Origin of the sequence: Oceanobacillus neutriphilus (assembly GCF_014645515.1) — a bacterium.
GTDB lineage: Bacteria > Bacillota > Bacilli > Bacillales > Amphibacillaceae > Oceanobacillus > Oceanobacillus neutriphilus.
This window is the reverse complement of sequence record NZ_BMLW01000020.1, coordinates 1-57,671: the sequence shown is the minus strand read 5'-3', so window position 1 is coordinate 57,671 and position 57,671 is coordinate 1. Positions and strand designations below refer to the sequence as shown.

Below are 57,671 nucleotides of genomic sequence, written 5' to 3'. Positions count from 1 at the left end.
CGTTTTTTCCTTCAGCCTGATTTTTCCCAGCTAAATGGAGAAAACATCTTATACGCACTTGGACAGGCATTTTTCTCTCTTGCTGTCGGAATATCCGTTATGGTCACCTACAGCTCTTATCTGGCTAAAGATGTCAGTTTAACAACCTCAGCAGTTTCTGTTTCTATCATGAATATTATGGTATCTTTACTCGCAGGCTTAGCAATTTTTCCAATCGTGTTTGCATTTGGACTTGAGCCTGCAGAAGGGCCGGGACTATTATTTATTGTTCTGCCAGAAGCATTCTCACAAATGCCTTTTGGTGAATTATTCCTGAGCTTATTTCTATTCTTATTCTTGTTTGCCATTTTAACTTCTTCTTTCAGTATGTTGGAGATTATCACCTCTTCTATAAACGAAAAAGTGAAGGCATCACGCAAGACAATTGCATGGGCTGCCGGACTGGCAGTATTTATCTTTGGTATTCCTGCAGCTTTATCATCTAATGTTCTTGCTGATTTTCATATTTTCGGAAAAACAGCGTTTGATGCAAGTGATTTCTTAGTTAGTAACATTATGCTTCCTGGCGGCTGCTTACTGATTGCATTATTTGTAGGTTTTAAAATGAATCGTACATTAGTTGAGCAGGAGTTTCATGCGGGAAATCAATTTGGAAACGGAATGTTTCAAGTGTGGTATCAAATATTACGATGGCTTGCCCCAGTTATGATAATTATTGTTTTTCTTTATTCAATTAGAGATATATTGAAAATATAAGAATGAAAACTCTCTGCTTTTGTGGAGAGTTTTTTAATTACGACATTTGGGTTTAATATTTACTTTTACAAATAAATCACTTTTCGATTAAGGCAATTTGGGGAACTATTATATTAATGAATTAATTTTAAGATATTTCGACAAGCTATTTCGAGAGGGGCTATTATATCATGGTAAATAAAATTGTAATTATCGGTGGTGTTGGTGGTGGCGCTACAGTTGCTGCACAAATACGGAGGACTGATCCTGATTCAGAAATTCATATTCTTGACCGCTGCGGGTATATTTCCTTTGCTAATTGCGGCATGCCCTACTATTTAGGTGGAGAAATTACAGAAAGAGACCGGGTTATTTATTCCGAGAATGATTTTGCAGAGAAATATAATGTTTCTATAGAAACCTATGCGGAGGTTACACATATCGAAAAAGAAAAGAAAACGGTGTTCTTCGAAAAAAATAATAAACCCTATGAAATGGATTATGATACATTAATTCTTTCTCCAGGAGCCCGGGCCATTATGCCGGATTTACAAGGTATTCAGTCTAATACTTTCACACTTCGGACTATTGAGGATATGGATCGGATAGAAGCATTTATCTCAGAAAAACAGCCAAAAACAGCAGCGGTTATCGGCGGCGGTTTTGTCGGTCTGGAGATGGTAGAGAACCTGCATAAGCGGGGACTGCAGTGCTCTCTTATTGACCATTCAGAGCATGTAATGAAACGCTTAGACCCGGATATGGCCAGCCATGTGGATGAACATTTAATGGAAAATGGGGTTGAACTTTATCTAAACGATAAATTAAAAAGCTACTCCAATCATGGTACAACCCTGCATCTCCAAAGCGGAAAAACGATTAAAGCGGATATGACGCTTATGGCTGTCGGTATCACACCAAACGTCGAGCTCGCAAAGGATGCGGGTCTGGAACTGGGAGAAACCGGTGCCATTAAAGTAAATAAAGTCATGCAAACGAATGACCCTTCCATTTACGCATTGGGCGATGCCGTGGAGGAAGTTGATTTTATAACCAAAAAACCGGCACATGTTGCTTTAGCATGGCCTGCACATCGGCAGGCATTTGTTATTGCGTCACATTTAAATGGAGAAACTATTCAGCGTGATGGTATTTTGGGTTCGTCACTTTTCCGGGTCTTTGATTTAACAGTTGCTATTACAGGTCAAAACAGTCAATCATTAAATGAATTAAATATTCCTTTTAATGCTGTTACCTCGAAAGGCTTTTCTCATGCCGGATATTATCCCGGCTCAGAGAAGCTTTGGATGAAAATTGTATATGACCCGAAATCAGGACAATTATTGGGAGGCAGTGTTATTGGAAAAAAAGGGGCTGATAAACGAATGGCTGTATTAGCTACAGCCATTAAAGGAAAACTTACAGTTGATGATTTAACAGATTTGGAGTTAGGGTACAACCCTATTTATTCAAGCTCCAAGGATGCTATCAATATTTTGGGTTACAAAGCACGGGAGCAATGGAAAAAAGCAAACAGCTAAATTAACTAATAAAAGTACAAGAATCCGGCTGAAAAAAATCAGCCGGATTCTTGTACGAAATAATCGTTTTAAAAGATAGCCACATTCAGCTCAGGAGCTGTAAGGCTTAATGATCTTCAAATTGATAAACAAGCTCATATCTTGTTTCATCTAATAGTTCAGCAACATGTACACGAACACCATGTCCAAATACAATCTCATCACTGGACATCGCTACAATCATAGCACGAGTATTGTTATGCACATCTAAATAAATGTCACCAACAGCCGGCTTCAATGTATCATCATTTTCTGCTAAGTAAGAAATAGACTCGTCCTGAAGCTGCTTTTCTTCTGGAACAAGGGTCTTATCGAAATAAGCAATTTCCTGGCTTGCTTCCGATTTTCCAGGAACCATCACAACATATTCACTATGCTTTACACCATTATCACGGGTTGTAATTACATTTCCCTCTTCTACCCGTTCTACCTTCTCAATCTCATTCAATGAATAATGATCCAGAAAGTCAGGAGTAGGCTTCACAATTAAAATATAATCGCCGGCTTTTGGTTTCGCATATTGATCAATCGTATATCGCTTCCCATAAAAAATAAACGTATCGTTATGCTTAGGGCGATAAAAATTAATTTCTCTTGCTGTTGTTAATACCTGTTTCATATCTTTCAGCCGATACATATGAACAGATTTTTTGAACATTGGTTTTACAGAATAAACCTTATGCAATTCATTTTCATAAAATACAAATTGCCCTTTTCTCACTTGAAAAAGCTTCATTAAATAACCTCCTTGATTAATCAATTCCAAAATAAGGTACTCTCTTCTTCCTGTATTCCCTTATACTCATTAAAATGAAACATATTAAGAGCTTTCTTTTCTGTATAGAGAAGCGGTAAACTGTTTAAATCGGGGAGCAGGGACTGGCATTCTTTATTTTCTTACGAAGAAAGAAGATTCCTCCAGCGAATGGTGCGATATGCCTTTTACACTAGACTTCCTTTACTTATCTGGTGATTTCAAACGTAAGTATAACATGGCAAACATACGAATGCTACCCGGATTTTATATCTGAACCTGCAAATTTATTATACTGCATTATGATCGGCAGCACTTATTTGTTGTAAGATGATACAGGTCCATTATATGGTGCACACAATTATTATTCATTACCTGATTCAAAACTCTCTTTTAACAGGGAAAGCTCTTCCCAGCGCTCCATTTTTTCTTCTAATTTTTTCTCGACTTCCTGCTGCTCTGTAAATAAAGGCTGTATCTTTTCTATATTACTGCCCGCTTCAGCAATTTCCTGTTCAATTTCAGTGAGACGCGCCTCCAGCTGAGTAATTTCATCCTCTATTGTTTCCCATTCCCGCTGTTCCATGTAAGATAGTTTCTTTTTTGTTTTAACTGCGGATTGGGGCTTTACTTCTTTCACATCAGCAGTTTTCATTTGTTTTGGAATAGAGTTGGTTTCTAAAAACTCACTATAATTGCCATAGTAAACAGAGACCTCCCCTGCTCCTTTAAACACAATCAGCTTTTCCACAATCCTATCTAAGAAATAGCGATCATGCGATACAGTGACAACAACTCCCGGAAATGTTTCTAGATATTCTTCTAAAACAGCCAGGGTTTGGGTATCTAAATCATTTGTCGGTTCATCTAAAAACAAAACATTTGGTTCATCTATCAATACTTTAAGCAAATACAGCCGGCGCTTCTCTCCGCCTGATAACGTGCGTATATAAGACCATTGCTGGGGTCTCGGGAATAAAAATTGTTCCAGAAGCTGTTCAGCTGTAATAACCTGTCCATCCGCTGTGTGCATCACCTCTGCTACTTCTTTAATATACTCAATAATACGTAAAGTTCCATCCAGGTCCTCATCATCCTGTGTATAGTAGCCGACCCGCACTGTTTCTCCAAGCTTCACATTTCCCTTATCAGGCAAAATACGTTCTGCCATTATATTGAGTAAAGTCGTTTTCCCGGTACCATTAGGGCCGATAATACCAATTCGGTCACCCGGGATGATTTGATATGAAAAATGCTCGATAAGCGTCTGTTGATCATAAGTTTTTGAGATATCTTCCAGTTCGATTACATCATTACCCAGCCGTTTTGATCCAGCCTGGATAGCAAGATTCTCTTTCTTCGTATCAAATTTCTTTTCTTTCATCTCTTCTGCACGTTCCACACGGGCACGCTGTTTCGTTGATCTTGCCTTCGCTCCCCGTCTCAGCCAGGCGAGTTCACGCTTTAACGTATTACGATGCTTTTGTTCATCACTTATTTCCTGCGCTTCTCTCTCTGCTTTCTTTTCTAAAAACAGCTCATAATTTCCTTCATAGACATACAGATTTCCTTTATCCAATTCGAAAATACGGTTCGTTACACGATTTAGGAAATAACGATCATGCGTTACTAATAAAATAGAACCGCGATAGCTCTGTAAATATCTCTCCAGCCACTCTACCGTTTCGTGATCCAGATGGTTTGTCGGCTCATCTAGTATAAGCAGATCAGCAGGCTGAATCAGTGCTTTGGCGATGGCAACTCTTTTTCGCTGACCACCGGAAAGCTCACGAACCTTTTTATCAAATGCAGTAATTCCAAGCTTTGTTAAAATTGTTTTCGCATTCGCATTAGCTTCCCATGCCTCTTCCTGATCCATTAGTTGCTGCAGCCGTAATAACTGCTGCTGAAATGCTTCTGTTTCCGGCTCCTTCTCCAGATTTAACAGAGCCTGCTCATAAGCACGCATCAGCTTCATCTGCTCCGACTCGCCATAGTAAATTTGTTCAATAACCGTCAAATCTTCGTAAAGCACTGTTTCCTGTGCAATATATTCAATCTGATAATCCTTCGCGTGTTTAATTTCTCCCTGATCCGGTTCATCTATTCCCGCAATAACTTTTAAAAAGCTCGACTTCCCGGTTCCATTGACACCAATTAAGCCGATCCGTTCAAATTCACCGATAGATGTATTTATATTTATAAAAAGATTTTTATCTCCATATGACTTGCTGATATTTTCAATTCGTAACATAACGCGTCACTTCCTTATAAAAGATAAATTATTGTTGATTCGACTCTTTCTTCTCTCGAATCCATGTTTTTATTATTAAAACAATTAGTAAGAGAAGCCACGAAGTAACTAAGTAGAAGATAAGCTGACTTGCATTACTCATATCCCGAAAAAAAGTTAGTAATCCAGCCCATATAACGAAAATAATAGCAAATTGACCTAATAATAATTTCATTTTAGCGCCTCCTTGAATTTAAATATTTATGTAAAGATACTTTGTATAAATGGTGTAAAATTTCTCCAGCTTCAGTGTCTTATCATCGATTAATAAATTTTCAAACGAAATTAAAAACGCCTAACGTATAGTTTATCGCATACGCAGGCATTTTTCTATTTTAATTAACTCAACTTTCGCACCTAAAAAAATAACTTGCTTATCATAGTGACAGGTGTTGATTGTTCCTTTCATCTATCTCTTGACAAAGCATAAAATCTATCCAGGAAGAAGGTAACGTGTAAGGCACCGCTGTGGAGGATAGTTTTGTTTTCGACGTACAACTCTTTTCGATGGGGTGAGTAATCTTAGGCACCAGGACGTTGCGACCTTAACCTGCCTGGGGGCATGCTCTTCAGCTAACTTTTTTCCAAGAAGAAGAGCACTTGGCAAAAGTGGATCTTCAGATGATGCTATTCCCTGTCCAGCTGTAAGTGCCAAAAACTAGACAACTTCCTGACAGCGCCCTACGATAAAGAAGACTTAGCGACAGGCGCAGACAGAGCTAAAGTCGCGCTTAAACCCCACGGATGAAAGTCATCATCCGTTCGTAAACTCACGGTGATTTCTTTATTAAAATTCATAAAAAGCCTTTTCAGCTTTTTGAGATATTTTCTTTGAAAGTAGAGCATAAAGCAATAGAACTATCCAGTATGCTACAAGATAGTAAATCCAAGTTAAAGTAAGATTATTTTGCTGATCAGCTTTGAGCCAAAAGAAAAGAAGGGACACTGGAAAATACAAGGATAAACAAATTTTCGGGAAAAATTTAATTGTTTTTATTTCGATTATCCGCCAATTTTTCTTCATAGGAATTGTAATAATTCCGCAGATAATTAAAATTAATCCGAGCGAGATAAAAGCTGCATCTAATTCTCTTCTTAAAATAGGTATAGCAAGCTGTGCAAACCCCGCAAAACAAAACGCTGAAAAGAAAACAAAAAATGTAGGCTTATTTTGTATTTCTTTGTCATCATATTCTTCCATCATCTCCAGAGATAATGACTTGGGAGTTTTAAAATCCGTCAACACTTTATTTATCGCCTCATTATCACTATATCCTTCTTCTTTTATTTCATTTACTTTTTCATTTAAATGCAGTTCAATTTCCGCTACGATATTATCTCGATCTTTTTTAGGCAAGACATTCAGATATTTAGCTAATTCGCTTAGATAATCGTTTATTGTTGCTTTCAAATTAATCACCGCCCTTAATTGATTGAATCATATCCGCCGAATAATGAAATACTTCTAAACGTTTTTCCAGCGCAGCTGCTCCTGCTTCTGTCAGATGATAATATCTTCTCCGCGGACCGTCTTCCGGAGTGTCCCAGTGAGAATAGGTCCATCCACTTTTTTCCAGCCGTTTTAAAATAGGATAGATAGCTCCATCAGATAATCCAAGGTACATGGTATCTTTTAGAGCAACAGTTAATTCATAACCATAATACGCTCGCTCTTTGATTAGTAACATAATCATTAATTCAATAATTCCTTTTTTAAATTGCAGCTGCCATTTATCCGTTTCCATGTACTTCACCTCTCACTTTATTATATCGTACAAAATACTATATGGCAATGCCACATATATGTTAATACGTCTTAATATACATATGTACAGTAAAACAAGCATGCTCCCTTATTAACCAAGAGGCATGCTTGTTTTTATACTTTCCAAAGGCTATTCTGTTTTTTCCATCTGCGCAAATTGCTTTACCATCTGTTTATAGCTTAATGCCCCGAATGATTTAAATTGAATGATACCCTCTGCATCAATCATATACGTCATTGGAATTGCCTGAATGCGGTACAAATTACTGACTTCGCCTTCTTTATCTAATAAAACGGGAAATGTCAGTTTTAATTCCTGCATAAAGTCCTTCACCAGCTGTGTGTTCAACTCTTCATCTGTTACGTTCACAGAAAAAATAATCGGGTCATGCTCCTGGTAAAATCGCTCCATATCCGGCATTTCCTGACGGCAGGGAGGACACCAGGTTGCCCAAAAATTAATCATTACCCGCTCACCACGGAAGTCAGACAGCTGCAGTGTTTCTCCATCCAGTGTATTCAATTTAAAATCCGGAGCCTGATCGCCGATTTCTAAGCCTTCCTTAACATCATTGGCACTTACAGAATTTATTGTTAAAAAAAAGCAAAGCGCACTAAAAAACAAAATTCTTATCATTCTTCCCCTCATATCATCACCCCATTTTTAATTTTTCCGAGATGACTTATTCCATACAAGTGATCAATGATTTGTTATAATTTAATCAAAAATGAAGGGTTTTGAATCGTATGACTTTACCAAAAGGAGAAAAGAACTGTATTACAGATGTTAATGGTGTTCAGGTTGGCCATGTTACTCTGTATAAGCATTTAAATGATAAAGAAACTATTTGTACAGGGGTTACAGCTATTTTGCCTCATACAGAAAATTTATTTCGAAAAAAGGTATTTGCTGCGAGCAGTGTCATTAATGGTTTTGGAAAAACAGCAGGTTTAGTGCAGATCGAGGAGCTGGGCGTTCTGGAATCACCGATTATGCTGACAAATACATTGAGTGTTGGTGCTGTCATGCAGGGAGCATTAACTTACATGCTGGATGAAACAGAGGAAATCGGTGATACAACAGGAACAATTAATGTCGTAGTCGGCGAATGTAATGATGGTTATTTAAACAGCATCCGGCTTCAAGCGATAAAACCGGAGCATGCTATCGCTGCAATTCAAAACGCAACAAATAAAAAAAGTGCTGAAGGAGCTGTCGGCGCAGGAACTGGTATGCAATGTCTGGGCTATAAAGGAGGTATTGGCACTTCTTCGAGAGTGATCGCTGCAGAAAAAGAAAATTATACGCTGGGGGCACTCGTTGTCAGCAACTTCGGCAGACGTGAACAAGCTCTATTTGCCGCTGACTCTAAAGAAAACCCGGATACACCAGATGGCTCGATTATGATGATACTTGCTACAGATGCTCCTTTTACTGATCGTCAGTTAAAACGACTGGCAAAGCGTTGTGCCATTGGGCTTGGAAGAACAGGAAGCACGATAGACAATGGCAGCGGTGATATTGCAATTGCCTTCTCAACAGCTGCCAAAATCGATCATCATTCCAGCGAAGTAACAAGCTCTTTTACAATGATCCGGGATGATCATCCCATCATGAATCAATTTTTTCAGGCGGTTGCAGAGGTGATCGAAGAAGCGGTTTACCGTTCTTTACAGCAAGCAGAAACGACGATTGGCCGTGGAGGAAGAAAATTAGAAAAAGCACCAATTTAATTAATAACAGATTTTCTTATTTTATCCTCTCCAGGCACACAAAAAGCCATTATCCTGATATAGCTAAAGGATAATGGCTTTATATATATTATTTAGATTTATGGTAAAAAGATGTTGGAACATCAGAACGGAAAAATATCAATTTATCTGTTCTTGGATGGTAAAGCGCCAATGCTTTTGCATGCAGCCCTAACCGGCCAAGTATACGACGATGCCCGCCGCCATATTGCTTATCACCAACAACTGGATGGCCAAGCTCCTGCATATGAACCCGGATTTGATTCTTTCTTCCCGTTTCCAGCTCTACTTCTAATAAAGAAAAGTGCTGATTCGATTGAATGACCCGATAACGTGTCGCTGCACGCAGCCCATCATTTTTAACTCGGCTGGAGTACATCTTATGTGTCGAGCTTTCTTTTAGCCAGGAAACAATATAGCCTTTTTCCTTTGAAACCTTTCCTTCAACTAAAACGACATATGTTCTTTCTTTAACAATATCTTTCCAATTATCTTGAAGTTTACGCTTTACCTTTTCACTTTTTGCAAAAACCATGACTCCAGAAGTTTCCTTATCCAAACGATGGACAACAAAGATACGATTCATCGGATTTTCCTGCTTCACGTAATCCATCAACTGATGCAAGGCTGTTTGACGTCTTTCTTCCTTTGTTGCAATAGAGAGAAGCCCAGCTTCCTTATCAATGACAATAATATCTTCATCTTCATAAATAATGGACATTCCAATAAAGACTTCTTGTTTTACAGCTTCTTTATTCTTTAATATTTTAACAACCTGTCCCTTTTCCAACATGTAATTATGCTGGGTTTGTATACGATCATTCACGGAAACCTGCCCTCTGGTTAAAATAGACTTTACCGAATTACGGCTGCGATTATCTAAAACCTCTCTTAAAAAAGGAAATAATTCCTTGGATTCCGTAACCTCATAAGTCAAATATGGGGCGGACTTTTTCGATCGGGGACGTTTTTTGTTTTTCATTTAAAAACTCCTTTAATGTTTTGCTGTATCAATTTTCTTTTTATTTCAGAGAATTATTTGTATATTCAGCCTTGTGGATCAAAATTAATCTTCATCCTTCACATCAATATCTTCTGGAATTGGTTCGTCTAAGTACGCTTGTACTAATTTTCTGTATTTCTCAACCTGCTCGAAGTATGTTGTAAATTGGTTTCTGTTGATTAAATAGTTCTCCCCATCATAAATTGTACGGATTTTCCCCTGTAAAACATACGCCCGCACAATAGATTCATCTATAGATAAATATGCCGCTGTTTCTTTAATTGTCAGATACATTTAAATAAATTGTTTTTGAAGGACGTCATGATACGCTTCATTTTTCTGCATTTGTTTTTTTGCAAACGGGCATAAAGGGATAATATATTTATCATTTTCTCTTGCATATTGAACAACATGCTTCAGTAACTGTTGAGCAATTCCTTGGCTTCGGAGTTCCTTTGCCACATACGTATGATCAATAACCAGACGATTTGACCCTGATTGAACAAAAGTAATTTCTGCTTCCGGGTCCCGGATGTCCTCCCCAACATAGAATTTAGTTTCTCCTTTATGAATTGTAGCCATTTTAGCCCTCCTAAATCACAACATTATCTTTCATTATACTCTTTCAGGTTTCTTGTCTCAAGATATTATTTTTGTAAGCGTTTTAAATATTGAGAAATTATACTCTTTTTCTCAAATTGAATTACTGGACGAAACTGTATACCTCTTCCTATAATGAACTCTGAGGTGATTTGATGAATGCTGTAATCCGACAATTATTACCATCAGATATAAATTTTATGGAGAGCATGTATACTGGCATAGCTGATGATTATATTATACGTATTTTCGATAGGTTATGTACTGGAAACAATGTACTTTTTGGATATTTTATTCATAATCAGTTAGTAAGTACTGCCGGCTATACTACATTCGGGCCTGAATTTGCAATGCTTGGAAGATTAAGAAGTGATATTCGCTACCGGGGCCAGGGCTATTCAAAGCGTTTAATACAATATGTTCTTGATCAGGCATTTCAAGCAAAAGAACTGCAATGGATAGGTGCAAATACGCAAGCTGATAATGTACCTGCACAAAAGGTATTGAATCGTATTCATTTGGAAAAACAGACAGCATTTTATGGATGCACAGCAAAGAGACTTGATGCATTGCTGGATATGAAGCCCGGCTGGCAGGAAGCAACGCAGACAGAAACGAAAAAAAAATTACTTCATACATATCACATTTCAAAAAATACATTCTTTCCAGTTGAATGTTACTACCCATTTCCGAGCTCACCAAAGCTTTTTCAAAATGATCAGATTAAAAGCTGGCGTTTTTTTCAACAAGAAGGTCTTTTCCCTTTAATTACAAAAAAGGATATTAAAAAAGAGACATATCTTCACGCAGTATATCCATATCAGGATTTATTTGATCGACGAGGCTTATGGGAAACCATTGCTGCGGCACAAAAAGATTTACAAAACCAATGCCCTGATGAAGAAGTCCATATATGGATTGATATTCCGGCTTCTATTATAAACCGCCTGCCTGAAAATCATCCATTTGAATTGGATTCTCCATGGCTATTATATGGGATAGACCGGGATACGTGGTTAAAAACCTGAGTCTGCATACACTGAGATATAAAAAAAGATTTTTGCAGCCATAATATGGCAGCAAAAATCTTTTTTTATTTGTTATTCTTATTTCTTCCGGGAAAATTTATCCCAGCTTCTTTTTTATTTTGGAGGTTCAGATTCGACAACATCACCATTGCTATAGACATGATAATATCCCACTGTTCCGGTTCCTCCGTTATCTATTAATGATTGACTGGAAGCTTTTAATGAGTAAAATGTTTTTCCGTCTTCTTCATGTAATACACCGTCACTGCTAAATATAAGATCTTCGTTATCCAGCTTATCTTCAGCAAGACTGATAGCATCATCTACTGTAAACTGGTCTTTATTTTCATCAAACAATAACGCTGTCCACGTTTTCTCTCCTACAATTCCATCAGCTACTAAATCATTATCTGCTTGAAATTGTCTCACCTGTTTTTCCGTTTCGGAACCAAATATACCATCGGCTTCCACTTTTAATCCGAAATGATTTAGTTTCTCCTGTACTAATTGAACTTCTAATCCAGAATCAGACTTTTCCAGGGTAGGCTGATGCTCTGGAGCTATATCTAATAAAGGCTTTAATTCTTCTGAAACATCTGGGTGTTCCTCCGTCTGAACTACTTCTCCGCTTGAGGCTTCTACTGATTGAAATTGAAGCGGTGCTACACTCAAGGCTATTAACGGCACAACAGCAAACCATTTCTTCTTCATAAAGAGAGTCCTCCTCTAAAATTTGTTACATTATACCAATACCACCCAATTTATAAATAAAACCTTATACATAGTTACTTAACTTAATTGTAACCTTTATGCAATAATTAGATAAATCCAGCTTCATTTCAACTACAAGTATCTGTTCGTGTTCAGACGAAAAAAATCTAAACCATTGTTTAACTTCTCTTTACAAGAAGTCAAAGTGATTCAGATTTTCCACTGTAAATAAATTATTTGATTTTCAGTTAAATCACTCTGCTATTTCCAAAACCTCTTACTTTTTCTGTTCCCGCTTAATATTCATGAAATCGGCTTTCCACATATCCTGGGATTGACCAGATGTTTTCTCCGTTTTCCTTTGCTTCTTCTTCTGCTTCTTCTAATTCTTCCAAGTACTTCGTATTAGGCTCATAGACAAAAGCAACCCTTGCATAGCCTTCTTCCACTAATATCTGATTAACATTTTCATCATCCACCCAGATGTAGGCAAGCATCCGATCATAATCATCCCGGTCCGGGTTCCCTCTCTCCATTTCGACAGTTTCCCCCTCTGGCATCAGCTCTTTCGCAAAATCACTTGCTTCTTCACCAAATGGCTGCACTTCTGTATCAGGCTTCACACTTTCTGGCGTATCAATTAAGAGCAGACGAACCCGTTCTCTTGTTCCGTCTTCCAAATGCACAATCACCGTATCGCCATCAACAACACGCTCAATGGTTACAAGCTCTCTACCATCTGTTGGCTCACTATCTTCTAAAAAATCAAGCAGCTCACAGCCCGTTAGCAAGAACAGTAACGCGAGCAAAATAAGTATCTTTTTCATTTCCTGCATCCTTACTTTTATCAAAATTCTCTTTTCAACCTATTATTTAATATCCGCGATCATGCCGGTATAGATTAATCGATGGTGATTCTCCATTTAAATAGCTTTTTAAATTTGGAATAAATATATCTTCAATGACACGCTGATTATAGAATTCTGTTGCTCCTGCTGTATGTGGTGTCAATATAACATTCTCCATCTCCCAGAGCGGGCTGGTATTATCTAATGGCTCATTTTCAAAAACATCCAGTCCGGCACCGGCAATTTCATTATTCTCCAGCGCTGCGATCATTGCCTTTTCGTCAACAATCTGGCCACGTCCAATATTGACAAAGAAAGCATCCTTTTTCATCTGTTTAAATTGTTCCTCGCCGATCAGATGATGTGTGTCCTCTGTTAATGGTAAAGTAACAACAACATAATCACTTTGTGGAAGCACATTGTCTAACTGATGAGGCTGATACATTTCATCAACGTATTCCGCTGCTTTCCCTGAATGACGGACGCCAAGCACCTTCATTCCAAAAGCTTTTGCTATTTTCGCTGTTTCTTGCCCTATTTTCCCGACACCAAGCACTGCAATCGTCTTATTATGTATTTCACCGCGAAGCTTTGCATGATGCCAAACCTTCTCCTGCTGCTGTCTGACATAGGTGTGAATCAATCTGGTAAACCCAAGAATATAAGCAAAAATGGTTTCAGATATTGGATAGCTGTGGACCCCGTTTGCACTTGTCAGCTTTATCCCTTTCTCCTCCATTTTATTCAGATTTAAGGAATCGACTCCTGCACTCCAGGACTGCACCCATTTCAATTGATCACTTTCCAGATAAGTGCTTTCTTTACTCTTTTGCCAGTTAACAAGAATTTCTGCTTTTTTGAGAATATCATCTGAGAGCTCTTTTCCAATATGAATATCCCAATCTGGAGCAGCCTTCTGAATTTCTTCTACATATTTATCCTCCAGGTTTAAGTGAATCGCAATTGTACGTTTAGCCATATATCCTCCTATCCGGCACCATTCTCATAACAAGTGATGATGCCTGTCTCTATATTATTATTATTCAACTTTCGCACCTAAGAAGAAACATACTAACCTTGCTGTTCCAGGATGTACATGGTCTCTATTATCATGCTTGCTTTTAATTAACTCATCTTTTTATTTTTTGAACAGGTTATTGTGTATAACTTCCGCTCCGGCCAACCGCTCCGCTTTCTTAGGGCACCGCAGCGGTCGCTTTACACTTTACCTTCTATCTTATCTTTGTCAACAGATATATGGAAGAAATGATCAATCCCTGTCCCTGTAGATAGGAAGTTACTTTTTAAAGTGCGAAAGTTGAGTTATTATATTTATCTTAGCAATTGCTTCCCCATATCGCAACGACTGCGCATTCTTTGTATTTTTGCATAAGTAATAATACAATGTGAACGGAGCTTTTTTAATCTATAGAGGATGTTCAAAACTCCAATAAAAACGGAATCACTGCAAATGATTTCAAAAGGAGAACCAATTATGAATACAAATCAATTACCAAAAGCAGTTCAAGAGCTGCTTGAAAATAATAAAAAACAAGTAACAGATCATCAGGAGCTAATCCGATCCGGCGGATACCTTCCTCCGAGCGAGGAATTGTTAATTGATGCAATTGTTGCATTGAGCATGGGTAAAAATATTTTATTAAAAGGGCCAACCGGAGCTGGTAAAACAAAGTTTGCGGAAACACTTTCCTCTCTTTTTGAACGCCCAATGTACAGCGTTAACTGTTCTGTTGACTTGGATGCAGAAAGCTTGATGGGTTTCAAAACACTTGCCTATGAAGAAGAGAAACAAACAATCCAATTTGTTCCCGGTCCAGTTACCAATGCGATGAAACAGGGCAGTTTTCTATATATCGATGAGATTAATATGGCTAAGCCGGAAACATTACCTTTGATTAATGGTGTTTTAGATTATCGCCGGACTATTACGAATCCTTTTACCAACGAAATCGTTACTGCTATAGAGGGGTTCGGAGTGATTGCAGCCATTAACGAAGGTTATATTGGAACAGTTCCATTAAACGAAGCGTTAAAAAACCGTTTTATCGTGATTGATGTGCCCTATATTCAGGGAGAACAGCTGGAGCAGTTAATAACTGACTCAACAAATCTGACAGAAAAGCAGCTGATCAGTCATTTTGTCACATTATCCAACGATTTAATTACAGCAGTGAGCCAGGGGAAATTATCAGAGGATGCTGCTTCTATCCGTGCCCTGCTGGATGCTTGTGACCTTTCAACCTATCTTCCTCCTAAACGTGCTATTTTACGCAGTATCGTTGACAAGCTGGAAGAAGACCGTGAAAAAGCGTTCGTTGAGAATCTGGCAGATACCCTATTTTAATTAAAGGAGCTATGTTCATATGTATCGATTTCATCAAACAAAAGTCGACACCCATTTATTTATGCAATTGCAGGATTTGACTACTGTTTTGGCAAAGAACGGACAGCTGCAATTCGAATCCAGCTTTGGCTCCTTTATTGATTTAGTAGAAAACAAAGTAACAGCCAGCCGTTTCTGGGACCGGCTCCCATCAGAAATGAAAGAAGCAGGCGCTAAATCAGATGTCATTCTGCGGACATTAGGGACACTGCAACAGACAGATGTAAAAAGCCTGCAGCAATTTAAAGAAGATTTGCAGGATTCCTTTCTCCCTAAATTTGCAATACAGTTAATGACTTTATTAGAGGATATTCGCCTGGAGGATGCTATCCGCAGAGAACGGCCTGGCACAAAACGGAATTTCACCTATCGGCAACAATATTTTCATCATTATTTCACGACACAGCTGCAGTCTAATGTGACACGCAGTTATGCGACAGATGAAATTTTTTGTATGATTTATTTATTACTGTTTGCCAATCAGCCGGATCCGGATTTTCCCCGCGTAGAAGTGGAGCAGGTGGATATGCTCGATAGTTTAAGACCTCATCTGTACAGTGTTTTTGAAACTAAAAGTACGCGGGACAATGTTTCTCTAACAGAAAAAATTGTTCAGAAAATGCAAAGAGCCGGTTACACAGATTCCATTCATGAATATTTCATCCTGCCAATCGGACATGTGGAAACTTATGAGAAAAATACACTATTTGATGAATTGACACGGACAGATCCACTTGTGAATGAAGATCAGCAGGAAGAAACAAACGAAGAAAATGAATATTTTGATGAGACCTTCTCTACATGGCATCGTGAAAATAAAAATGATGACCGCAAGCAGAATTTCCTGCAATTTGAATTAGAACAGGGAACTAAAACCTCGATGCTGGGAGGCGATGCCCGTGAAACAGAGGATGGCGACCAGGCGATGGCTGCGATTCAAGGGGATTCCGGTCAAAGCAAGCAAAATGATTATTCTGATAAAGAAGCTCTAAATAAGGAAGAGAATACTTCAGAAAACAGCAGTGAATCAAGCTTTGGCAAAGAGAATGAGCACGCCCGGATGTTTACGGTATATGTAGAGGCTCCTACAGAGGACGAAGAGCTGCAATATCGGGAATTTGTAGAGGAAATTGATCCTTTTAAAAGAAAGCTTGCCAAAACTATTCAATTAACTCTGGAGCATAAGCAGAATACACCGAGGTCAAATCTTTTATTTGGGCGTCTCTCTAAAAAACTGCTTCCTATCTTTTTAGAGGATTCTCCACGGGTTTTTTATAAAAAAGAACAGGAATCAAAGGAATTTGATGCAGTTTTCACTTTATTAATCGATTGCTCTGCTTCGATGGAAAACAAAATGGAGGAAACAAAACGGGGTGTTACTCTGTTTCATGAAGTATTAAAAGAATTACGCATCCCCCATGAAATTATCGGCTTTTGGGAGGATGCCAATAAAGTAAGTGAAGACTATCAGCCAAACTATCTCCAATATATCCAGACAATAGAGGATTCCTTGTATAAAGAGCAGGGTGCTAAAATTATGCAGCTGGAAGCACAGGAGGATAACCGGGACGGCTTCAGCATTCGTCATGTTACTAAAAAATTAATCAGCCGCAGCGAGAAGAATAAATTTTTACTTGTCTTTTCGGACGGACAGCCGGCAGCTTCCGGCTATGACCAGAATGGCATTGTTGATACGTACCAGGCTGTTGCGAATGCCCGCAAGCATCACATCGATGTAGTCGGTATGTTCCTTGCAAACGGACAGATTGAAGAAAATAACGATACTATGATGCAGAATATTTATGGAAAAGAGCGCATTATGGTTCCTGATGTGAGCGCTCTGCCAGAGCATTTCACACCTTTACTCAAGCGTTTATTGCTTAAGGCAATATAAAAGTATAACAGGCCCTGAAAATCTCCATTTATATAGGATTTTCAGGGCCTGTTAAGGCATTGCTGTCTTAACGTGGACGTTATATTAAAATATTTTGTGAGTCCCGTCCTAATATTACAAATTTAATTTGAGAAACTATCCAGAAATTTACTTGCTTCACTATTAAATTTCCACATTACACCAAATTTATCAATTAACATTCCGAAGCTTACTGACCACGGTACAGAAGATAAAGGCATAACCACAGTACCTCCTTCCGAAAGTTTTTCAAAACATTGTTTATTCATTTCCGGATCAGCATCAATAATACTGATTAAGACCGTACTCCCCTTTGTGACTTCACCTGTTAGAGCCTGCATTGATGGCAGAACATCCGAGATCATTAAAGTATTTCCTGAAAACTCCAGACAAGATTCCATAATCATGTTTTGCTCCTCTTCCGACAATGGATATTCTGGATTTTGACCAAAAGCACCAAATTTCACTTTAACGCTTTTTGCTTGAAAAGCTTTTTCATAAAAAGCTATTGCTTCCTCTGCTTCTCCATTAAATTGTAAATAAGCTATTGCTTTCATCATTATTTCCCCCTTTTCATATTTGAAGTATAATAGACCTAAAACGACAACTGTATGTCGTATATGGGAGGAAAATATGAAAAAAATTGAGCGGCTTATCTCCATCGTAATGATTTTATTACAAAAGAAATCTGTCTCCGCTTCAGAATTCAGCAGGCTTTTTCATGTATCCAAACGAACGATTCAGCGCGATATGGAAACATTAAGTTATGCAAGAATACCTGTTTATGCAACATATGGTGCTGAAGGCGGGTACGCCCTTATGGAAGACTATAAATTTGATAAACGTTTATTAAATAACAAAGATATTGAAAATATACTTGTAGCCTTAGGCGGTTTTGATCGTTTAATTACAAACCAGGAAATTCAGACGACTATCCAGAAAATTAAAGGAATGACCAGTGCTGATATTTCCCCAAAATATGATTTATCTTTTTACGACTGGGCAGGAAGAAGGCAAATTAAAGAAGATATTTCATTTATCATACAAGCCATTGAAAATAATTGGTTACTAAAGTTTGAATATGTAGACCAAAAAGGAAATATAACATACAGATCTGTGGAGCCTTATAAGTTACATTTAAGTGAAATGCATTGGTATCTTATCGGGTTTAGCTTAGAGCGTGGAGACTATCGGACGTTTAAATTAACAAGGATAACAAATATCCAAAAAGACGGTTTTTTCACTCCAAGATCTGAAAAGGTATTTGAGAAAGAAAAACAATATAATAAACAAGAAGATTTGATTAGTGTGCAAGTGTTGATAGATATCGCTGTAAGAGATCAATTTATCGAGAGATATGGAAAAAACGCCGTTACTGAAAAGACCCCAAGAAGCTATCTTACGACTATTGAGCTGCCTGAGAATCCATTCTCCTATCAATTTTTAGCGGGATTCGGCGATAAAGTTAAAATTATAAAACCCGAAAGCTTTATTGCTAAATATAAATTATTTTTGGAGGAGGCAATAAAGCTTTATCAATAAGATGCTTCCGGCTAAGTCTGGCTTTCTATTTAGTACGCAAGGATCAATTTGGAACATTCGTTCATTTTGTTATTGAACAATCGAGATACCAAAAAGCAAGATCTTGTGCAAAGGAGATTCATCTTCCCCCTTACCTCCGCGCTTGAAGAGGGAGCTTTCTCCCCTGTTTTGATAAAAGCTTCAGGTCGCATATCGAGCAGAATTTCCATTCCTGATTCTTTTATCATGCCTACTTTATCCAGTCTCCTCACTCTTTCTTTATTTAATTCTGTCCAATTACCTTTTTATTTCTCGGAGAAAGACTTTGAGCCAATTCGGTATCTGATATTTTCTTTTTTGTACCATCAATCCAACCAAAATATAATACCTCTTCCACTGCGTCTAAATACCGGATGACTTTCGGTTGTTTCTTCATGCTTACAACTACTCAACAAAATTTAGCTCTATTTGATTGACTCTTTCACTTTCCCATCTCTTCATTTTCTTTTTACAGGAAGAAAATATTATTCAATTTCGAATAGAAAATGTTACGTATATTATACCTATCTCCCTTCCCCCCTCATTATAATTTATTTCATTGCTTTATTTTGAATGATTTTGGTTGTTTTTGAACGATTTAGATGATATTATAAAAACAAGAGGTGAGGATATGCTAACAGATGAACGCCATCAGTATATTTTACGCCGTCTAAATGAAAGCGGTGTAATCAAATCCGTTGATTTAATCGAGAGCCTCGGCAGCTCGGAATCAACAATCCGCAGAGACCTCGCTCAATTAGAAAGTAAAGGTCTCCTGCTCCGCATTCATGGCGGTGCAAAATTGAACGCAACATTTGGCGCAGAGCTGACGTATCAGGAAAAAACAATCAAAAACAGTCAACAAAAAAAGAATATAGGGAGGTATGCTGCCACACTTTTAGAAGAGAATGATGTCATTTATTTAGATGCAGGTACAACAACTCTTGAAATGATCCCGTTTCTTACAGATACTTCTATTACTGTTGTTACGAATGGTATTGCCCATGCTTCTATGCTTGCAGACAGACAAATTAACGCTTATCTCGTAGGCGGTAAATTAAAGCATTCTACCAAAGCGATGGTAGGAGCACCCAGTCAACGTTCTTTAATGAATTATCAATTTACGAAAACCTTTCTCGGTGTAGATAGTATTGATATGACATATGGCTGTACAACACCAGACCCTGAGGAAGCTTCTATGAAACAATTAGCAATTGAAAGAGCTTCAGATACTTATTTCCTGGCAGATGACAGTAAATGGAATAAAGTCAGCTTTGCAAAGATATGTGACTTTTCCGATGTAACGTTCATTACCGATAAGATTTCAACAATACATCAACCGTATTTAAATCATACAACAATTTTGGAGGCAGATTAGATGATCTATACCATCACTTTAAATCCATCAATCGACTATATTGTTCCTGTAGACAAAATCGAATTAGGCGGCTTGAGTTATATGGAAAATGACTATAAGCTCCCCGGCGGAAAAGGGATTAATGTATCAAGAATATTAAAAGCACTCTCAACAGACTCTGTTGCTCTCGGATTTGTAGGCGGCTTTACAGGTAAATTTATTGAAGATGCTTTAGATGAATTAGATGTTCGGACAAACTTTGTCAATATCAAAGAAGACACACGGATCAATATCAAGCTTAAATCAGATCAGGAAACAGAAATCAATGGACGCGGCCCCGCTTTATCTGATGATGAGGTTGCTAAATTCTTAAAGCAACTGGAAGGAATAAAAGAAGGAGATACCGTTATTCTATCTGGAAGCAAGCCCCCTTCCCTATCTGAGGATTTTTATGAGAAATTAATCCAGCAGGTAACAAGTCGGGGCGCTGAATTTGCTATCGATACCACTGGCGCTGCACTTGAAGCATCTTTAAGCTATAAACCATTATTGGTTAAACCAAATATTCATGAGCTGGAAGCATTATTTGATGTGAAGCTGGAAACAAATGAAGCTGTAGTAACTTATGGGAAAAAGCTTTTAGAAAAAGGAGCGAAGCACGTTATTATTTCCATGGGCGGAGATGGGGCATTACTTATCACTGACCAGGGAAACTATAGAGCACAAGCGCCTGAAGGAAAACTGATTAATTCCGTTGGTGCCGGTGATTCGATGGTTGCAGGCTTTATCAGTTCCTTCTTAAAGTCAAAGGACGCTGTTGAATCGTTTAAAACATCTGTTGCTTCCGGAAGTGCAACTGCTTTTTCTGAGGATTTAGCTACCGCAGAAGCCATTGAAAATCTATGCTCTCAAATTCAGATAGAAGTCATATAACTTCAAAATAGAAAGGAAGATAAACATGCAGGTTACTGATTTATTAAAAAAAGATGTGATGCTTTTAGATCTAAAAGCTACGACCAAAGAAGCTGCTATAGATGAAATGATCGCAAATCTTTATAAGTATAGAATTATTTCTGAAAAAGAATCATTTAAAGCAGCAATTCTTGCCCGCGAGGAACAATCCTCAACCGGTTTGGGTGATGGCATCGCGATGCCCCACGCAAAAATGGCAGCAGTGAAAGAGCCTACAGTACTATTTGCGAAAAGTAAAGACGGGATTGATTATGATTCCTTAGATGGACAGCCTGCCCACCTCTTCTTTATGATTGCTGTTCCTGAAGGCGGAAACGATACACACCTGCAAACGATAGCTGCGTTGTCCCGTCTTCTGATGGAACCGGACTTTGTAAATAAGTTGAAAAATGCTTCAACTCCTGATGAAGTAGAAGCGCTATTCGTTGAATCTACAAAGGAAGAGGAAGCTCAGGAAGAAACAAATCAAGCTGCAGAAAGTGGAGCAGAAGCAACAGATGAAAAACCATTTGTAGTTGCTGTAACAGCTTGTCCTACTGGAATTGCACACACTTATATGGCTGAGGATGCTCTGAAGAAAAAAGCTAAAAAAATGAATGTGGATATTAAAGTAGAAACTAACGGATCGGACGGCACCAAAAATCATTTAACAGATGATGAAATTAAACGTGCTTCCGGAGTTATTGTTGCAGCAAGTAAAAAAGTTGAGATGGCACGATTTGACGGCAAACATGTTATTGAACGTCCTGTTGTAGATGGGATTAAAAAAGCGGAAGAGCTTATAACCAAAGCAGTAAATCAAGATGCTCCAGTCTATCATAACTCTGGCGAAAAATCTGGAGATGATGGAGAGTATGAAAAGCAGTCTGCCTGGGGTAAAATTTATAAAGATTTAATGAACGGAATTTCCCACATGCTTCCATTTGTTATTGGCGGCGGTATCTTAATGGCTGTCTCCTTCCTGTTTGAAAGTTTCTTAGGAAGCGAATCGGAAGTTTTTCTATTCTTTAATACCATTGGAGATACAGCATTTAGTTTCTTAATTCCAATTCTTGCCGGTTATATTGCAATGAGTATTGGCGACAGACCTGCTTTAATGCCGGGTATTGTAGCTGGTTTGATGGCAGACAGCAGCGGCGCCGGGTTTATTGGCGGCCTTATCGGCGGTTTTGTAGCTGGTTATTTGATTATATTAATTAAACACTTATTAAGAAACCTGCCGCAATCTTTAGCAAGTCTTAAACCTATTTTATTATATCCTGTGCTGGGTCTACTTGTAACAGGAACAGCCATGTATTTTGTAATCGGCCCTGTATTCTCCACCCTAAATAATTATATTTTAGACTTCTTAGAAGGTCTTGGGACAGGAAACATTGTTCTGCTTGGTATACTGCTTGGCGGTATGATGGCAATCGATATGGGCGGTCCATTTAATAAAGCAGCTTACACTTTCTCTATCGGAATCTTTAACGATACTGGGGACGGCGCATTTATGGCAGCAGCCATGATTGGCGGTATGGTGCCTCCATTAGCAATTGCCTTGGCATCTACTATCTTTAAAAACAAATTTACAGCAGATGAGCGTAAATCCGGAACAGCGAATTACATTATGGGGATTTCCTTTGTTACGGAGGGAGCTATTCCATTTGCAGCAGCAGATCCGTTACGCGTAATCACCTCGTCTGTTATCGGCTCAGCAATTGCTGGAGGTCTGACACAATTCTTCCATAGTACAATTCCTGCGCCACATGGCGGTATTTTCGTTGTTTTCTTAGGACATGCGTGGTGGTTCTTCTTACTATCCTTGATTATTGGTACAGTTATTTCAGCATTGATTCTAGGTATATGGAGGAAACCTGTTTCACAATAGGAAAGCAATTCAAATTTTTGAGGAAGTCTAACATCTGTTGGACTTCCTTTTTTGTGCTCCAGAAATGGAATTAGAAGCCCCCATTTTGAAAGACGAAACTTTTAGCTGAATTTTCATTTCAAATATCCTTTTACACTTCTTTTACCAAGGTAAATCATTCAAGTAAATTCAGATTATTTCAATTTATACATTTACTTTATAGAGTAATTTATGTTACCTTATAAAGTAAATACAAAAGGAGTGATTTTCTTGAAAACATATTATTTAATGCCTGACAAAAATTCTTTGCACAACCATTTCAGTCTAGATTTAGATCCTATTTTAACTATTCATAGTGGAGATTCAGTTGTGTTTAAAACACTTGATTCTGCTTGGGGTATGGAAAAAAGAAGTGTACCTGGCGCACAGAGAAAGAGATGGACAGAAACCATTCCCGAACGGCAGGCTCCCTTCTTCGGTCATGCTCTCATCGGTCCGGTTTCTATTCATAATGCCGAAATTGGAGATACCTTAGAAATTAAAATTAATGAAATTATTCCAGGTGAATGGGGGTGGGCTTCAGGAGGTGGATTTCCCAGTGAATGGAACAAAAAATTAGGAATTGCTGAAGAAAAAGAGGTTATGCTTGATTTTTTAATTGATAGCGAGCTCAAAGAAGCAGTGAGCCAGTTTGGTAATTTCCCTTATAAGATCAAAATTGCTCCTTTTATGGGAATAATGGGTATGCCTCCTAATGCTGAAGGTAAACATAGTACATTTGTTCCGAGAGAATCTGGAGGAAATATAGACTGTAAGGAATTACAGGCTGGAAGCCGTTTATTTTTGCCGGTTTCTGTGGAAGGCGGTCTTTTTTCAACAGGAGATGGGCATGCCATTCAAGGGGATGGTGAAATTTGCGGCCCCGCTTTAGAATGTCCAATGGAGAAAGTTCATTTAACCTTCATTCTTCATAAAAAACAAAAATTTTCATTTCCAAGAGCTGAAACCCAAAAAGCTTGGATTACGATGTCCTTTCATGAAGATTTAGATGAAGCTATGTGGTCAGCGCTAAATAATATGATAGACTGGATGATAGAAATCTACTCATTTTCAAGAGCTGAAGCCAGTGCATGGGCTTCCTTGGCTGTTGATTTACGAATTACTCAAATCGTTAATGGAAACAAAGGAGTCCATGCCCTTTTAGCAAAAGATAAGATTTATAAATAAGGAAAGGAGCATTGTAATGGATTCCCTTTCAATCCGATTAAATACATCTTTTTTACGCAGCAGAGTACCTAATCTGACTGTTGCTGCAAAAAATGCCGGATTAAGACCTGCAACAGTCTCAAATCTCTGTACAGGTAAAATTCCGTTGGGGCGAGCTGAAATTAGAACAATTGTTTTACTTGCAGAGCTGGCAGACTGCACGGTCGATGATCTGATTATTATAGAAGACTATAGCAAAAAAATTGAAACTGGCATAAAAACGATAGACCTGTTTGCTCCACTTGTCTTGAATAGTACAGTAGGGTTAATTGCACGACCCGGTATGGGGCAGCTTGCTCTCTTAGCCGAAGTGTTTCACAGGTTAAAAAATCATTCTTTTAAAACCGTAACCCTGACGCCCAAAAAAGAAGACCCTGGATTAAAAGATTTGCTTCATGAATCGGATTATGTCGCCTCAGGTTTTGAGGAAATAACTGTCCTTTTATCAGACGAATGGAAAAATAAAAATGTTTTGCTTGTAGTTGACAGAGCTCATGTTATTTCTGGAGAATTAGGAGACTTTAATCAAAATCCTCAATTAAAAGAAGTTCTCAGCTTAACAACTTTTTTAATGGATTTAAGTGGTGAGGCTCCTGATGATGATCTTCCATTTGGTCCTCTTGATACAATTTGGCAATTTGATGCAGAACTCGTTGCTCAAAAATACTATCCTGCAATTCACCCGCTCTTTTCTATTTCAGAGAGCTACCAGCTTGATAAAAAGCAGAATAAATTGCAGCAGGATGCCAGAAAGATTTTACGTCGCTATAGAGAACTGCGTGCACTTTTTGCTATTAGAGGGTATGAAAAAATGAATAAAAAGGAAGAGAATGACTTTATGCGCGGTCAAAAGCTGGAAGCATACTTAACACAATCTTTTTTTATCGCAGAGCCATATACAGAACGAAAAGGAAGCTTTGTAAAAATCACTGCACTTTTTGATGATATGAATAAACTGCTTATGGAAGATTTAGCGGACTTAGAAGCTTCATCACTATTCTACAAAGGCGATTTAAGTACAGTATTGTAAGATCTGCTGTCTTCTGAATACAAACCGCCCCGGCAAAAAATGTACCGGGGCGGCTTTCATATTAGCCAAATTATTTTCTTTTATAATTTTTATGGTTTACTACTGTTTTAATCGGTTCTCCGGTTGAAGGATGATTTCCAATACGAACAATAACAGAATTTTCGCGTACAATAAGCACCTCTGCTTTTTTGCCTTTATGCTCCCCGCGTACGATACTGATGGTTTCTCCAACTTCCGCAATATTCTCCGGCTTCACTGCCTGTTGTTCTAAATTTTCCTCTTCCACGTTCTAACCTCCCTTAATTCATAGCTGACTAGTGTTTTTATCCTGTTTATCGTACCATAAGTGTAAAACGAATGACATTTTTTTTCAAAAGAAACGCTAAAAATTTATTTCTATGCTCGAATCTTATATAATCAAGGTATCTATAAGGAGGATTTGTTATGAACCTTGTTTTTGAACCCAAATGGGATAAAGCGCTTCCCGATACTGACCGGCGCAAGATTGAACAAACATTTCAAAAATCTGTACAGCACAATGCGGTTGATAAGCAGATGACGTTTACCAATCTATGGCAAGCAAGAAATCACCGGTCAGATTTATTGGTTACTGTTTTGATTAATAATTACAGCAGACAAGCGTACTCATTTAGTAACACAACATTACAATATGTAGAAGACGACGCAGTAAAAGCAGAAAAACAATTTACTTTAGAAAGGGTTTTTGTCCCTCCAGATTCAAGCATGCCCTGGACTTTTATTTTTCCAGAGTCCAGTTTTACAGATTTCCCTATTAACCTGCAAGGGAAACTAGTTTATAAATAGTATATTTCTTGGATATTCATGCATAAGTAGGTCCTTTTACTTTTTTAAACCAGGATTTAACTATCATTTTTCAATTAAAATCTTTTTCAGGATTTTAATTAATACAATCCTATGCTATATTTGAAGATATGATTTCATCAGCAGAATTCTAAAAATTCATATCCCCTTTTCTTATAGAAAACAAGCTCGAATAGTTTTGCCAAATATTTATTTTGAACTGCTACTAGACTCAAGAATCAATATCGCATAATTATTCATTTTTTATTTACATCACGAAAATACTCACTCAAATGACAGGAGATGATAATTTTGAGTATAACACCAACTTCGAACAGAACTTTGAATTTTATTGATGCTTTTACGTTATCCGAAAAAACGAATTTAAATATTTCTATATTATCTTTAAGAGATTTAGATGATTTTCAGCTTGATTCATCAAACGTACCGGATTTAGTCATGGTACCAATTTATCAATATAATGACATCACGCGTATTCTTGAACAGGAACAATTAAAGGATGTTAAAACTGCTATTATCCTGCCTAATTTGCATATGAAGGATATTATCCGTTTATATGAATTAGATTTTGATGGCTATTTTGTTAAAAACATGAGTTTAAATGAAGTAGTGTCAGGGATTCGTTTTATTGACACAGATTGTATTTATGTCTATCCAGAGTTAGCTAAAGATTTACACGACGAATTTTTAACCCTTTCTTCTACATTACAATCCCGTCCTGAGGGGCTCCTTACTAAGCGGGAATGGGATGTACTGCTTGAGATATCACGAGGCAATAATAACGAAATTATAGCCAGAAACTTAGAAATATCTGATAAAACAGTTAAAAACCATGTTACAACAGTGTTACGAAAACTAAATGTAAATGACCGGACCAATGCAATGCTTTTAGCATATCGCAAAGGCTGGATTTAAAAAAATAATGTAATGAAATAAAACGGGAAGTCTACGAAAGAAATAGACTTCTCGTTTTTTAATGCGTGCACAATTTAAAATTGTGATGCTATCTCTCCAAGCCGTCCTATACAAGCTCTGTTTTATCAGCTGCCTTGAGATAATTCAGTTTGCACCTGCTGCACTTCTTGGGGACTTGCCTGCTGACCAGGCTGGTAATATCCATTTTGCAAGGCATATTGATATACTTTCAATTGGCGTGCTTCATCACGGTTTCTCAGTTCAACAAATTTTTGGCGCAGCTGGGGATTATTTGACTCAGAAATATAGCCAGCATAACCTTTTAAACTTGCATTAAGACCATTTAAATAATCATTCACCATTTCTTTATCCTGAAACATTTTCAAACCACCCTCCTATTGTAAAAATGACATTAATTGTTGCTTGGCATTGCGGGCATCTTCTGCATCAAATTGCAGCATTGATTTAAATTCCGGATCTTGTGCCTGCTCAGCATAAGCCTCCAGTTTATTGACAATCATCCCATGCTCTCCAATAACTTTACGCAATGTTTCCAGTTCAGTTTGCGTTAATTGGCTCATCAGACAAACCCCTTTCCAAAAATTTATCACGGAGATAACAAACGCTAACTCCCTGAATTACGCAACTGACATTCAATAATATAAAAGTGGAAAAGGCCAATTTGCTGGTGTACCGGGCTGCAGCTGCTTCCCCAATAATAACTTGTACACGTCAAATAACCTCTCATTGAATGCAGTTTCGTTTTATCAGGATTATTATGCCCGGCGAATTATTTTATATGCCATCAAAGGATTCAATTATTACTCCATTCTTTATATTCTTCCGTATCTAACACCTTTATTGCTCCAGACCAATGCAAAACAGTTCCGATAAAATCTGGAATATCTAAATCCTGCATTTCATATACTTCCCCATTATTCACTGTTGCAGTAGCATCTTCCAGAAATGCAACCTTAAATTCGCGATCATATGCTGCAATCGCTGTGAATAAGCAGCAAAATTCCGTATTAAGTCCGATAATGACAAGCTCGTCCACATTGTATGCTTTGCACTTCTCCAGCAAATTGGTTTGATAAAATGCGCTGGGCGTTTCTTTTTGAATTATTTCTGTACCATACTTTTTAAAAGGCGGATAAATTTCTGCCCCGCTTCCGTTTATATAAAATGGATCTTCTTTATTTTCACTAGTGTGCTGGATCAGAAAAATAGGTAAGCTCTGCTTTGAAAATTCTTTTAGGATAAGCTCCATATTATTAACACGATCTCCTAAATCATACCGCTCATTAATTAGTGCTTTTTGCATATCTATCGCTAATAATGCTTTCAATATTACAAACCTCCAATGATATTTAAAATGTTTTTTTAAATAATTAGTTTACGTATGATATACCACTGGAATCAACTCCTTCTTTTATATAACTTCCATTTTCATCATCAAATTCCTGCTTTCCGCTAAAAAAAGAGCTCTCTGTCCGAGAACTCTTTTCGCCAGTTTATTCTTTTAAGTTATTTATATTTTCCGGATAAAAACGCATATGCTTCTTCTCATTCTGATAATAATCCAGACGGTCCTGAAGTGTTCCTGTATGAAGTTCAAGCTTATGTCCATCCAAATCTGTAAAATAAATGGATTGCTTATCCTCTGCCGCCCTTTTCCGTCCTTCCAATATATGAACACCTGATTGTTTTAAATGCTGCTCCCAGGCTTCCAATTCTGCAGCTTTAATGGAGAATGCCATGTGTGTATAGGAAGCTTCAATCTCATTACGGGGAATATTCTTTTCTTCATTCAGCGCAAGCCAGATTCCATTTAAATCGAAATAAGCAGTTGAACGCCCTTTTACAAGTAATTTGGCATTCAATACATCCCGGTAAAACGCAATTGACTTCTCTAAATCAGAAACAGAAAATAAAAGATGGTTTATTCCTTGAATTTGCATCAAATCCTCCTGTTAAGCCTTTAGCTTCAATACTTCACCTGTCGGCTTCGGCTCATATCCATAAATTTGCTTCTGTTTGTAAGAATGAATTTCTTCATAGATCGTTACCATAGAATCCAATAATTGCTCATCCGTTTTCACCTGTTCATCCCAATACATAATATCCAATTCTGTTTCCGAATGAGATACTAATGCTTGAAATTGATATGAAATTGCTTCTGATATTCTGAACCCTTCACGGAAATAAAAACGCAGCCGCTTCTCTGTATCCGCATTATTTTCGTCTACAGGCTCTACCTCTAAAATAATTGTTTTTTGCTTATCCTTTAACTGCTGAATCAATTTTTTACCAATTCCTTTTCCACGGGCTTTCTCTGAAACCCATAGAAAATCAACAAAGACGAATTCTTCAAATTCTGCATACATCATAATATGCAGGTCACTTTCATCCTTATAATAATTATTTGGTTTGTCTTTCAGTAAAGCTTCTATTTGTTCTTTTGCTTTCATTTCCTCTACCGGAAAATATTCATTTAACCGCTGGAACCAATCCACGATAATACCTCCTGTTACATTACTTCCTTCATTTTATAACAGGAATGCAGGAAAAGCATCTAAAGCCTATTAAAACCTCTTTTTCCTGCATAACGAAATCTCCCTTTATAAGTTAAGAGAACATCTGTTATTCCTACGTTAACTCTAAAGAGAGATACTATTTATTTTTATAAATTAATTCCTTATTCAGCTTTTTTTCAACTTTGCTTAGAATCTTCATGTCTTCTTTATTCTTGAAGCGGAAGTCTTAAAGTCAGCTGTATTGTGATAAAAATTAAACTCTGACATACCCGCCAAATAAAGAAACTAAAATAACACTTACAACCCCTACTGCTACAGCTGCCATAAATCCAATATAAAATGGCTTCAGCCCCATTCCTTTAAACTTTTTAAAGTTCGCGGACAGGCCGACACCTGCCATGGCAGCTCCCAGTAGATATGTTGTTCCAAATGAACTTAGATTATTATAAATGGATTCCCATGTTCTCCCTGTAAATAAGCCAAAGGCATTTCCTGCGCTTTCTAAAGTTGCGTCTCCAATTGTACGGATAACGGAAAGAATTAAAAAACCAATAACAAATAACGGGATAAATGTATACCACTTCGGTAACTCTTCCTTTTCCAGTTTATCCTGTCCAGCTTCTTTTCTGGAATAATTGAAGAATATATAGGATACAAGCGGGATAATTGCAATAATAAATAAATTCCTTGTCAATTTCGTCACTGCTGCAGTTTCAATGACAGCTGGATTTTGGAAGAGCTGATCATAAATTAAAGCAGCTCCGGTTACCTGTGCAGTATCATGTATTGCTGTTCCTAAGAATAAACCTGCTTTAATTGGATCATCTGCAAATAAAAAATGACCGAGAAAAGGGTAGAGCATCATGCCGGTTAAACCAAAAATAGTAATATTAGCCACAGCATAAGAAATCTCATTTTCCTTTGCTTTAATCACCGGAGATGTTGCCATAATCGCGGTCACTCCGCAAATGCCGGTACCGCTGGCAATCAATGTTCCTAGCCTCATTGACTGATTCATTTTCTTCGTCAAAAAAAGTGTTAAAGCTAAACCGACAGATATACAGGCAACAATCAGCGGGACACCAAATGCGCCAAGCTTTAACGCCTCCATCAGGCTAAGACGTAAACCCAGCAGAATAATTCCGGTACGTAATACATACTTCATGGAAAAGCTGATTCCTTTTGTAAATATATCTGAAAGATTTATCACATTCCGGATAACAATCCCAATTAAAATCGCCACAAATATGCCGGAAACCGGTGTTGAACTGCCTTCTGATAATAATCCCGTCCATATCATAATATATCCAATCAGTTCAGCACCATAAATGCCTAAAAACATGACAACAACACAGAGCAGTAACCCAGGCAGTATGTCTATTACAATATTCTTACTTCTTGATTCCCTCAAATTATCAACTCCTTTATGTACAACTGCTTGAAATTCATTTAACCTGACAAACCGCTCTTAGTACTTTAAAAATACATGTACATATAGCTAAAATTTCCGCACCGGATAAACCGGTACGGAAATTTATCACAGGTAGCCGTCGATAGCACTCCTATTGAGCATCCTCTTGCAGGAAGTTCCGCCTTATTATATCAGATTATTCCTTTCCCCACACTTCATAATCCAAATGCTTGTATTTATCAAGATATCTGGTCGGCATTTGTAAAGCATCTCTCCGGAAAGGGGGCGCTAACTGTGTTCCATCCACATAAATATTAACAACAGCAGGCTTTCTCGCATCTAAAGCTTCCTTGATAATTGGTCCAATGTCTGCTGCTTTTTCAACCGTATATCCTAAAGCTCCCATTGATTTAGCCACTTCTGCAAACTCCGGTCCTTCAATATCTGATCCGACATAACGGTCATCATAATAATCCACCTGATTCTTCTTCTCTGCTGCCCATGATTTATTATTGAATACACAGGCAACTACAGGAATATTTTGCTCTACTGCTGTGCTTACTTCATGTAAGCTCATTCCCCATGCTCCGTCACCAATGATTGCAACTACCGGTGCATCCGGCTCTGCCAGCTGTGCTCCCAATGCTGCCGGATAGGCAAAGCCTGTATTTCCGAATGTCAGAGCAGCAATGTGGCGTCTTGTCTGATTAAATTTTAAATAAGCGTTTGCTGTGGAGGAAACATTACCGATATCTGTGGAAATAATCGTATTTTCAGGTAATACTCCTGTCAGCTCCAGTAAGGCACGGCGCGGATTAATCGGATTCCCGTCCTCCATTGCCAGATCAACCAATTCCTGCTCCCATTCTTTTTTAGCCTTCGCAATTTCCTCTACTCTGCCCGGATTTTCTACAGCATCTGGTACCTCTGCAGTTAGTTTTTCGTACAATGCTTTGGTTGCCGCATTAGCATCACCTATAATCCCCACTTCCACTGGATGCGTTCTGGCAATATTTCTTGGATTGATATCAATTTGAATAATTTTAGCATTCTTTGGAAAATAATCGATATCATAGCAAGGCAGTGTACCGAATACAGACAGGCGTGTTCCGATTGCTAATACTACATCTGCTTTCTTCAGGGTATGCATTGCTGCTTTTGAGCCCATATATCCAATTGGACCTACAGCCAGCGGATGCTCTGCCGGAAAGGCATCATTGTGCATATAGGATACTGCCGCAGGAATTGTTAAATGCTCCGCAATCTGTTTTACAACATTTACCCCATCAGAATCAACGGCTCCACGACCGGAAATGATTACTGGATATTTGGCATTCTTTAATAAATCTGCTGCTTTGTCTAATAATACAGGATCTCCACTGCCGCGTGAGTCTGCACGATATTGATAAGGCTGTAAAATCTGGTCCTCCAGCTCTCCATAGAATAAATCACGGGGGATATCATAAAGCACTGGACCGCGTTCCGCATAAGCTATCCGGAATGCTGTACGCAAACAATCTGCGACTCTGCTTTTATGCGTAACTCTTACCGTTTCTTTTGTAATAGCCTGGAAAATCGAGACCTGATCTGCCTCCTGAAACCCGTCCCAGCCAATTGTAGGTGTACCCGCAGATGGCGATATGATTACCATTGGAGTATGTGCCTGGTTTGCTGCTGCAACAGACGTTACCATATTTGTAATCCCCGGGCCATTTTGACCGATAACTACTCCTGCAGTACCGGAAACACGTGTATAGGCATCTGCCATATGGGCTGCACTTTGTTCATGTCTTACCGGCAGAAATCGGATACCTGCTGTCGGGAATAGATCGAGCATATCCATAAATGCAGAACCAACAATACCATAGACCTCTTTTATCCCTTCTGCTACCAGTGTTTCAACAATTGCTTCACTTGGAGTCATTTTCATCTTCTGATTTGTCACCTGTTTTACATCCAAAGATTGCTTAGCCATTATAATTCCTCCTTGATTATATTTATATTTTATTTAAGAAATGCTTCAAATAATTAACCCTGGAACAGCACCATAAAATCCTTTTCCATCGTGTATGACAAACACCTCCCTTAAGGAATGATTTAGAAAAATGCTTTTACAAAGCGGGCTCCCTCCTTTTCTGTGTCATCTTATATAACTCTTCTAAAAATAATTCTGCTGTAGATTTCAAAACCTGATTTTTCCCATAAGCAGTATAAAAAAATCGATAGAAAGAGACATCCTTTACTTTATATGCTGTTAATAAATTCAGCTTCTGCTCTTTTTTTATGGCACTTTTAGAAGTAATCGAGATACCCAGCTTTGCTTCCACCGCTGCTTTAATTGCCTCCGTACTGCCTAACTCCATCACAATATTCAGATCTTCCTCCCTGACACCGGATTGCTTTAAATATTGGTTTACTACGGCTCTGGTTCCAGATCCTCTTTCTCTTACTATCAGCGGTAACGCTTTCAATTCATCCACCGATATAACAGTATTTTCTGATGAAAAAGATAACGGGGAAGCAATAAGAATCAACTCATCTTCTAAAAAGGATTCAACAACTATTTCCGTATCATCTATCGGTGTTTCAATCAAACCTACATCCACACGCTGGTCTTTAATATCGGAAATGATATTATTGGAATTTGTAATATCTACCTTTATCTGAATCAATGGATACATATCTTTAAATTTTTTTAGAAACTCAGGCATAATATACTCTCCAATAGTAAAACTGCAGCCAATACTTAATTCCCCATGAACTGTATTCTCTATCTCCAGGATTTCTTTTCGGGCGGTATCATTTAACCGGACAATTTCCTTTGCATGATTCATTAAGATTATTCCCGCTTGAGTTAAGCTTACTTTTTTGGTAGTCCGTTCAAATAATTTCGTGCTCAGCTCCTCCTCTAAAGCTTTAATCTGCGCTGTGATGGTAGGCTGGGTGACAAATAATAGCTTTGCAGCTTCAGAAAAGCTCTTCTTTTCAGCAACAACTATAAAGGTTTTTAATTTCTCATAGTTCATATTTTCCCATCCCATCAATCATTCGTTTAAATGCCATGAACTTATTTTTTACAGAGATACTGACATCACGACCAGTTAAGGCACAAGTATTTTATAATTAAATGATCTCTTCGTTTCTGTTTCTCTTCAGAACTAATTGTATGATTAACCTTTGTGTAATTATACTTGTTCGATTGCTTTTACTTTATTTAATTTATCTATCAAATCTAAAAATAGTTTTCTTATATCAGAACTGGAAGGAACAATACGATTCGTTAAAATACCATTTCCATCCAGTGCATCCTTGGCCAGTAAATCAATATTACTTTTTAGATCCTGAAGATTAATAAATTTCAACGCATCCTTCCATATTTGAAAATCATCACAGTGTTTTTCAATTATCTGTATGGATTGTTCAGCCAGTTCATGTATGTCTTTATTTGCATCCGCCCCTAATGCAGCTGCAATTTGTGCATATCTTTCAGGAGCTGCCTGCAAGCCAAAACGCATAACCAGGGGTAATAACACCGCTACACTTAATCCATGTGGAATATGGAATTTGGCTCCTAAAGCCCTTCCTGCTGCATGAGCTAAGTTGGTAGAAGCATTTGAAAAGGCAATTCCCGCATACGTACTGGCCAGCAGCATCTCTTCTCTTGCCTTAATATTCATTCCATCATGATACACAATCGGTAAAGATCTGCCTGCGATTTGAATCGCTGTTAAAGCATATTGATCTGTCGCTATATTGGCTTTGGTTGATACAAAGGCTTCAATCGCATGTGTTAAAGCGTCAACCCCGGTATACGCTGTGAAATTTTTCGGCAGACTGCTTGTTAAAGCAGGATCAAGAATAGCTATATCAGGAATTAAATCTGGATGTCCCGGATTCATTTTAATACCCTTTTCTGTATCGGTAATAACCATCACCTTTGTTGCTTCAGAACCTGTTCCCGCAGTAGTTGGAACAGCAATTAAAGGCAGTCTTTCCAGGCTGTCCTGCTTCGTTATTGCACCCCATTCCATTTGAGAGCTTTTACAAAAAAGTGCTGTTGCTTTCGCAATATCAATAGCGCTTCCTCCCCCAATTGCCGCTACTCCATTAACCTTATGTTCTTTTGCAATGGTTAAAGCTGCTCCTAGATGATCTGTAGTTGGTTCTCCTTGATAATCTGAAAAGAAGGTGACATTAATATTTTCCTGATTTAAAATCTGCGCGATTCTGTCATCATATTTTAATGGTTCTGTTGTTAAAAATTGATCTATAACAACTAACAGATGAGTTATCTTTAGTTTTTTAGCACTTTCTCCAAAATTCCCCAGACTATTTTCACCAATTGTAATTTGTTTCGGCTGATACGTGGTATACATAATAGTTCCTCCCTTTGTAACTTTTACTATTTAGTTTCTTATTAGCTCCGGCAGCCACATGGTGATTTCCGGAATGTATGAAAATAATAAAAGAAGAACAATCATCGTTAAGAGTAAGTACTTATTTCCTCTAATAATCTCTTCAATCTTTATTTTCGCGGTACTTGCTGCCACAAACAGATTTACTCCGACAGGTGGTGTAATAAACCCGATAGCTAAGTTAAAGATCATAATAAGTCCGAAATGAACCGGATCAAGTCCGATTGCCACTGCCATCGGTAATAATATCGGTGTCAGTATCACAATGGCAGCCAGTGCTTCCAAAACTAAACCTATAAGTAATAAAAACAGGTTTAAAAGCAATAGAATAACGAATTTATTTTCACTCAATGACAGAACAAATTCTGCTACAAATTCTGCTACCTTTTCCAATGTGATCAGCCGGCCGAATATACTTGCCATAACCATTAACATGATAATTACAGAAGAGGTAACACCTGCTTTAACAAGACTTTGATAAACACCTTTTAAACCAAGGTCCTTATATACAAACATACCGACAATAATCCCGTAAGCTGCGGCTACTGCTGCTGCTTCAGTAGGAGTCATAAAACCCCCATAGATTCCTCCTAAAATAATAACTGGAACTAATAATGCAAGCTTGGCGTCCCAGGCAGCTTTTGCAGAATTTCTGAGGTTAAATGATGTCCGCTCACCCCTCCAGCCATTTCTCTTAGAAATAATAAAAGCTACGATTAATAGAATGATGCCGGTAGAAACACCTGGAAGAATGCCGGCAAGAAATAACTGAGAAATAGACTCTTGTGATACTACCCCATAAATAACCAGGGGGTTACTTGGTGGAATAATGACTCCTATCGTTCCAGCTGTCGCCACAACTCCAGTGGCGAAGCCTGGATTATAGCCCTGTTTAATCATCGCCGGAATAAGCAATGTTCCAATAGCAGCCACTGTAGCTGGTCCTGAACCGCTTATTGCGGCAAAAAACATGGAAGTAATAATTGCTACCAACGCCAATCCGCCAGGCAAAAATCCTATCAGTTCATCTGATAAATTTAATAATCGTTTGATAATTGCTCCTCCGCCCATAATAATCCCTGCTGCGATGAAAAATGGGACCGCCATAATCGGAAAGTTATCTATACTTGTAAATGCTGTCTGTGGAAAGAAATCGACCGGGATTGCATCCGTTGCCAAAACTGTTGCTAACGTACTCGCTCCCAGTGCAAATGCAATTTGCATCCCGATTAGAATAAATAGAGCAAAGTAACCAAATAAGACGAGTGCAATTGCAGCATCTCCGAGAAAAGCAACGGGAAGAATCATAACAATTGCAAAAGTAATTCCTAACAGTCCTTCTTTTATAGATATTTCTTTGGTATCTTTTATAAACATCTGGATTAAACGAATCATGATTAATGCAAATCCAATTGGTACGGCGCTGTAAGGAACTGCCATTGGTATTGATAAAGCTGGTGTAGTCTGGTGTGTATCAATCTGAAAGGATATAAGCTCAAAACCATTCACTACCATCATGTAGCTAAAATAAAACATAAATAATGTATTTGATAGCAGAAGACCTTTTTGAATACTTGCCGGCAGCCTATCCGTCAGTATACTGACTTGAATAGATTCCCTTTTCCGTATTGCCAGACTGGCTCCCAAAAAAGAAACAAAGATAAATAAATATCTCGAAAGCTCTTCTGTCCAAGTAGTAATATTGCCAATATCTAAAAATGGAAGTAAATACCGATTAATTACCTGAAGATTGATTAGAATAATGAAAGTCAAAAACCCCGAGACAATGAGTATTTCTTCAAATCTGCGATCAAGAACAGAAAGACTCTTCATCCAAAAATTCGGCGGTTTACCGGAATAATTACTTACTTTACTGTCTACAGCCGCTTCCAATTGTCTCACCCCCTATTCTTCAAAAATACTTTCTTTTGTCTTCCCTAAGGTATCTAAGATAATGTCAACATAATCTGTCTCTGCGTATCCTTCTCTGACGTATTGATCCCAGACAATTTCTGTCGCCTGCTTCCACTCCAGATATTCTTCATCCGTAGGTTCATATATTTCAATTCCATAATCAATAAATTGCTGTTTTGCCTCCTCATCTCTTTCTGTGGCAACGACTCTTTGCCACTCCATTGCTTCCTGTCCAGCCTCCATAATAATTTCCTGCTGGTACGGTTCAAGCTCATCATAAAGATCTTTATTCATAACAAGAATATCTGAGCTGTAGTTATAATTTACTTCCGCTGCATATGATAACACTTCCTGATGCTTCGAATCCCAAAGGAGAGAATACGTGTTTCCTTCGCCATCAACAGTTCCTTGCTGAAGTGCCGTAAAGACTTCAGACCAGGCAACCGGAGTTGGATTTGCATCCAAAGCTGTAAAGTCAGCTTGCTCAATTCTTGAATTCGTTGTTCTAATTTTCATTCCATCGAGATCAGATGGTTTTTCAATTGCCTTACTGTTGTTGACGATTTGCCGGAAACCATAGTCTGGAAAGAAAATAACCTTAAATCCTGATTTCTCCATCTCTGCCCGTACAATATCCCCGGGCTCTCCATCAATTGCTTTATATACCTCTTCTTTATTTTCAAAAATGTAAGGCAAATCCCAAGCCGTAAAGTAATTAGTAAAACTTGTCATGTTCGGTGTGGAGGAGCTGGCGAAAGCGATACTCCCTCTTTGTGCACTTTCAATAACTTCCCTGTCGTCCCCAATCAGTCCATCGTGATATGTTTCAATAATTATTTCTCCATCTGATTTTTCCTCTACCAGTTCTGCAAACTTATCAACTCCCTGAGAAACGGGATGATTCCAGGCTTTTGACTGAGCAGCTCTAAGTGTAATGATATCTAATTCTGTCGATCCGGAAAGTCTGGCTAACCTTTCATCCCCCAAAAATACCATCATGAAAAACACGAAAACAACGAGGATCGGTAGAAACAGCCTTTTCATAACAGCCTCCATTTGACAGCGCTTACATTTAAAGAATAATAAAAATCAGCTGCACTATCAGTTATTTTTTATTTATATTTCTTTTGGTTTTTATCCGAAATGTGTACATATCAGGGCGATACTGTCCAATATAATACTCAACGACATTACCTTTTTCATCAACTATTGTCCTTTCGACAAGCAACACGTTTGATCCACTTGGTATTTCCAGATACGGTGCTAAATGTTCTTCAATTATTTTCGATGTTATATACTGCTCCGCTTCATCCAGAACAATACCTAACTCATTTTCTAGTAAATCATATATTGTTTCCTTATCCAGATTAAATTTAGATAAACGTTCTCCTATTGATAGCGGGTAGTAATGCCGCTCAATTGCGATAGGTTTTTCATCAGCGTAACGAAGTCTTTCTATCATCAATACTTCTTCTTTAAAAACTCCTATTTTATGTTCATCTGCTTTTAACTTTTTAGAGGTTAATAATTTACTCGTTGGCACCATTCCCATCCTTCTTACTGTCTCCGTAAAACTGTTCAAAGAAGATAACCATTCCTGAATCGGAGGTTTCTTATTTACATAAGTTCCTTTTCCGTGCACTTTAATCAACAATCCGTCATTTACCAGCTTTGTGACAGCTTCTCTGACTGTCGTTCTGCTTACTGAATACATATCCATCAATTCTCGTTCACTTGGTATTTTTTCGATAAACTCCTGCGCTTTTATTTTTTCTTCTAAACTTTTACTAAGCTGGACATGTAATGGAATATATAATGTATCATCAATCATCTTATTTTCACCTCATTGGTTGTGACGTCACTACCAGTTACCGCTATTAAAAATTAAAACATGAATTTAATAACAAATCAATATTTTACGAAAAATTACATTATTATAAAATCTTATTAAATTTATTAATAATTTTTATTAATGCTCAGAAACTGGTCTATACCTGGAATTTACTATTCATGCCGTATCGTCATTTAAATTGCCAATTCAACCATTTGAAATGCTAAAATGATCTTTCCATCAAGCGAAAGTAATGATTTCATCCAACTCCATCAGGCTATGATTCCTTTCATTCGCTATACACAATCTCCATTCCATTAGTAGGATGATTTAACAACATGTAAGCAGGATAAGAACATGTTCATCATGGAATAAGAAAGTATAGATGCTTCTTCTAAAGTACGAAAGTTGAGTTAGATAACAAAAAGACCGATGATTTTAATTCATCGGCCCTTTACTAATATTTTAAACTTCTAACTATCTAACAGCAGTACTGCTTCTTCTTCAACAAATTCACCTGTCCGCTGAAAACCGCAATGTTCATACAATGTTATAGCAACACGGTTGTCTTTTACAGCAGATGTGCGCAATTCTTCTTCCGGATAATCCTTTCGAAAGTCTTTTATAAATTTACTTAAAGAAGCCTTGCCATAGCCCTTCCCTTGGAAATCCTTTGCAATCATAAAACGATCCATCCACCATGAATCTTTATCATAAATATTACTTGCCGGATAGTAGCATAACATGAGAAATCCAACCATGTCCTCTCCATGATAAATAGCATATGGGTGCTTCTCTTCCTCTTCATAAACTGCTTCCAATACAGAATACCAATTAGGAGCTACAAAATCTTTTTGATTATCATTTACCTTTAATAACGAGCATTTTTTATAATTTGAGCGGTCAATTTTCTTAAATGTAATTGTCATCCTCACTCATCCCCTTTAGCTTTAGATGATAATTCCATTTTATACTAATTGAACAAGAATGAATAGTAATTAAGCGTTTTTTCCGGTTCTTTTATCCTAGTCTCATAAAATCACACATGTCTTATTGCCTTTTCTGCAATCTCTTTTTGAAGACTCTTTAACACCTCCATAATTGACAAGCTCTGACTCTGCTTCTCTCCATATTTCCGTACATTTATTGTTTGTTTTTCTTCTTCCTCATCACCAACCACAAAAATATAAGGTATTTTCTTCATTTGTGCTTCTCTTAATTTTAATCCGAGCTTTTCTTCCCGGCAGTCAGATTCTATACGTATACCTGCCGCTTTAAAAGTATCTTCCAGTTGATCAGCATAAGACTGATGCACAGACGATACCGGCAAAATAACGGCTTGAACCGGAGCCAGCCACAAAGGAAAAGCACCTGCAAAATGTTCAATCAGAATTCCGAAAAAGCGGTCAATTGATCCGTAAATAGCCCGGTGGATAACCACTGGACGCTGCTTTTCATTCTCTGCATTGATATAAGTTAAATCAAACTTCTCCGGCATTTGAAAATCCAGCTGTAATGTTGCACATTGATGACTGCGCCCCAGAGCATCTTTAATATGAAAATCAATTTTCGGCCCATAAAATGCGCCATCTCCTTCATTGACTTGATAAGGCAGATCTATCCGCTCTAAAACATTTGCTAAAGCCTGCTCAGACATTTGCCAGGCAGCATCTTCCCCCATGGAATTTTCCGGGCGGGTAGATAATTCAACATTGTAAGAAAAACCGAACACGCCGTAGATTTCATCAATTAAATGAATTGCTTTTTCCATTTCTGCTTCAATTTGATCTTCTCTTACAAAAATATGGGCATCATCCTGACAGAAAGTTCGGACCCGAAGTAATCCATTTAAAGCTCCACTGTATTCATGCCGGTGTACTTGCCCAAATTCAGCCAGCCTGATTGGCAAATCACGATAAGAACGCAGCTTCTGCTTATAGATCAGCATATGTCCCGGACAATTCATCGGCTTTAATGCAAAATTTGTATGGTCTACTTCGGAAAAATACATGTTTTCATGATAGTGATCCCAATGACCGGATTCTTCCCAGAGCTGCTGATTCATTAAAAGCGGTGTACGTACTTCCTGATAGCCTGCTTTTAGTTGTGCTTCGCGGGAAAATTCCTCCAGCTCCTGACGGATGATCTGACCATTGGGTAAATAAAATGGCATACCCGGTGCTTCTTCAGAAAACATAAACAGCTCCAGTTGCTTTCCTAATTTACGATGATCCCGTTTTTCAGCTTCTTCTAAGAAATGCAAATGTGCATCTAAGTCTTTTTTCTTTGCAAATGCAATCCCGTAAATGCGCTGAAGCATCTCATTATTACTGTCTCCCCGCCAATATGCTCCTGCCAGTTTTGTAAGATGAAATGCCTTTACGTGACCTGTGGACGGTAAATGAGGCCCTCTGCATAAATCAGAGAAATCCCCCTGTTCGTAGATAGTAATGGCTTCATTTGCAGGAATACTCCCTAACAGCTCTACCTTATAAGGCTGATTCTGCTTTTTGAAATAAGCCTGAGCTTCTTCCAAAGAGAGCTCATACGAGCGAATTGGAATGTTCTCCTGAATAATTTTTTGCATCTCTTTTTCTATTTTCGCCAAATCAGATTGATTAATGGATTCTCGGCATTTCATATCATAATAGAAGCCATGTTCAATAACTGGTCCAATACCAAACTGAACGTTGCCCTTCCCGTAAAGCCGTTCCACAGCCTGTGCCAAGATGTGAGCAGCAGTATGCCGCATAATGTTCAGCCCTTCCTCCGAATCCAGTGTCAAGAGTTCAATATGACTCTCTTCTTTCACAGGATAACTGACATCTACCAGCTTCCCGTCCACTTTTCCTGCAATAGCTTTTTTCGCTAAACTCATTGATATTTGTTCTGCAATTTTCTTTATTGATATACCTTTTTCTACATTTTTCTCTCTTCCATCGGGGAAAATAACCTTTACTTCACTTTTCATTTTTTCAATACTCCTTTTCGTTTTATTCCAATAAAAAAGCATACTCTTCCCTCTAAAACAGAGGGACGAATATACTTTTTCGCGGTTCCACCCAAATTCCCGCCAAATTAATTTGACAGCTTCATTTTGCAGTAACGTTGCATAGTTACGTCGTCAGTTGTTACCCTGACGCAGCTCGGAGGCGGTAAACTATCCTTCCGGGTTAGAGAGCTCTCACCTTTACTCTCCTCTCTTTGAACCTTCCAGTTAATTCATATCCTCTTCATCACTTTTTCTATTCTAAAAACCTTTTTATGATATAAAAAAACACATCCTCCCCTTCCTAAGAAGGGGCGAATGTGTTATCTTCGCGGTTCCACCCAAATTCCCGTCAAACTAACTTGACGGCTTCATTTTGCAGTAACGTTGCATGCTTACGTCGCCAGTTGTTACCCTGACGCAGCTCGGAGGTGGTAAATTATCCTTTCATGTTAGAGAGCTCTCACCTTTGCTCCCCTCTCTTTGAACCTTCCAGATAATTCGTATCCTCTTCATTGCTTTTCAAAAATAAATTATAAATCATCATACTAGAATTCTTATATTTATGCAACATTCTTTTTTATTTTAGTAAAATAATCTGCGCAGCTAATTTATTTAAACATTTAGATAATTTAAATCAGATTACTCTACAAGCTCCCATACTCCGGCAGTTCCCGGCGTTTCTCCAGTGGTCCACCATTTTGCCTGATATACTTTTCCATTATACGTGACTTTATCTCCTCCAAGATAGACATTTTTAGCATCCCACGCTGGATACCCGGGAACTTCTGGATCCGGTTCTCCCGGCCCCGGGTCTGTTCCTTCACCGCCAAAGTTAACATCAATTACATTATAGAAAGCATTCGCTGTATCATAAACATCCCATACTCCTAAAATAACATGATAACCAGTCCGTTCCGGGATGGTTACTTGATGGGTTACCTTCTCACCCGGTATTGCGCCTCCATCATAGACTTCATAGAATGGAACGAGCTCAAATTGATCCCTTGTCAGCGGCTGATTCGGATTCCAATCTGGCTTGGTAATATAATAATGCCATTTTGTTGTCGCATGCTTCGCTGTTAAATGCCAGGTAAATGTGTTTACACCGGAATTCAAATTAACCTTTGCCCAGCGGTCAGCAGTTTGTGCGTCCAATTCCGGAAAAGTCCCTCCGGCAGAAGCAATTTCTCCATCTGGAATACTTGCCCCAGGAAATCCTTTTGGTGCTTCCAGACTTTGAGGCTCCCATTGAACACCTCCACAATTTGTATTCACCTGTTCTTTACATAATAATCCTCTTGATTTCGGCTGCTCGATATACCCATGTGCAGCAGCAGCTCCCAGTCCAACAAACATGAAAAAGACGAGTGAAACAATTGATGTTCCGAGATACTTCAACGACTTATCCTGAAATAACCTTCGCATAAAACTCCTCCTTTATTTGTTTAGACGGTTATGAATCAAGAGCCAAAATTATCTAAGCTGCAAAGGCAAAATTGTCAATTTTGTATTTAATTTACAACCATCTTAACTTAATATTAGCATTAAAAATGAAAGCGTCAACAAAGATTATAATGTTTAACATTATTGTAATATTTTTAATATTTTTGTAATAATTTTGTTTTTAATAGCGGCTGCCCATTCTCATAATTATCCTCATTCTCCCATATCTTATAAAAAGGAGGCTTGTTCCATGAGTGAAAATTTAGCAAGAATAAATAATAAGTGGATACGGCTGACTGTTTTAGTCATTGTATTTGTAAACACAGCTGCAATGATGCTAGGCTATCGGCTCATTCCTCTGTCAAATGAAGATCTTGTTTCGGTACTATCCCTTATCGCTTTATTAGTATCAGAAATTTGGAATCACTGGAAAAATAACAGCTATACCTCACAGGCCAAAGAAGCAGATAAACTGATGAAGAAGTTGAAACGCTAAAATAAAAAAGCTGATGGACAAGCAGCTGCATCTACATTAATCAAGATGAGCATGCCCTTATCCATCAGCTTTTAAAACTTATTGCATCTCTCCATAAATCATTTCCAAATGTTTAGGAAGCACCTCTACTTTAGCTGGTGTTTTAGCTAAGAATTCTCCATCACAATCGATGTTCTGTTCCGGTGAAGCAAATACTTCCAATCGGCTGGTACGGAAATAAATAATATCATCATCTTTTTCATTTTCAGGATAATCATCCCGTATTTTAGTCTCCAGCCATTTCTTCAGGTACTTCAACTTTGCTTCCTTGACAATCAATACATCAAATTTTCCATCCTGTATATCCGCATGTGGAAAAAAGGATTGGATCCCGCCCAGATACGAGCCATTTCCAATAATAAGCAGTTCAGCTTTCTCATCATAATGAAGCTCCTCACTGCGTATTTTTAAAGAGAATGCCTTATCTTGAAAAACAAGTTTTGATGTATTCAGATAATAAGAAAGGCGTCCGATCAGCTGCTTATTAGCATCATCCATTTCCTCAGCAACCTTTGAAATAATGCCAATTCCCCAGAAATTTAAAAAGTAATGCTCATGATAGCTGCCTATATCTACATGAACACACTTCTGTATAATAATTTGCTCCAGTGCCTCCAGAGGTTTTTGGCTGATACCGAGCGTCCTTGAAAAATCATTGCAAGTACCGCCGGGTAAGATGGCAAATACAGGTCTATTTTCTAAAGGAACCAGGGCATTTATTATTTCAAAAACAGTGCCATCTCCGCCTCCAGCTATCAATAAATCGACTTCTTCTGCATGCTGTTCTACAAATCGCTTTCCGTCACCTTCCTGCGCGGTCTGATAAACAGTAACTTTCCCAAAAGCTTCCGTCAGCCTGGACTCAATTTTATCTAATTCTTTTTCTAGCTTATGCTTTCCCGCTTGAGGATTTATAATTAAAGCGACTTTTTCCACCTTTTCCGCTCCTTGTAAATAACTATTTTTATTACATTGAAATATTTTGGGACAGGATTGTAATTACCCGCTCTGCTGAAAAACGTTGCGTGAATTATATGCCTAAAAAGAATCTTTCTTTTACATTATACAATAATCTTAAAACGAAAGATTGCAATGTAACAGGAATACTTAGATTTGCTTACCGGCACGAAAATCATGCTTTTTACTGGATTTAAAAAAGCTGGCAGGATAATCTGTCTCATAAAGATTATCCTGCCAGCTTCTAACTTATTCACTATACTCTTTCGTTATTGCATCTGCTCCACTTCACCAGTTTCTTTATTCACGATAAACCAGCCGTAAGTTGAAGTGTGGGAAGAATCTCCCTCCCCAACAACAGAGTAAACCTGAACTACATAATTTCCATTTTCATCCTGATGATCAGTCACAACATTCAAATCATCATCGGTAATACTTAAATACTCTTTCACAAGATTTTCAGCCTCTGACTCACTTATTGATCCTGCTGCTTCTTCAGCGTTCTCACCGTCATCCTCTGCCGGGGCCGAATTCTGATCATCCTCTGAGGCATCGGTGTCATTTGATGTTCCGTTACCATCAGAATCGCCCTGATTGGAATTATTTCCCTCACTATCAGAATCTACCTGATTATCTTCCGCTTCTTCAGCAGTGCTCCCGGTACTATCATTAGATTCATCTTCTTCTGTTGTATCGTTTGTTTCTTCGTTTACCGCTTCATTGTCTTCTTGTTCAGACTGATTAACATCCGTATCAGATTCCGATTCATCATTTGAAGCATCGCTTTCCTCAGATGGAATTTCTTCTGTCTCTACAGCAGAAACAATCCACTTCTCGTCATCCCAGGAAATAGAGTAGGTAACAATCACTTTATTTTCTTCCTGCTCCTGCTTCACTTCATATGAATCGTCTTCTACTTTTTCAAATTCATATGCTTCTTCTTTATCAAACCAGACAGGCTCCTCTGAATTATCTATGTAGATGAGGCTCTCTTCATTTTCTTCAAAATAAGTATCAATGAAGTCATCTGCCAGTTCTTCTGACATAATGTTTAAAAATTCTTGATGAAGTTCTTCTATAGAATCAAAATCAGTTAATTCTCCATCTTCTTCTGCATTTTCAACTACATTTTGATAAGCTTCTTCATAAGTTTGTAATACTTCTTCCGCTTCTTCTTCCTCTAATTCAGGAATTTCTACTGTCTGTTCTTCTGGTTCCGGAGCCGGATCCTGCTCTTCTTCTTTGTCTTTATTGCAAGCTCCCAGCAATAATACCATAGCTATGGCAAGAACCATAAAAAGTCTGCTTTTCACCATATTTTCCCCCATTTCGAGTTTCTTCCTCTCTATCATACACTTTTTCCTGGAAATTAGAAATATCTTTCAAAGGGGGAAGCTTCATCCACACAACTATTTTCTTTTTTCAATCGTTAACCAGGGTCTGTCACTATCCCAATGTACTTGAACAGGAATTTTAAATGTTTCACTTAATAAAGCATCTGTCAGGACATCGTGCTTTTCTCCTGCAGCGACTAATTCACCGTCACGCACTAAGGCAACATGGGTAATTGCTTCGGTAATTTCTTCAATATGGTGTGTGACATATAGCAGATGGGTATTCTCTTTTAGATCATCCATTAATTCCAGCACTTCCTCACGCGATAAAATATCTAATCCAGAGCAGGGTTCATCCAAAATCAGAATCTCCGGCTGGCTCATCAACGCACGGCCAATCAGCACCCGTCTCCTTTCTCCCTGAGAAAGTACACTATATTTTTTTCCTTTTAAATACTCTAATCGAAGATCTGAAAGTATTTGATCAACAAGACGCCAATCAGCTTCTGACACATCTTCATAAATACCAAAGGAAGCAAATTTCCCGCTGACAATGACATTTTCAACTGATTCAAGCTGGATTGTATCTTGAAAACGATCCAGCGCACTGCTTACATAACCAATTGATTTTCGTAGTTCAGATAAATCTGTTCTTCCGAAAAGCTGATCCAGCACTGTCATCTTCCCGGATGTCGGATAGTTATAGCCAGTGATAATGTTTAAGAGAGAGGTTTTTCCTGACCCATTTAAACCTAGTATAGCCCACTGCTCTCCTTCTTTAATTTGCCAATTAATATCCTTTAAAATTTCCTGATTATTTCTGCGCCAGGTTATCTGATTAAAATAAACAATATTCTCCATTTCTTATCCCCTCTATCTAATTGAAAAGTCTGTTAATTATTACGCTAGAATACTATATTCTACTTTTCTTTTCTAGTAAAATGCACTTAATGATTCCAGCGCCACCCTCTTAAATAGCCCACTGTTAAAATAACAACCGGAATAATACTTACCGCAAGCACTGCTCCGGATAAAGTTAATGTCATATAACTTGACTGGGCGACAATCACCCCTGACAATCCGCCGCCAACTGCACCTGCCAAAGATATCCAGACATCAACGGATCCTTGAGATTTAGCACGCGTATTTGCTGGCGTTGCATCTACCAGCATCGCTGTTCCGCTAATCAGACCAAAATTCCAGCCAAGCCCCAGCAATACTAAAGCTGTCACATGAGCCATCGTAGATTCTGCCGGTCCAAAAGCTGCTGATATCCCTGCCAGCATAAGCGTAATACCAGATGCAAATGCCATGTTTACCCGCCCAACCTTATCCACCAGATAGCCGGTAACTAGAGAGGGAAGATACATAGCTCCCACATGGAGGCCAATGACAAATCCAACATTACTGAGTTCGTGACCATGATGTCCCATATGTATAGGCGTCATCGTCATGATAGCGACCATCGTAAATTGACTGATAATCATAATAAAAGCACCGGCAAAAATTCCTCTTTTATCTTTTTCCAGAGTTTCCTCTGCAGCCGCTGCAGACTGCTTATCAGTTTTGGCCTCTGCCAGCCTGATTTCTTTCGCTACAATAAATGGATCCGGTCTTAATAAAATAAAGAAGATAAGCCCAGCAAAAAAATATGCAGCTGCTGCCAAGATAAACGGGCCGGCCAGAGCAGGTATTCCAATAGATTCTGCAACATTTCCCATCACACTGACTAAATTAGGACCAGCTACAGCCCCGAGAGTACTTGATACCATGGCCATACTTACTGCTTTTGCGCGCTGATTTGAATTTGCTAAATCGGTTCCTGCATATCTGGCCTGCAAGTTAGTCGCTGAACCTGCTCCATAAACCAGTAAAGCAAAGAATAGCAAAATAATGTTTTCTGATACTGCCGCTATAATAATTCCGACAGCCCCTAGAGCTCCACCTAAGAATCCGGCAGTAAGTCCAAACCGCCGGCCATAACGTTGGGACGCCCGCCCGACAAACAAGGCGGCTCCTGCAGCTCCCAGTGTAAACAACATGGATGGTAAGCCCGTTACACTATCTGATCCTAATAAATCCTGTGCTAACAAAGCTCCAACTGTAACTCCAACAGCCAGCCCGGCACCTCCGAAAATTTGTGCAAGGATAACAACCATCAAAGTCCTTTTATACAGCTGCTGCTGCTTTTCAGGTGATTTTATGTATTCGTTTATTTGTTCTTTCTGTTTGTTCAAACTCTATTCTTCCTTCCTCCATCATTTATCTGAAATTATCAGAATATGAAAATCATAGCACTAAGCACCTGCCAGTTCAATATAATTTGTTAATTCCAAAAGTTTTTATTAATAAGCAGATAGTTGAGACTCTCCCGGAAATAATGATATTAAGCTGATTAGAATACCGTCGGCAGACTAAAAGATACTTCTAACCGGTATTTTTCAAATTTAAGACTCCTATCCTGGAACGGTCTCCCTTCAGACAGGAGTCTTTTTAGCACCTTAGTACCTTCAGCTTCCTTTCTGCTGCGCCTTATGAATTCGCCTGCTCCAAAGACCAATTGCAGTACCTGTCAGCCAGATATATACAGAAGCGTAGAGTATACGCTGAAGCAAACCGCCAGGGAGTCCAGTAAATACAGGCTGTAAAAACAGACTTAGAAGAGCTGCTGTGGTAACTATCGTACAAATAATTGTCCACCAAAATATACGGGGCATCTTTTTATGAATAGCAATACTGATTAAAATCATAGCAGGAATCTGTACAACCATACCCGGGAGTGCAGTTAACGTGTGCCAGTAAAAATCAATGTCAGCAGGGATGATTCCTGAGATGGCATAGCTTACTCCAAAAACACCAATTAAAATATTTGCTATTTTAGCGGAACGAACCTTCGGCCATAGCGGGGAAAGTAACACAGCACCAATCAAAATAAATAAGCCTGTTAAGAAAAATGTCCAGTTCATCAGCCAATGATAAGGTGAACAAATCGTATAACTTGCGAGTAGATAGGTATCTGTTCCACATGCAGTTACCCCTAAATCACTCATCGGCTGATTCAAGAAGCTGTACGGCGCTGCAGTTGCCCGAATAACAATTGCTTCTATTATAAAGTAAGCGCTTAATGCAATCCAGCTGATCAAACCAATTAGAACAGATAGTCTGTTGCTGGTTTTACATACTAAAAATATTGCTAATACAGCTGTGAGTGTAACAATTATCATCGCTCCAGCATGAAACTCATAGCTCACTTTATTACACCTCCTCTTTACTTCTAACCTTCATACGATCCTTGGACAAATATACTAATAAATGTCCTTCTTTTCTATTTACGTTACTTCACCCTGCAAAGATTCATTCTACTTTATTGAAAAATGTTCACCATTTTTTATATAAACTCAATGTATGCAACGTCTTTACAAGCTAAAAAGCCATCCTTTTTAAAAGAATGACCTTTTCGTTTAAAAGATATTAAATTCAACTTATAAATACTGCCCCGTAAATGAATCTTTATTTTTCCTAATCATTTCCGGTGTTCCTTCAGCTATCACCTGTCCCCCTTTTGCTCCGCCTTCAGGGCCTAAATCAACTACCCAGTCCGCAGCTTCGATAACCTGGCTGTTATGCTCCACCATAATTACCGTATTTCCTGCATCTACTAATCTGTTTAACAGTTTCAAAAGTTGAATCGTATCATTCGGGTGTAATCCGGTGGTCGGTTCATCCAGTAAATAGAGAGAAGTCTTCTTCCCCTGCTTCATCAGCTCTTTTGCAAGCTTTAGCCTCTGTCCTTCCCCGCCTGAAAGAGTGGTTAATGATTGCCCCATTTTCAGGTATCCTAAACCAATTTCTGTTAAGAGCTTTAAAATGGTCTGTATCTTCTTTTCCCCTTCAAAGATAGCGTGGCACTCGTGCACCGAGCATTCCAAAATATCATTAATGGAATAGCCTTGATATTTCACCGCTAACACCTCTTGTTTAAATCTTCTTCCCTGACATTCTGGACAAACTACCTCTAAATCGGGGAAAAAGAGCATATTTGTCGTTACATAGCCTAGCCCCTGGCAATTTTCACAGCGGCCCCCTGCTGTATTAAAAGAGAAATGCTTGGCCGTCAGCTTCTTTTCCTTTGCTTCAGGTAATTTAGAATACAGTGAACGGACTGGTGTAAATAAATCAATATAAGTCGCTGTATTTGACCGCTTCATTCTGCTAAGCGGTGATTGGCCGACAATAATCATCTGGTCAAAGCTATCCATGCCTGTTATCTTTTCAAAGCCTTCATTAATTGCCTCATTTGCTTTTGCCAGTACTTCAAATAATAACGAAGACTTGCCTGAACCTGAAACACCTGTTACTGCTGTTAGACATCCTCTCGGAAAAGTTACTGTCACATCCTGGAGATTATTTGCAACAGCATGATGTATCGTTATACCTCCCTCTTTCTCAGTCCGATAATTGGTCTTCCTTGGTTTTACTGTACGTAAATATTGTCCTGTAACTGACTTTTCTTCACCAATTAATTCTTGTAAGGTTCCCTGTCCGACCACAGTTCCACCAAGCTTTCCTGCTCCAGGACCAATATCAATAATATAATCAGCTTCTTTCATCACATCCACATCATGCTCAATTAATAAAACAGTATTTCCTAAATCACGCAGATGCTTTAAGACACTGATTAGACCTGCAGTATCCTTAGGATGAAGACCTACTGTCGGCTCGTCCATAATATAAAGTACGCCTGTAAGCGCCGAATCCAGAAGAGCTGACAGCCTTATCCGCTGCGCCTCCCCACCGGATAAAGTGATCACCTGCCTATCCAGTGTCAGATACCCTAATCCAATTTTGATAATACGGGAAAGCTTTGTTTTAATATCTTCCATAAATGTTTCGACAAGCTGGTAGCTTGTTTGCTCCAGAGACTCCCCCAGTTTGGCTGCCCAAGCCGCCATTTCTTCTAAGGACTCTACAACTAGCTGTGGTATTGTCCAGCCATCAACAGTGACTGCTCTGCTTACCGCGTTTAAACGATCGCCATGACAATCCGGGCAGGTTTGCGAATAGAAATAAGTATCTGCTTCTGCCGAAGAACCATCATGCTCTGCATAGCGACGCCACATGGAGGTCAGGACGCCAGGAAATTTTCCTTTCTCCACTGTTTTTGGAGGCTTCACATCTGGAAAAAGCTGCTTCACCTCATCACTTTCTACACCATAGTAAAGGATAGTCTTCTGCCCCTCATCAAAATCCTTTACAGGAATATTATCTGCATCTGGCAGTCTGTAATAGCGAAAAGCTGCTTTTAAAACAGCAATCTGATATTCTCCGTAACGTCCCGCAAATATATCTACCGCACCATCCTCTAAGGACAGCTCCTCATGAAAAACCGATGGAAGATGAATAGCCACTGTTTCTCCTAATCCTTTACAGGTCGGACAGGCACCTTCTGTTGTATTATAAGAAAAATGAGTACGAGTCAGCTTTTCCATTTTTTCATTGCAATTCGGGCAAAAGATATATTCTGTAAAGCTGTCTTCTTCTTTTTCTACTGTCCCTTCATATGTCATTGGGTTGATTCTGTATTGACACTTAGGACACTCTCTTTCGCCCAGCTTTTCGAATACCATTCGTAAGCTCGTGTACATGTCCGTCATCGTTCCTACTGTCGAACGCGGATTCCGGTTAGTAATATGCTGATTGATACTGATTGCAGGCGACAGACCACTGATAGAATCAACTTTAGGCTTGTTGATTCCCTGCATACCCATCGATTCTAAATATTGACGCTGACATTCATTAAATAAGGTGTCCAGTGCCAGTGTCGATTTACCAGAGCCTGATGCTAACGTTATATAAATACAACTATATCAAGAGAGGGATAACCCCTCTCTTTTTTTAATAAATTTGAAACTTCAATCCATACTGAACACAAAGCTTTTCTAACTTCCTTTTCCTCAATTCAGATGCAGCATACCAAATGACAGTCGGCCGATGATTGTATTGCTGGAAAATAACATAAGACAGTTCCTTATATTTTTTTATCTTTTCGATATTGGTTGCCATCGTTTGCTGATTATCTACCTCGACAAATTGTTAAAAAAATAAACTAATAATATAAAGGATTATTACATTAGTTTGTGGAAATATTTTTATAGGTGATGCATATGAATAATAATATAAATGTTTGGATTGCAAAAAGCAGGATGTCCAAAAAAGAAGTCGCAAAGAGATTGGGAGTTAGCCATATCGTTTTATCTAGGTGGATTAATGGACATAGTATGCCATCTTTGATAAATGCTATGAAGCTTGCGCGCATTTTGGATTGCAAGGTAGATGATCTTTATAAATTAGAAGATGAATAGGTATATTATTCCTTACAAAATTAAGGTATAATTTTCCTATACATAGATCGAGGGGGAAGGTTATGAAAAAGATATTTTTTGTATTATTGTTGGTCTTTTTTTTAAGTGCGTGCGGGAATGAATCTAATGCCGTAGGAAATAGTGATGTTGAAGAAACTGAAATATCCACAATGGAATTTGGTAATTTTGACAATGATTTAAATTCTTATACTGATGAGATGGGAGAAACTTATACTATATTAGATAAATATAAAAGTGATGAATCTGCTGATAACGGATTTAATGAAGTAAATTTTGACGGATACGAGTATAAGTTTTCCGTATTAGCAGTGGAAAGTGACAGTCAAGAATATATTGCCTTGGTTGGTGAAACAGAAAATACCACTGACAACTCCGTTCAGTTTAACTCAGAAGCTGAAATTATAACAGACACACAAGAGCAAGCCGAAAGTGATTTTTTATATGCTGTTGGAAAATCAGCTCCTTCTGTAGTTACCGATGCGTTTATTCTTATACCAATTAACAGAGGTATACCAGAATCTTTTTCATTGGAAATAAATACACCCTGGGTTGTGCTTGATAATGGGGAACAAGGCGGTCATATTGGTAGTAATGTAAAAATGGACTTTCACAAAGAATAGTCTGTAATTTCTTTAAAAGAGGGGTGTTATCCCCCTCTTTTTTTTATGTTCTAACTGGCACTCCTTTTTAATGGACCACAAGACAGAATGCCATCCATTTTAAAACTGCGCACCTGTTTTCGATAATAGCAGTAAACTAACATCTTATTGTCATTTATATCAACTACTCTTATAACCCTTTGACTAACGTTGCCTTCAGAGTCCATATAATAAATCATAACTTTTTCTTTATTCTCCATCGCGCTTGTCAAGAAACCAATCATTAATATCCCTCCATAAATCACCATTTGACGAATGTTTGTTCTGGTTATAATATTAATATAACGCAAAACAAGAACAAATGTACTGTTATTTTTTAGTAATAAAGGAGAGATAACAATGGCTGATTACGCTATAACTCGCTTCACACCTGAAATGTTTGGATATAGAGACAGGGGTATTTTAAAGTGGCAGGGTATGATACTTGCTGACCAAACGGATGCGCTAAAAAAGATGGATGCTGAAATCACTGAAATTGAAGGAAAAGAGGAAATGTCTGAGATAGAAATATCCCAGGTGTTGCATAGGGCGTATATAACTGACTCACCTGTAACCATTCAAGCCAATGTAATGAGAAACGGCAGTTTTTATAAAGATGTGATATGTAAAGTAGCTGGATATGGCGGCAACAAGATACACCTGCAGTTAAAAGATGGAAGGAAAGCAAGTTGCAGCCTTGAAGAGATAAGAAATATTGAAATGCTGGATCCGTTGGATTGGTATAATAAACGGAAATAATATTCATCGGTTAACTTATTTACCGTTGACTAATAGACCGTTATCGGTTACCATTAATCTATAACAATACGGGAGGAGTAGCAACATGAAAAATCAAAATGTGTTAGAACAAATAATGGGCGTAGAAACAGCAGGTGAATTATGGGGATTTTCTCCCGATCACGTTAAAAAACTTTGTCGGGATGGTAAAGTTAAAGCTATAAAGATTGGCAAGACGTGGATTTTAGATAAAAATCAAGAAAATCCTAAAAAAATAACAAAAGGTGATTGACTAAATAACCGTTATCGGTTATAATGTAATTAAGAGGTTAAGATACATCCTCAAAAACTAAAAGGAGATGTTACAAATGAGAGAATGGAAAAGAGAAGGTTATGCAGTAGTAGAGGTTGCTTTAGATGGGGATTTACATGAGTTTGAAGTAATGCAAAACGGAGAAGTTGTAGCGACGATCACACCTGAAACTATCGAAGATATGGAACAGATCGTAACAGATTTAGACAACGGAGAAGATGTTAACGGATGGGAAGATGGTATGGGAAACACAATCAGCATATAAAAAAAGACACCCATTATTGAGTGCCTTTTCACAAAAATATTTCAATCCACGCTCCCCTAGCCGGGAGCGACTACACCTAGATTATAGCATAATGAACATTTAATATACAACAGAGGTGAAAACAATGAGCCTAAAATCAAGCATATATAAATTTTTAAGAATTTGGAACGACGTTGATGCTGTAAGAAAAGGTAAAGTCGGGAAACGGATTGGCAGGCGCGTGACAGGTCGTGCTGCAGGAAAGACGATTAGGAAAATGTTTAAATAATATGTATAGCCCCTCACAAGAGTGAAGGGCTTATTTTTTTGCTTAAAACGTACCAGCATTTAACCTGCGCTGCATCTCTTTTACCACTATGGACGGACGACTTAACACACCATCTACTGGAGTTCCTAAATATTTTTGTAAGGATCTTATGGTACCAGGACCGAGTTTTCCATCAGTACCTGCACCAATTTTCTTCTGCAAGGCTACAATTACATTACTCCCACCATTACCAAATTGCACCGTATTACCATACAAGGATTGAGTGGCAGAGTTTCTAGGCTGTTTGCTGATAATTCCGTCTTGTGGAGTACCTAACGCCTTTTGTAATGCAAGAGTAGTTGAATCGCCCCATTTACCATCTACAGACAGATTGGCTTTAGGTTTAGTAATCTGCTCGGAACCTGTTTGAGTTTTCTTAGGCTTAGACACTTTAACGCCCTTAACCATATTAATAAAATCGCTCCAAGTAATACCGTCTTTTCCTGCTCGGATTTGCGCCGGGCAATTTTTAGGGTACCAATCATGATGCTGTTTGACACGATCAATAGACAAATTGTGCTTGTCCAATAACTGTTTAACTAATTTAGCGCCATTTGCTACAGCTTTTTTGTAATCCCCATCGCTATTGATACAAATCTCCACACCAATGGATTGTGTATTCCCTGGCCCTTGCCCATCGCTACAATGCCAGCACTGTGCTGTATCCTCAAACGATTGATAAGCCTCTTTATCATCCACAGTATAATGCCAAGATGCTGCTCTACTATTACCGTTAGACTGTAATTTCGCGTGTGCCTTAGCGTTAGCGCCTTTGCCTGGGTTACCTGTTTGATGCACTGTAATATAATTAACTGGATTTTTGTCAGCATAAGTAACGTTTTTAGCAATGTTAGCCGGTACGATTTGACGTTTAACTTTTACCATTTATAAAACCTCCTTATAAATTTAAAAAGAGTAGCTGCAGCTACTCTTTATCCTTGCTTGTAAATTCTTCTTTGATTTCCTTGCCAATAGACTTGTCAGAGTTATCAATGCTATGCAGCTTCTCTGCTAATGCTTTTGGTACTATTACGTCCATATCAGCAAGGTTTTCAATGATGCTAATGCCTTCGTTTGCGATATAAAAAAGAACCGTAGCATAAGCTACCGCTCCACCTAAACCTAGTATCTGATCTACTACATTAGCCAATACGATTACGACTAATACAAGCACCTTACGTGCATATCCAAACAGGCTCTTTCTACTCCATAAGTTACCGTTTTTCCACGCTTTGAATACCCCTGTAATGATATCCAAAGCCATTAATAATAATAAAAAGTGGAGAAACTTCACTCCTCCAAATAAATACATATGTGTTGCTTCTAAATATTGCAAATTAAAACCACCCATCTAATCATCTCCTTGTCCATATTTAATTGTCCCCCTTCTATTTCTCTTTTTATTGCATGAAAAAAGACACCCTATGTGAGATGTCTCATTTTGTTAGATATTCTAATTCTTTTTTTCTTTCTATCAATAGTTCTAAATATCCGTCAATCAAGGTATATTTTTGGAGATTCTCCCTATGCAACTTATTCAATTTATAAAAAAGTTTAAAAAGGAAAATTAACGTTATAACCAAAATTATAAAATTTGCCGTTGCTTCATAACCTTTACTTTGTAATATCATACTTGATAAAAAAGGTAGTAAGAAAGCAACCATTGCGCTTGAAATAGCTAAAAGTATTTTATTTTCAGTATCTACTATCTTGATTCCTTGTTTTTCTACTTTAATGCTTTCTAATTGGTAATGATTTTTCTCACTTATACAATTTATTTCCTCAAATGATTCAAGTCTTTCTTCTAAATCTCTAATATTGTTCTTTAAAATAATGACTTTCAAGGATAAATCTTTCATTGAAATAACCCCTCCCTATTACCTTTATCGGTATGTCAAGAGGAAAAATTAAGTCATAAAAAAGCACCTCCGTTGAGGTGCCTCCACGTATATATTCCTAGTTATGCTTGCTTTTCTCTTTCCGCTTTCTCGCTAAGCTTATGCTGTAACTTAACCTGCTTTTCCATCCGCTTATCTGCTTTATGATCAGTTACTATTCCCCAAGCGTAGATACTTCCTGGTATCCAAAGACATAACCAAAGAACCAACGCTATTAACGCTTGAAAAGGTCTGCCTGTCATAATAACTGCAATAGGCGGACAGAGTATCGCCCAAAATCTCATTATAATTTTCCCCCTCACTTTAAAACTACTTTAAATTAATATTCGACAAAAAAAGGAAACCAAATCCTCCATAAAAATTATTTTTTTGTTTTCATTGATGATACTCTTCTTTAAACCTTTTTATAAAAGTATTTGCCCATAGTATAAAATGCTTGCTTAACTTTTTATTTTTTGTCGTGGTATATGAAATAGGCAAACTAAATCGTTAGGAAACCTTACCCTAAGAGTATTAGTCTTAGGGTTTTCACCAACACGCACCCCTTCATCATCGATATATTTATCCTGCAAACAATCTTTAC

At 38.1% G+C, this 57,671-nt stretch carries 61 protein-coding genes, 1 pseudogene and 1 other annotated feature (1 of these 63 running past the window's edge); of the genes and pseudogenes, 20 read left to right on the top strand and 42 right to left on the bottom strand.

From position 1 onward, the window contains the following. Positions 1 to 756: the 3' portion of a sodium-dependent transporter gene (locus IEX29_RS24415; protein WP_188738126.1), read on the top strand. It extends 600 nt beyond the left edge of the window; the window shows 756 of its 1,356 coding nt (coding positions 601–1,356); the start codon falls outside the window, past its left edge; its stop codon occupies positions 754 to 756. A gap of 170 nt (positions 757 to 926) precedes the next feature. Further along, positions 927 to 2,276: a CoA-disulfide reductase gene (locus tag IEX29_RS24410; protein WP_188738124.1), complete on the top strand. Its 1,350-nt coding sequence runs from the start codon at positions 927 to 929 to the stop codon at positions 2,274 to 2,276. Between the two features lie 106 nt (positions 2,277 to 2,382). On the opposite strand, the gene IEX29_RS24405 is transcribed toward IEX29_RS24410, so the two are convergent. The 6 genes from IEX29_RS24405 to IEX29_RS24380 all read right to left on the bottom strand — a co-directional run bounded on the left by IEX29_RS24405 (position 2,383) and on the right by IEX29_RS24380 (position 7,764). Continuing rightward, complete coding sequence (locus IEX29_RS24405) at positions 2,383 to 3,051, bottom strand: hypothetical protein (RefSeq protein ID WP_188738122.1); 669 nt, start codon at positions 3,049 to 3,051, stop codon at positions 2,383 to 2,385. A 382-nt stretch (positions 3,052 to 3,433) separates the two neighbouring features. Then, the gene (locus IEX29_RS24400) at positions 3,434 to 5,323 is read right to left on the bottom strand and encodes an ABC-F family ATP-binding cassette domain-containing protein (RefSeq protein WP_188738121.1); all 1,890 of its coding nucleotides are present in this window, start codon (positions 5,321 to 5,323) and stop codon (positions 3,434 to 3,436) included. Positions 5,324 to 5,351: 28 nt separating this feature from the next. Beyond that, positions 5,352 to 5,537 carry a hypothetical protein gene (locus tag IEX29_RS24395; RefSeq protein WP_188738119.1) on the bottom strand — a complete coding sequence of 62 codons (186 nt, stop codon included), beginning with the start codon at positions 5,535 to 5,537 and terminating at the stop codon, positions 5,352 to 5,354. A 612-nt stretch (positions 5,538 to 6,149) separates the two neighbouring features. Next, positions 6,150 to 6,773, bottom strand: a complete 624-nt coding sequence (locus tag IEX29_RS24390; RefSeq protein WP_188738117.1) for an HAAS signaling domain-containing protein — start codon at positions 6,771 to 6,773, stop codon at positions 6,150 to 6,152. A gap of 1 nt (position 6,774) precedes the next feature. Next, on the bottom strand, positions 6,775 to 7,107 hold the full coding sequence (locus tag IEX29_RS24385; protein WP_188738115.1) for a PadR family transcriptional regulator: 333 nt from the start codon (positions 7,105 to 7,107) through the stop codon (positions 6,775 to 6,777). Positions 7,108 to 7,257: 150 nt separating this feature from the next. Next, the gene (locus IEX29_RS24380) at positions 7,258 to 7,764 is read right to left on the bottom strand and encodes a TlpA family protein disulfide reductase (protein WP_188738113.1); all 507 of its coding nucleotides are present in this window, start codon (positions 7,762 to 7,764) and stop codon (positions 7,258 to 7,260) included. Positions 7,765 to 7,874: 110 nt separating this feature from the next. On the opposite strand from IEX29_RS24380, the gene IEX29_RS24375 reads away from it, so the two are divergent. Then, positions 7,875 to 8,861, top strand: coding sequence for a P1 family peptidase (locus tag IEX29_RS24375; RefSeq protein WP_188738111.1), 987 nt, complete (start codon positions 7,875 to 7,877; stop codon positions 8,859 to 8,861). 88 nt (positions 8,862 to 8,949) lie between these two features. On the opposite strand, the gene IEX29_RS24370 is transcribed toward IEX29_RS24375, so the two are convergent. The 3 genes from IEX29_RS24370 to IEX29_RS24360 form a co-directional block, all read right to left on the bottom strand. Then, positions 8,950 to 9,861: an RluA family pseudouridine synthase gene (locus IEX29_RS24370; RefSeq protein WP_188738109.1), complete on the bottom strand. Its 912-nt coding sequence runs from the start codon at positions 9,859 to 9,861 to the stop codon at positions 8,950 to 8,952. An 84-nt stretch (positions 9,862 to 9,945) separates the two neighbouring features. Beyond that, a complete protein-coding gene (locus IEX29_RS24365) occupies positions 9,946 to 10,176 on the bottom strand; it encodes an excisionase family DNA-binding protein (protein ID WP_077603721.1) in 231 nt (76 codons plus the stop codon). Then, positions 10,177 to 10,464 (bottom strand): GNAT family N-acetyltransferase, encoded by a 288-nt coding sequence (locus IEX29_RS24360; protein WP_077603722.1) that lies wholly within the window; start codon positions 10,462 to 10,464, stop codon positions 10,177 to 10,179. A gap of 173 nt (positions 10,465 to 10,637) precedes the next feature. On the opposite strand from IEX29_RS24360, the gene IEX29_RS24355 reads away from it, so the two are divergent. Further along, positions 10,638 to 11,510 carry a GNAT family N-acetyltransferase gene (locus IEX29_RS24355; protein ID WP_188738107.1) on the top strand — a complete coding sequence of 291 codons (873 nt, stop codon included), beginning with the start codon at positions 10,638 to 10,640 and terminating at the stop codon, positions 11,508 to 11,510. Between the two features lie 114 nt (positions 11,511 to 11,624). Here IEX29_RS24355 and IEX29_RS24350 read toward each other — a convergent pair whose 3' ends face one another. From IEX29_RS24350 to IEX29_RS24340, 3 genes are all read right to left on the bottom strand, one after another. After that, a complete protein-coding gene (locus IEX29_RS24350; RefSeq protein ID WP_188738105.1) occupies positions 11,625 to 12,221 on the bottom strand; it encodes a peptidoglycan-binding domain-containing protein in 597 nt (198 codons plus the stop codon). A 296-nt stretch (positions 12,222 to 12,517) separates the two neighbouring features. Further along, a complete protein-coding gene (locus IEX29_RS24345; protein WP_229720375.1) occupies positions 12,518 to 13,048 on the bottom strand; it encodes a thermonuclease family protein in 531 nt (176 codons plus the stop codon). Between the two features lie 46 nt (positions 13,049 to 13,094). Beyond that, positions 13,095 to 14,048 carry a D-2-hydroxyacid dehydrogenase gene (locus tag IEX29_RS24340; RefSeq protein WP_188738103.1) on the bottom strand — a complete coding sequence of 318 codons (954 nt, stop codon included), beginning with the start codon at positions 14,046 to 14,048 and terminating at the stop codon, positions 13,095 to 13,097. 516 nt (positions 14,049 to 14,564) lie between these two features. Here IEX29_RS24340 and IEX29_RS24335 point away from each other — a divergent pair. Next, the gene (locus IEX29_RS24335; protein WP_188738101.1) at positions 14,565 to 15,434 is read left to right on the top strand and encodes an ATP-binding protein; all 870 of its coding nucleotides are present in this window, start codon (positions 14,565 to 14,567) and stop codon (positions 15,432 to 15,434) included. A gap of 19 nt (positions 15,435 to 15,453) precedes the next feature. Continuing rightward, complete coding sequence (locus IEX29_RS24330; RefSeq protein WP_188738099.1) at positions 15,454 to 17,367, top strand: vWA domain-containing protein; 1,914 nt, start codon at positions 15,454 to 15,456, stop codon at positions 17,365 to 17,367. 122 nt (positions 17,368 to 17,489) lie between these two features. Here IEX29_RS24330 and IEX29_RS24325 read toward each other — a convergent pair whose 3' ends face one another. After that, entirely contained in the window at positions 17,490 to 17,942 is a 453-nt protein-coding gene (locus IEX29_RS24325; RefSeq protein ID WP_188738144.1) for a VOC family protein, read from the bottom strand. A 76-nt stretch (positions 17,943 to 18,018) separates the two neighbouring features. On the opposite strand from IEX29_RS24325, the gene IEX29_RS24320 reads away from it, so the two are divergent. After that, complete coding sequence (locus tag IEX29_RS24320) at positions 18,019 to 18,927, top strand: helix-turn-helix transcriptional regulator (RefSeq protein ID WP_188738097.1); 909 nt, start codon at positions 18,019 to 18,021, stop codon at positions 18,925 to 18,927. Positions 18,928 to 19,100: 173 nt separating this feature from the next. Here the strand turns inward: IEX29_RS24320 and IEX29_RS24315 are convergent. After that, positions 19,101 to 19,354, bottom strand: a pseudogene (locus tag IEX29_RS24315) (YdeI/OmpD-associated family protein); the annotation flags it as partial. Positions 19,355 to 19,576: 222 nt separating this feature from the next. On the opposite strand from IEX29_RS24315, the gene IEX29_RS24310 reads away from it, so the two are divergent. From IEX29_RS24310 to IEX29_RS24290, 5 genes are all read left to right on the top strand, one after another. Next, positions 19,577 to 20,323: a DeoR/GlpR family DNA-binding transcription regulator gene (locus tag IEX29_RS24310; protein ID WP_188738095.1), complete on the top strand. Its 747-nt coding sequence runs from the start codon at positions 19,577 to 19,579 to the stop codon at positions 20,321 to 20,323. Then, positions 20,324 to 21,235: a 1-phosphofructokinase gene (pfkB, locus tag IEX29_RS24305; RefSeq protein WP_188738093.1), complete on the top strand. Its 912-nt coding sequence runs from the start codon at positions 20,324 to 20,326 to the stop codon at positions 21,233 to 21,235. A 25-nt stretch (positions 21,236 to 21,260) separates the two neighbouring features. Continuing rightward, positions 21,261 to 23,144 carry a PTS fructose transporter subunit IIABC gene (locus IEX29_RS24300; RefSeq protein WP_188738091.1) on the top strand — a complete coding sequence of 628 codons (1,884 nt, stop codon included), beginning with the start codon at positions 21,261 to 21,263 and terminating at the stop codon, positions 23,142 to 23,144. A 249-nt stretch (positions 23,145 to 23,393) separates the two neighbouring features. Further along, positions 23,394 to 24,350 (top strand): acetamidase/formamidase family protein, encoded by a 957-nt coding sequence (locus tag IEX29_RS24295; protein ID WP_229720374.1) that lies wholly within the window; start codon positions 23,394 to 23,396, stop codon positions 24,348 to 24,350. Between the two features lie 16 nt (positions 24,351 to 24,366). Then, positions 24,367 to 25,419 (top strand): F0F1 ATP synthase subunit beta, encoded by a 1,053-nt coding sequence (locus IEX29_RS24290; RefSeq protein ID WP_188738086.1) that lies wholly within the window; start codon positions 24,367 to 24,369, stop codon positions 25,417 to 25,419. Positions 25,420 to 25,489: 70 nt separating this feature from the next. On the opposite strand, the gene IEX29_RS24285 is transcribed toward IEX29_RS24290, so the two are convergent. Continuing rightward, the gene (locus IEX29_RS24285; RefSeq protein WP_147209696.1) at positions 25,490 to 25,705 is read right to left on the bottom strand and encodes a DUF2187 family protein; all 216 of its coding nucleotides are present in this window, start codon (positions 25,703 to 25,705) and stop codon (positions 25,490 to 25,492) included. 158 nt (positions 25,706 to 25,863) lie between these two features. Between IEX29_RS24285 and IEX29_RS24280 the strand changes: the two genes are divergently transcribed. Together IEX29_RS24280 and IEX29_RS24275 are read left to right on the top strand one after the other, a co-directional pair. Beyond that, positions 25,864 to 26,244: an SLAP domain-containing protein gene (locus IEX29_RS24280; RefSeq protein ID WP_188738084.1), complete on the top strand. Its 381-nt coding sequence runs from the start codon at positions 25,864 to 25,866 to the stop codon at positions 26,242 to 26,244. A 309-nt stretch (positions 26,245 to 26,553) separates the two neighbouring features. Then, positions 26,554 to 27,177 (top strand): response regulator transcription factor, encoded by a 624-nt coding sequence (locus IEX29_RS24275; protein WP_188738082.1) that lies wholly within the window; start codon positions 26,554 to 26,556, stop codon positions 27,175 to 27,177. Positions 27,178 to 27,302: 125 nt separating this feature from the next. Here IEX29_RS24275 and IEX29_RS24270 read toward each other — a convergent pair whose 3' ends face one another. The 15 genes from IEX29_RS24270 to IEX29_RS24200 all read right to left on the bottom strand — a co-directional run bounded on the left by IEX29_RS24270 (position 27,303) and on the right by IEX29_RS24200 (position 43,702). After that, positions 27,303 to 27,557 (bottom strand): spore coat protein, encoded by a 255-nt coding sequence (locus tag IEX29_RS24270; RefSeq protein ID WP_077603737.1) that lies wholly within the window; start codon positions 27,555 to 27,557, stop codon positions 27,303 to 27,305. 15 nt (positions 27,558 to 27,572) lie between these two features. Next, positions 27,573 to 27,758: a hypothetical protein gene (locus tag IEX29_RS24265; RefSeq protein WP_147209699.1), complete on the bottom strand. Its 186-nt coding sequence runs from the start codon at positions 27,756 to 27,758 to the stop codon at positions 27,573 to 27,575. 233 nt (positions 27,759 to 27,991) lie between these two features. Next, on the bottom strand, positions 27,992 to 28,525 hold the full coding sequence (locus tag IEX29_RS24260; RefSeq protein ID WP_188738080.1) for a cysteine hydrolase family protein: 534 nt from the start codon (positions 28,523 to 28,525) through the stop codon (positions 27,992 to 27,994). A 166-nt stretch (positions 28,526 to 28,691) separates the two neighbouring features. Then, positions 28,692 to 29,138: a metallothiol transferase FosB gene (fosB, locus tag IEX29_RS24255; RefSeq protein ID WP_188738079.1), complete on the bottom strand. Its 447-nt coding sequence runs from the start codon at positions 29,136 to 29,138 to the stop codon at positions 28,692 to 28,694. Positions 29,139 to 29,150: 12 nt separating this feature from the next. Further along, complete coding sequence (locus tag IEX29_RS24250) at positions 29,151 to 29,693, bottom strand: GNAT family N-acetyltransferase (protein ID WP_188738077.1); 543 nt, start codon at positions 29,691 to 29,693, stop codon at positions 29,151 to 29,153. 274 nt (positions 29,694 to 29,967) lie between these two features. After that, positions 29,968 to 31,125 (bottom strand): YeiH family protein, encoded by a 1,158-nt coding sequence (locus IEX29_RS24245; protein ID WP_229720373.1) that lies wholly within the window; start codon positions 31,123 to 31,125, stop codon positions 29,968 to 29,970. Positions 31,126 to 31,321: 196 nt separating this feature from the next. Continuing rightward, positions 31,322 to 33,100, bottom strand: a complete 1,779-nt coding sequence (gene xsc / locus IEX29_RS24240) for a sulfoacetaldehyde acetyltransferase (RefSeq protein WP_188738075.1) — start codon at positions 33,098 to 33,100, stop codon at positions 31,322 to 31,324. A 136-nt stretch (positions 33,101 to 33,236) separates the two neighbouring features. Next, on the bottom strand, positions 33,237 to 34,151 hold the full coding sequence (locus IEX29_RS24235; protein ID WP_188738073.1) for a selenium metabolism-associated LysR family transcriptional regulator: 915 nt from the start codon (positions 34,149 to 34,151) through the stop codon (positions 33,237 to 33,239). Between the two features lie 159 nt (positions 34,152 to 34,310). Continuing rightward, on the bottom strand, positions 34,311 to 35,501 hold the full coding sequence (locus tag IEX29_RS24230) for an iron-containing alcohol dehydrogenase (RefSeq protein ID WP_188738071.1): 1,191 nt from the start codon (positions 35,499 to 35,501) through the stop codon (positions 34,311 to 34,313). Positions 35,502 to 35,531: 30 nt separating this feature from the next. After that, positions 35,532 to 37,433: a TRAP transporter large permease gene (locus IEX29_RS24225; protein ID WP_229720372.1), complete on the bottom strand. Its 1,902-nt coding sequence runs from the start codon at positions 37,431 to 37,433 to the stop codon at positions 35,532 to 35,534. A gap of 12 nt (positions 37,434 to 37,445) precedes the next feature. Beyond that, positions 37,446 to 38,453, bottom strand: coding sequence for a TRAP transporter substrate-binding protein (locus tag IEX29_RS24220; protein WP_229720376.1), 1,008 nt, complete (start codon positions 38,451 to 38,453; stop codon positions 37,446 to 37,448). A 106-nt stretch (positions 38,454 to 38,559) separates the two neighbouring features. Continuing rightward, positions 38,560 to 39,285 (bottom strand): GntR family transcriptional regulator, encoded by a 726-nt coding sequence (locus IEX29_RS24215; protein WP_188738067.1) that lies wholly within the window; start codon positions 39,283 to 39,285, stop codon positions 38,560 to 38,562. Between the two features lie 473 nt (positions 39,286 to 39,758). Then, positions 39,759 to 40,214, bottom strand: coding sequence for a GNAT family N-acetyltransferase (locus tag IEX29_RS24210; RefSeq protein WP_188738065.1), 456 nt, complete (start codon positions 40,212 to 40,214; stop codon positions 39,759 to 39,761). A 110-nt stretch (positions 40,215 to 40,324) separates the two neighbouring features. Then, a complete protein-coding gene (gene thrS, locus IEX29_RS24205; RefSeq protein ID WP_188738064.1) occupies positions 40,325 to 42,256 on the bottom strand; it encodes a threonine--tRNA ligase in 1,932 nt (643 codons plus the stop codon). Between the two features lie 325 nt (positions 42,257 to 42,581). After that, positions 42,582 to 42,799, bottom strand: a binding site (T-box leader). 117 nt (positions 42,800 to 42,916) lie between these two features. Beyond that, positions 42,917 to 43,702, bottom strand: coding sequence for a lytic polysaccharide monooxygenase (locus IEX29_RS24200; RefSeq protein ID WP_188738062.1), 786 nt, complete (start codon positions 43,700 to 43,702; stop codon positions 42,917 to 42,919). Between the two features lie 268 nt (positions 43,703 to 43,970). On the opposite strand from IEX29_RS24200, the gene IEX29_RS24195 reads away from it, so the two are divergent. Next, the gene (locus tag IEX29_RS24195; RefSeq protein WP_188738060.1) at positions 43,971 to 44,216 is read left to right on the top strand and encodes an SPP1 phage holin family protein; all 246 of its coding nucleotides are present in this window, start codon (positions 43,971 to 43,973) and stop codon (positions 44,214 to 44,216) included. 78 nt (positions 44,217 to 44,294) lie between these two features. Here the strand turns inward: IEX29_RS24195 and IEX29_RS24190 are convergent, their stop codons facing one another. From IEX29_RS24190 to IEX29_RS26920, 7 genes are all read right to left on the bottom strand, one after another. Further along, positions 44,295 to 45,191 carry a diacylglycerol/lipid kinase family protein gene (locus IEX29_RS24190; protein ID WP_188738058.1) on the bottom strand — a complete coding sequence of 299 codons (897 nt, stop codon included), beginning with the start codon at positions 45,189 to 45,191 and terminating at the stop codon, positions 44,295 to 44,297. A gap of 290 nt (positions 45,192 to 45,481) precedes the next feature. Beyond that, a complete protein-coding gene (locus IEX29_RS24185) occupies positions 45,482 to 46,540 on the bottom strand; it encodes a hypothetical protein (protein ID WP_188738057.1) in 1,059 nt (352 codons plus the stop codon). 81 nt (positions 46,541 to 46,621) lie between these two features. Next, positions 46,622 to 47,407, bottom strand: a complete 786-nt coding sequence (locus IEX29_RS24180; protein ID WP_188738055.1) for an ABC transporter ATP-binding protein — start codon at positions 47,405 to 47,407, stop codon at positions 46,622 to 46,624. Between the two features lie 86 nt (positions 47,408 to 47,493). Further along, the gene (locus IEX29_RS24175; RefSeq protein WP_188738054.1) at positions 47,494 to 48,783 is read right to left on the bottom strand and encodes an MFS transporter; all 1,290 of its coding nucleotides are present in this window, start codon (positions 48,781 to 48,783) and stop codon (positions 47,494 to 47,496) included. A gap of 273 nt (positions 48,784 to 49,056) precedes the next feature. After that, positions 49,057 to 49,797 carry a DUF998 domain-containing protein gene (locus IEX29_RS24170; RefSeq protein WP_229720371.1) on the bottom strand — a complete coding sequence of 247 codons (741 nt, stop codon included), beginning with the start codon at positions 49,795 to 49,797 and terminating at the stop codon, positions 49,057 to 49,059. A 231-nt stretch (positions 49,798 to 50,028) separates the two neighbouring features. Beyond that, positions 50,029 to 52,308 (bottom strand): excinuclease ABC subunit UvrA, encoded by a 2,280-nt coding sequence (uvrA, locus tag IEX29_RS24165; RefSeq protein ID WP_229720370.1) that lies wholly within the window; start codon positions 52,306 to 52,308, stop codon positions 50,029 to 50,031. Positions 52,309 to 52,441: 133 nt separating this feature from the next. Next, complete coding sequence (locus IEX29_RS26920; RefSeq protein WP_229720369.1) at positions 52,442 to 52,609, bottom strand: hypothetical protein; 168 nt, start codon at positions 52,607 to 52,609, stop codon at positions 52,442 to 52,444. Positions 52,610 to 52,710: 101 nt separating this feature from the next. Here IEX29_RS26920 and IEX29_RS24160 point away from each other — a divergent pair, with 101 nt between their 5' ends. Together IEX29_RS24160 and IEX29_RS24155 are read left to right on the top strand one after the other, a co-directional pair. Beyond that, positions 52,711 to 52,908, top strand: a complete 198-nt coding sequence (locus IEX29_RS24160; RefSeq protein WP_229720368.1) for a helix-turn-helix transcriptional regulator — start codon at positions 52,711 to 52,713, stop codon at positions 52,906 to 52,908. 62 nt (positions 52,909 to 52,970) lie between these two features. Next, on the top strand, positions 52,971 to 53,549 hold the full coding sequence (locus tag IEX29_RS24155; protein ID WP_188738051.1) for a lipoprotein: 579 nt from the start codon (positions 52,971 to 52,973) through the stop codon (positions 53,547 to 53,549). A 50-nt stretch (positions 53,550 to 53,599) separates the two neighbouring features. Here the strand turns inward: IEX29_RS24155 and IEX29_RS24150 are convergent, their stop codons facing one another. Next, positions 53,600 to 53,812: a hypothetical protein gene (locus tag IEX29_RS24150; protein ID WP_188738049.1), complete on the bottom strand. Its 213-nt coding sequence runs from the start codon at positions 53,810 to 53,812 to the stop codon at positions 53,600 to 53,602. 115 nt (positions 53,813 to 53,927) lie between these two features. On the opposite strand from IEX29_RS24150, the gene IEX29_RS24145 reads away from it, so the two are divergent. From IEX29_RS24145 to IEX29_RS24135, 3 genes are all read left to right on the top strand, one after another. Further along, on the top strand, positions 53,928 to 54,326 hold the full coding sequence (locus IEX29_RS24145; RefSeq protein ID WP_188738047.1) for a hypothetical protein: 399 nt from the start codon (positions 53,928 to 53,930) through the stop codon (positions 54,324 to 54,326). Positions 54,327 to 54,411: 85 nt separating this feature from the next. Beyond that, positions 54,412 to 54,597 (top strand): helix-turn-helix domain-containing protein, encoded by a 186-nt coding sequence (locus IEX29_RS24140; RefSeq protein WP_188738046.1) that lies wholly within the window; start codon positions 54,412 to 54,414, stop codon positions 54,595 to 54,597. A gap of 76 nt (positions 54,598 to 54,673) precedes the next feature. Further along, positions 54,674 to 54,883: a hypothetical protein gene (locus tag IEX29_RS24135; RefSeq protein WP_188738044.1), complete on the top strand. Its 210-nt coding sequence runs from the start codon at positions 54,674 to 54,676 to the stop codon at positions 54,881 to 54,883. A gap of 310 nt (positions 54,884 to 55,193) precedes the next feature. Here the strand turns inward: IEX29_RS24135 and IEX29_RS24130 are convergent, their stop codons facing one another. From IEX29_RS24130 to IEX29_RS24115, 4 genes are all read right to left on the bottom strand, one after another. Beyond that, positions 55,194 to 56,075 carry a peptidoglycan recognition protein family protein gene (locus tag IEX29_RS24130; protein ID WP_188738042.1) on the bottom strand — a complete coding sequence of 294 codons (882 nt, stop codon included), beginning with the start codon at positions 56,073 to 56,075 and terminating at the stop codon, positions 55,194 to 55,196. Between the two features lie 40 nt (positions 56,076 to 56,115). Beyond that, positions 56,116 to 56,541, bottom strand: a complete 426-nt coding sequence (locus IEX29_RS24125) for a phage holin family protein (RefSeq protein WP_188738040.1) — start codon at positions 56,539 to 56,541, stop codon at positions 56,116 to 56,118. An 85-nt stretch (positions 56,542 to 56,626) separates the two neighbouring features. Continuing rightward, a complete protein-coding gene (locus IEX29_RS24120) occupies positions 56,627 to 57,049 on the bottom strand; it encodes a hypothetical protein (protein WP_188738039.1) in 423 nt (140 codons plus the stop codon). Between the two features lie 101 nt (positions 57,050 to 57,150). Next, a complete protein-coding gene (locus IEX29_RS24115; RefSeq protein WP_229720367.1) occupies positions 57,151 to 57,372 on the bottom strand; it encodes a YqaE/Pmp3 family membrane protein in 222 nt (73 codons plus the stop codon). Positions 57,373 to 57,671: the final 299 nt, after the last annotated feature.

Bases quoted from the DNA above. Each gene is read 5' to 3' on its own strand.
- IEX29_RS24410 (WP_188738124.1), top strand. From the start codon at position 927: ATGGTAAATAAAATTGTAATTATCGGTGGTGTTGGTGGTGGCGCTACA.
- IEX29_RS24405 (WP_188738122.1), bottom strand. From the start codon at position 3,051: ATGAAGCTTTTTCAAGTGAGAAAAGGGCAATTTGTATTTTATGAAAAT.
- IEX29_RS24400 (WP_188738121.1), bottom strand. From the start codon at position 5,323: ATGTTACGAATTGAAAATATCAGCAAGTCATATGGAGATAAAAATCTT.
- IEX29_RS24395 (WP_188738119.1), bottom strand. From the start codon at position 5,537: ATGAAATTATTATTAGGTCAATTTGCTATTATTTTCGTTATATGGGCT.
- IEX29_RS24385 (WP_188738115.1), bottom strand. From the start codon at position 7,107: ATGGAAACGGATAAATGGCAGCTGCAATTTAAAAAAGGAATTATTGAA.
- IEX29_RS24380 (WP_188738113.1), bottom strand. From the start codon at position 7,764: ATGATAAGAATTTTGTTTTTTAGTGCGCTTTGCTTTTTTTTAACAATA.
- IEX29_RS24375 (WP_188738111.1), top strand. From the start codon at position 7,875: ATGACTTTACCAAAAGGAGAAAAGAACTGTATTACAGATGTTAATGGT.
- IEX29_RS24370 (WP_188738109.1), bottom strand. From the start codon at position 9,861: ATGAAAAACAAAAAACGTCCCCGATCGAAAAAGTCCGCCCCATATTTG.
- IEX29_RS24365 (WP_077603721.1), bottom strand. From the start codon at position 10,176: ATGTATCTGACAATTAAAGAAACAGCGGCATATTTATCTATAGATGAA.
- IEX29_RS24360 (WP_077603722.1), bottom strand. From the start codon at position 10,464: ATGGCTACAATTCATAAAGGAGAAACTAAATTCTATGTTGGGGAGGAC.
- IEX29_RS24355 (WP_188738107.1), top strand. From the start codon at position 10,638: ATGAATGCTGTAATCCGACAATTATTACCATCAGATATAAATTTTATG.
- IEX29_RS24350 (WP_188738105.1), bottom strand. From the start codon at position 12,221: ATGAAGAAGAAATGGTTTGCTGTTGTGCCGTTAATAGCCTTGAGTGTA.
- IEX29_RS24345 (WP_229720375.1), bottom strand. From the start codon at position 13,048: ATGAAAAAGATACTTATTTTGCTCGCGTTACTGTTCTTGCTAACGGGC.
- IEX29_RS24340 (WP_188738103.1), bottom strand. From the start codon at position 14,048: ATGGCTAAACGTACAATTGCGATTCACTTAAACCTGGAGGATAAATAT.
- IEX29_RS24335 (WP_188738101.1), top strand. From the start codon at position 14,565: ATGAATACAAATCAATTACCAAAAGCAGTTCAAGAGCTGCTTGAAAAT.
- IEX29_RS24330 (WP_188738099.1), top strand. From the start codon at position 15,454: ATGTATCGATTTCATCAAACAAAAGTCGACACCCATTTATTTATGCAA.
- IEX29_RS24325 (WP_188738144.1), bottom strand. From the start codon at position 17,942: ATGAAAGCAATAGCTTATTTACAATTTAATGGAGAAGCAGAGGAAGCA.
- IEX29_RS24320 (WP_188738097.1), top strand. From the start codon at position 18,019: ATGAAAAAAATTGAGCGGCTTATCTCCATCGTAATGATTTTATTACAA.
- IEX29_RS24310 (WP_188738095.1), top strand. From the start codon at position 19,577: ATGCTAACAGATGAACGCCATCAGTATATTTTACGCCGTCTAAATGAA.
- pfkB (WP_188738093.1), top strand. From the start codon at position 20,324: ATGATCTATACCATCACTTTAAATCCATCAATCGACTATATTGTTCCT.
- IEX29_RS24300 (WP_188738091.1), top strand. From the start codon at position 21,261: ATGCAGGTTACTGATTTATTAAAAAAAGATGTGATGCTTTTAGATCTA.
- IEX29_RS24290 (WP_188738086.1), top strand. From the start codon at position 24,367: ATGGATTCCCTTTCAATCCGATTAAATACATCTTTTTTACGCAGCAGA.
- IEX29_RS24280 (WP_188738084.1), top strand. From the start codon at position 25,864: ATGAACCTTGTTTTTGAACCCAAATGGGATAAAGCGCTTCCCGATACT.
- IEX29_RS24270 (WP_077603737.1), bottom strand. From the start codon at position 27,557: ATGTTTCAGGATAAAGAAATGGTGAATGATTATTTAAATGGTCTTAAT.
- IEX29_RS24265 (WP_147209699.1), bottom strand. From the start codon at position 27,758: ATGAGCCAATTAACGCAAACTGAACTGGAAACATTGCGTAAAGTTATT.
- fosB (WP_188738079.1), bottom strand. From the start codon at position 29,138: ATGCAAATTCAAGGAATAAACCATCTTTTATTTTCTGTTTCTGATTTA.
- xsc (WP_188738075.1), bottom strand. From the start codon at position 33,100: ATGGCTAAGCAATCTTTGGATGTAAAACAGGTGACAAATCAGAAGATG.
- IEX29_RS24235 (WP_188738073.1), bottom strand. From the start codon at position 34,151: ATGAACTATGAGAAATTAAAAACCTTTATAGTTGTTGCTGAAAAGAAG.
- IEX29_RS24230 (WP_188738071.1), bottom strand. From the start codon at position 35,501: ATGTATACCACGTATCAGCCGAAACAAATTACAATTGGTGAAAATAGT.
- IEX29_RS24220 (WP_229720376.1), bottom strand. From the start codon at position 38,453: ATGATGGTATTTTTGGGGGATGAAAGGTTAGCCAGACTTTCCGGATCG.
- IEX29_RS24215 (WP_188738067.1), bottom strand. From the start codon at position 39,285: ATGATTGATGATACATTATATATTCCATTACATGTCCAGCTTAGTAAA.
- IEX29_RS24210 (WP_188738065.1), bottom strand. From the start codon at position 40,214: ATGACAATTACATTTAAGAAAATTGACCGCTCAAATTATAAAAAATGC.
- thrS (WP_188738064.1), bottom strand. From the start codon at position 42,256: ATGAAAAGTGAAGTAAAGGTTATTTTCCCCGATGGAAGAGAGAAAAAT.
- IEX29_RS24200 (WP_188738062.1), bottom strand. From the start codon at position 43,702: ATGCGAAGGTTATTTCAGGATAAGTCGTTGAAGTATCTCGGAACATCA.
- IEX29_RS24195 (WP_188738060.1), top strand. From the start codon at position 43,971: ATGAGTGAAAATTTAGCAAGAATAAATAATAAGTGGATACGGCTGACT.
- IEX29_RS24185 (WP_188738057.1), bottom strand. From the start codon at position 46,540: ATGGGGGAAAATATGGTGAAAAGCAGACTTTTTATGGTTCTTGCCATA.
- IEX29_RS24180 (WP_188738055.1), bottom strand. From the start codon at position 47,407: ATGGAGAATATTGTTTATTTTAATCAGATAACCTGGCGCAGAAATAAT.
- uvrA (WP_229720370.1), bottom strand. From the start codon at position 52,308: ATGCAGGGAATCAACAAGCCTAAAGTTGATTCTATCAGTGGTCTGTCG.
- IEX29_RS26920 (WP_229720369.1), bottom strand. From the start codon at position 52,609: ATGGCAACCAATATCGAAAAGATAAAAAAATATAAGGAACTGTCTTAT.
- IEX29_RS24160 (WP_229720368.1), top strand. From the start codon at position 52,711: ATGAATAATAATATAAATGTTTGGATTGCAAAAAGCAGGATGTCCAAA.
- IEX29_RS24155 (WP_188738051.1), top strand. From the start codon at position 52,971: ATGAAAAAGATATTTTTTGTATTATTGTTGGTCTTTTTTTTAAGTGCG.
- IEX29_RS24150 (WP_188738049.1), bottom strand. From the start codon at position 53,812: ATGATTGGTTTCTTGACAAGCGCGATGGAGAATAAAGAAAAAGTTATG.
- IEX29_RS24145 (WP_188738047.1), top strand. From the start codon at position 53,928: ATGGCTGATTACGCTATAACTCGCTTCACACCTGAAATGTTTGGATAT.
- IEX29_RS24140 (WP_188738046.1), top strand. From the start codon at position 54,412: ATGAAAAATCAAAATGTGTTAGAACAAATAATGGGCGTAGAAACAGCA.
- IEX29_RS24135 (WP_188738044.1), top strand. From the start codon at position 54,674: ATGAGAGAATGGAAAAGAGAAGGTTATGCAGTAGTAGAGGTTGCTTTA.
- IEX29_RS24130 (WP_188738042.1), bottom strand. From the start codon at position 56,075: ATGGTAAAAGTTAAACGTCAAATCGTACCGGCTAACATTGCTAAAAAC.
- IEX29_RS24125 (WP_188738040.1), bottom strand. From the start codon at position 56,541: ATGGGTGGTTTTAATTTGCAATATTTAGAAGCAACACATATGTATTTA.
- IEX29_RS24120 (WP_188738039.1), bottom strand. From the start codon at position 57,049: ATGAAAGATTTATCCTTGAAAGTCATTATTTTAAAGAACAATATTAGA.
- IEX29_RS24115 (WP_229720367.1), bottom strand. From the start codon at position 57,372: ATGAGATTTTGGGCGATACTCTGTCCGCCTATTGCAGTTATTATGACA.